A 55610-nucleotide genomic window follows, 5' to 3' on the forward strand; every position below is an offset into this window, starting at 1 on the left:
TCAGCGGCCAGGCCCACGATGCAATGGCGTTCTATGCCAAGGCACTCGGTGGCCAGGTCACTTCGGAGATGAAGTACCGCGACATGCCGCCATCCGATGGCTCGCCGGGTTGCAACGAGATGCCGCCGGAAACCCTGGACCACGTCGCGCACAGCCAGCTGGAGATCGGCAGCGCCATCGTGATGGCGGCCGACGGCCCCGGCGGTGGCGAGGGTGGCTCGACCACCATCAATGTCGACGTCGACAGCATCGAAGAAGCCGAGCGCGTGTTCGCCGCGCTGGCCGAAGGTGGCCAGGTGCAGATGCCGATTGCCGAAACATTCTGGGCGCATCGCTGGGGCATGCTGATCGACCGCTACGGCAAGCCGTGGATGGTCAACTGCATGAAGCAGCCCTGATCCGTCTCACTTTCATCCACAAGGAGCTTTACCGATGAGTGCACCGCAACCACAGATGATCTTCGTCAACCTGCCCGTGCAGGACCTGCAGGCGTCCAAGGCCTTCTTCGCCGCGTTGGGCTACAGCTTCAACCCGACCTTCACCAATGACGATGCGGCCTGCATGGTGATCAGCGAGAGCATCTTCGTGATGCTGCTGACGCAGCCGTTCTTCAAGCAGTTCACCAACAAGGCGATTGCCGATGCGCACAGTCACACCGAGGTGATCACCTGCCTGTCGGCCGACAGCCGCACGGCGGTGGACGCGATGGTGGACAAGGCACTCGCGGCCGGCGCCAGTGAACCGCAGCCGGCACGTGACTATGGCTTCATGTACCAGCGCGGTTTCCAGGACCTGGATGGCCATCTCTGGGAAATCGCGCACATGGACGGCGAGCCGGGCTGACGGCCGCCGCAGGGAGAACCCTCATGGCTTACGTGGATGCTTACGTGCTGCCGTGCCCGCAGGACAAGGTGGCGGCCTACCGCCGCCTTGCCCGCAAGGCCGGTGCGGTGTGGAAGGAGCATGGCGCGCTGCAGTACACCGAATGCGTGGCCGACGATGTGGAACCGGGCAAGAGCACGTCGTTCCCGCGTGCGGTCAAGGCCAAACCCGGTGAAACGGTGATCGTGGCCTTCGTGGTGTTCCGCTCTCGGGCGGCGCGCGACCGCATCAACGCAAAGGTGATGGCCGACCCTAGGCTGGCGTCGCTGGGCCCGAAGGACATGCCGTTCGATACCCGGCGCATGTTCTGGGGCGGCTTCAAGCCCATCGTTGAAGCGTGAGCCACGGCGCTTGTGCGGGCCGGGCGTGCGTGCTGTGATCGCTGCATGCCTGATCCCGCACTGACGCAGCGCTTTGAAACCCTCTGGCGGATGGAGTCGCCGGTGTTGATCGCGCGCCTGGCGCGGTTGCTCGGGGGCGATGTGGGTCGCGCCGAGGAGCTGGCCCAGGACACCTGGCTGGCCGCGCTGGAGCGCTGGCCGGAGCAGGGCATCCCGGACAACCCCGGAGCCTGGCTGATGACCACTGCGCGCAACCGTGCCATCGATGTGCTGCGCCAGCACCAGCGGGTGGCGCAGCAGCATGCGCAGTGGGGCGAGGAACTGCATCCGGCGGCGCTTCCGGCACCGGATGACAGCCAGGCGCTGGAAGATGACCTGGGTGACGATCTGCTGCGGCTGATGTTCGTGGCCTGCCATCCGGTGCTGCCCGCCGATGCGCGGGTGGCGCTGACCCTGCGCCTGCTCGGCGGCCTGACCACCACCGAGATCGCCCGCGGCTTCCTGCAGCCGGAACCGACCATCGCCCAGCGCATCGTGCGCGCCAAGCGCACCCTGGCGCAGAAGCAGGTGCCCTACGAGGTGCCGCGCGCGGAGGCGATGCCCGAGCGCTTGGCCTCGGTGCTGGAGGCGATCTATCTGGTGTTCAACGAAGGCTATGCGGCCAGTGCCGGTGATGACTGGATGCGCCCGGCGCTGTGCGAGGAAGCGCTGCGGCTGGCGCGCATCATGGCGCACCGGTTGCCGGTGCCGCCGGTGCTGGGCCTGCTGGCGTTGATGGAACTGCAGGCCTCGCGCGCGGCCGCGCGGACCGATGCGCACGGTGCGCCCGTGCTGCTGGACCAGCAGAACCGCGCACGCTGGGACTGGCTGCAGATCGAGCGCGGCCAGCAGGCACTGGCACGCGCACTGGCGGCCGGTGGCGGCCGGGACCCGTACGTGCTGCAGGCGCGCATCGCGGCCTGTCATGCCGCCGCACGCCGCGCCGAAGATACCGACTGGGCGCGCATCGCTGCACTGTATGCACAGTTGCTGCAGGTGATGCCGTCGCCGGTCGTGGCCCTCAACCGGGTGGTGGCGGTGTCGCGCAGCGACGGCGCGTTTGCGGCCTGGGCGCTGCTGCAACCTTTGCTGGCCGATGCGCGGTTGCAGGGCTATGCGCCCTTGCAGGTGGTGCGTGGTGACCTGCTGCAGCAGCTGGGCCGGGCCGATGACGCGCGCGCGGCCTTCGCCGCCGCCGCCGCGCTGACCGGCAACGCCCGCGAGCGCGAGCTGCTGCTGTTGCGCGCCCAGCGATCGGAGTCAGCGCTCTCTTCCGACGGGAACGGGATCTGACCCCACGCATGGCGTGGAGTGTCGACCAAGGTCGACACCCAGCAAAGGCGGGGCGCAGCGCTGCCGAATCCCATTACACTCCAGAGAGATTTCCCTGCTGGAGAGAGCAATGAAACGAGTAGTACTGGGCGTGCTGGCCCTGTCGGTGTCGAGCGCACTGATGGCGGCCACGCCGAAATTCGATGGCGCGCGGATCTCCGCCGACGTCAAGGAACTGGCCTCCGACGCCTACGAGGGCCGCTCGCCGGCCACTGCCGGCGAAGAGAAGACCGTCGCCTACCTCAGCAAGCAGTTCGCCGCTGCCGGCCTGCAGCCCGGCGGCGACCTCAAGGACGGCAAGCGCCTGTGGACCCAGGCCGTGCCGCTGCGCAAGGGCGACATCGTCGGCGCCCCGCAGCTGGCCCTGCACCAGGGCAGCAAGACCCTGCCGCTGGAACAGGGCAAGCAGATCGCCGTGCGTGCCGCGATGAATGGCGCCAGCAACGTTGATATCAGCAAGGCGCCACTGGTGTTCCTCGGTTATGGCGTGAAGGCCCCGGAGCGCAACTGGGACGACTTCAAGGGCGTCGACCTGAAGGGCAAGATCGCCGTGGTGCTGATCAACGACCCGGACTTCGAGACCGGGCAGGGTGATTTCGACGGCAAGGGCATGACCTATTACGGCCGTTGGACCTACAAGTACGAGGAAGGCGCACGCCAGGGCGCGCTGGGCGTGCTGATCGTGCACGAGACCGCGCCGGCTTCGTACGGCTGGGCCACCGTGGCCGGCTCCAACACCAACACCATGTTCGACGTGGTGCGCGACAACCCGGCCGAGAGCCATCCGCTGCTGGAAGGCTGGATCCAGCGCGACCTGGCCGTGGAGCTGTTCCGCTCGGCCGGGCAGGACTTCGACGCGCTGAAGAAGAAGGCGCAGCAGCGCGACTTCACCCCGGTGCCGCTGACCGGCGCCAGCCTGGATGCGAAGTACGCGGTGAAGACCGAAGTGATCACCTCGCACAATGTGGCCGCGCGCCTGGAAGGCAGCCGCCATCCGGACGAGACGATCATCTACAGCGCGCACTGGGACCACATCGGTGTGGGCGAGCCGGATGCGCGCGGTGACCGCATCTTCAACGGTGCGCTGGACAATGCCAGCGGTACCGCCTCGCTGGTCGAGCTGGCGCGCGGCTTCGCCAAGGCCAAGCGCCCGCAGCGTTCGGTGCTGTTCCTGGCGGTCACCGCCGAGGAGAAGGGCCTGCTGGGTTCGGAGTACTACGCCACCCATCCGCTGTACCCGCTGGAAAAGACCGTGGCGGTGATCAACATGGACGGCATGGCGCCGTTCGGCCCGTCGCGTGATTTCGGCATCTACGGTGCGGCGCGCTTCGAGTTGCTGGACCAGCTGAAGGACGTGGCCAAGGGCTGGGACATCCGCTACACCCCGGACCCGAAGCCGGAAGCAGGCCTGTTCTTCCGTTCCGATCACTTCCCGTTCGCCAAGCGCGGCGTGCCGGCGCTGTCGTGGTCGGCCGGCCAGGATTGGGTGGACGGCGGCGTGGCCGCGGGCAAGAAGGCCTCGGAAGACTACACCGCCAAGCGCTACCACCAGCAGGGCGACGAATGGCAGCCGGACTGGGTGTTCGCCGGCGCGGCCCGCGACCTGGAAGTGCTGTACACACTGGGCGACCAGCTGGCCAACTCGCGCAGCTGGCCGAACTGGAGCAAGGACGAGTCGTTCCGCGCCGTGCGTGACGCCAGCGCCGACCAGCGCAAGTAAGGGAGGGCGCCGGGTTCGCCCGGCGCCTCCCGGTAGTGCCGGCCGCTGGCCGGGAACCTTGTGATGCTTGCGGAGGTCATGGGGAGCCGGCCAGCGGCCGGCTCTACCAGAACGGCTTCCATCCCCGCTTTCAGGCCCTTCGTCGCAGCCCGCTTGTTTGCCCGGCGGGCCGCCCTATGCTCGGCTCACCCCCTTCCTCCAAGGCGCCGCCGTGTTCGCCAGCCTCTCCCTCATCCTTCGTCACCTGCTCGCCTGGGCCGCGGCACTGTTCGTGGCCGGCATGGTCTGGAGCGGCATCTTCAGCGGCATGAACGACGGCCCCGGTTGGGTGTTCGGGCTGCTGGTGATGTTCCTGATGATCTCCGCGCTGGGCAGTGCGGTGACCCATGTGCGGCGGGTCTGGCTGGTGGCCGGCCGCCTCGATGGCGCCACCCTGTCGGGGCGCCAGCGCCGGCAGATCGAACTGCCGATGGATGCCGGCCATGCGTTCGCGGTGGTCGAGGCGGCCGTGGGCGAACTGCCGCGGGTGGAAGAGGTGGAAAGCTCGGCAGGCAGCCTGCAGGTGCGCGCCTATGTGCGCCGCGTCGATCTGTGGAACGGCCGCCAGCCGTCGCGCTGGAACCTGCCGGCGCGGCTGGCGATCAAGCGCAACAGCGTGCTGGCCACGGTCACCCCGGGCCAGGGCACCAGCACCGTCACCCTGCTGTTCGAGCCCGATGCCGGTTGGTGGGCCGACCTGCTGGCACTGGATGAGGGCAGCAACTACGAAAATGCCGAAGCGGTTACCCGCGCGATCAGCCGGCGGGTTGCCGACCAGCGCCGCGACGAGCAGGCCGCCGCCGAACAGACCCAGGTCGAGAAGGAACTGTCGGTGGCGCGCTTGAACCTGCTGCACGCGCAGGTCGAACCGCATTTCCTCTACAACTCGCTGGCCAATGCCCAGGTGCTGACCCGCACCGACCCGGCGCGTGCCGAGCAGATGCTCGGCCACCTGATCCAGTACCTGCGCAGTTCGCTGCCGCAGGTGGATGAATCGGTATCCACGCTGGGCGTGGAGCTGGAACGCACCCGCGCCTATCTGGAAATCCTGCGCATCCGCATGGGGGCGCGCTTGTCGGTGGAGGTGCAGGTGCCCACTGAACTGCATGGCGTGCACCTGCCGGCGATGGCGCTGCAGACGCTGGTGGAGAACGCCATCAAGCACGGGCTGGAACCGAAGCCTGGCGGTGGCACGATCTGGATCCTGGCGCGCGGCTTCGACGACCACGTCACCGTGACCGTGGCCGACGATGGCCTTGGCTTCGGCCAGGGCACCAGCGGCACCGGCATCGGCCTGAAGAACCTGCGCGAGCGCCTGCGCCTGACCTGCGGTGAGCAGGCCGGCGTGGCGATCGTCGCCAACTTCCCCAGCGGCGTCGCCGCGACCATGACCCTGCCGCAGTCGGGCAAGGAGCGCAGCCATGCCGCTTGAAGCACTGATCGCTGAAGACGAGGAACTGCTGCGGCAATCGCTGGTGGAGCAGCTGGGCCGCCTGTGGCCGGAGCTGAAGCTGGTGGCCGAATGCGAAGACGGCGCCACGGCGCTGGAGCAGCTGGCCGAGAAGCAGCCGGACATCGCCTTCCTCGACATCCGCATGCCCGGCATCAGTGGCATCGAAGTGGCGCGCGCGTTGTCCGAGCTGAGCCCGCGTACCCAGGTGGTGTTCGTGACCGCCTACGATCAATACGCCATCGACGCCTTCGAGCAGGGCGCGATGGATTACCTGCTGAAGCCGGTCAGCGACGAGCGGTTGCTGGCGACCCGCGATCGCATTCTGTCGCGGCTGCCATCGACGCGGCAGGACGATGCCGTGCTGGAGCGCCTGCTGCAGCGATTGGGCCCATCGCAGGCAGGCGCGGAGCGCCCGCCGCTGGCCTGGATCACCGCCAGCAACGGCCGCGAGACGCAGCTGATCATGCTGGAGGACGTGGCCTACTTCCGTGCCGACAACAAGTACACCACCGTGGTCACCGCCGCCGGCGAAAGCCTGCTGCGCACGCCATTGCGCGAGCTGCTGGAAGTGCTCGATCCGCAGCACTTCCGCCAGATCCACCGCTCCACCATCGTCAACATGAAAGCGGTGGCGGCGGTGAGCCGCGACGATACCGGGCGCGGCGTGCTGCGCTTGCGCCAGCGTGCGGAAACCCTGGTGGTCAGCCAACCGTTCATGAGCCTGTTCCGCGGCATGTAACCACACTCTGGAGGCACCATGCGCCTGTTCCTGGTTGCTTGCGTCGCTGCGCTGTCACTGGGCGGCTGCGAGAAATCCAGCACCACCTCGATCACCCGTACCCAGGCCAACGGCGTGGACACGCTGTATAGCAAGGGCACCGTGGTCGAGGGTCAAGCCCGGTTCCAGTGCATCGCCAGCCGCAGCGGCCAGTGCCACTATGTGGTGCTGGACCCGGCCTGCAGCACCGATGCGGCCTGCGCCAAGCCGCCGCTGCGCCGGTTCGCGGTGGCGGTGGGCAAGACCGAAGCGATGCGCGACCTGCCCAAGGGCTTCCGCCAGTGCGTCAGCCAGGACCCGATAGAACAATGCCACCGTGAGTGATCACGGTGGCATTGTGGGTCCCCCCGCTTTCCCGAAGGGTCAGTAGGCTGGCTGCAGCGTCAGGTCGTGGTGATGCTCGTTCTCGCCGACATGGTTGAGGCGTCCGACCAGTTCGGAGTGCTGCTTCATGCGCCCGATCTCGGTCATGATGCGGATGTCCTCATGGCGCAGCTCGCGCCTGGCGGTGACCGCCTGCTTGTAGTCCAGCACTTCCGGATAGTGCTCGGCCAGGTCCAGTGCCTCGGCCACGTGCTCGACGCTGTCGGCCTTGGAACTGATGCGGGCGCGGCTGTTGAAGGCCTTCATCCAGCGCTCGAAGCCGGCCGTGCGGTCGAACATGTTGGCCATGAACCAGATCACGAACAGGATCGAGATCCACGAGCCGAACACCACGACCACGCGGGTGAAGGTGATGTGGTAATCGTCGCGCCACAGGTAGTTGGTGATCAGGCCGAGGATCAGCAGCGAGGCCGCCTGCCAGCCGACGATCGAGGCGATCAGCCACTGGCACTTGGCCTGGGCCAGCACAGCCACTTCATCGCGGATCTGCTGCTCGCTGAGGCTGCGCCAGTGCGCAACCTGTTTTTCGAACGGGCTGCTGTAGAGCTCGTTGTCGCGAAGCAGTAGTCCCAAACCCTTGAACAAAGCAATCATGGCTGGCTCCTTGTGGAACGTGCGTCGATCAGCATTGGACGGTGTGGCGGGTTCAGTTCTAGCACTTCCAGCGAGCCGTGCAATGGGCGAAATGCTTAGCGCGGTAAGGGTTTTGTCTGAATGGGTGAAATTTGCTGCATCGCAGCATCGCGGTCGCAGCCTGCGACAGGATGTCGCAGGGTGAAACGTGCTGCGGCCGCACATGAAACCGCGGCTGAGCATGCAGACCGGCCATCGGCGCGGTGATCGCCCGGAATCGGGCCCGACCGCGCAACCCGGCGGGTGGATGCCGACCCGCGCGCGCTTCCAGCAGCGCGGGTATGCACCGTAGATCCACGCCCTGCGAGCAGGGCGCTACCCGGCCGACCTCAACCCACGCAACAGCAACTCCAGCGCGGCCGTCGCCTGCGCCAGGCGCGCATCGCCATCCTCGCCTTCGGCAATCCAGAACGCCGCCTCGGCCAGGCTGCCGTAGATCAACGACGCCAGCGCCTGCGCATCCACCGGCGTCACCACGCCCTGCGCGATCAACCGTTCGATCAGGCGCTGCATCGACTGCACGCAGTGCCGCTGCGATTCCGGCGAGGCGCCCCCCAGCACCGCGCGCGCATCACGCAGCACGATGCGCTGGATCTCTGGTTCCAGCGCCATCTCCAGGTAGGCGCGGCAGCGCTGCACGAAGCCGTCCCAGGCGTCGTCGGCACTGTCGCTGATCGCCTGCAGGCGCCGATCGGTCTCGGCATCGAGCTGGCCGACTACCGCCGCCAGCAGGCCTTTCTTGTCGCCGAAGTGGTGATAGAGCGCACCCCGGGTCAGCCCGGCCTGGGCGGTCAGGTCATCCATCGAGGTGGCGGCATAGCCGTGCTCGCTGAACACACGGCGGGCGGTGGCCAGCAGGCTGGCGCGGGTTTCTTCCATCTCGGCGCGGGTGCGGCGGACCATCCAGAGCTCCTTACATACGCAGTGCATGATTATTTACATACGGAGCGTATGAATGTAGCCTCTTATTCATACGCCCTGTATGTATTGTCGTGGCGCCCCGTGCGCCAGGCAAGCCGCCGCTCTGGAGATCCTGATGGCCACCCCTTATCGCGACCTGTTCGCTGCGCCCGGCACGGCCGGGCTTGCCCTGGCCGGGTTGCTGGCCCGCCTGCCGCTGCCGATGACCGGCATCGGCATCATCACCCTGCTGTCGCAACTGCGCGGCAGCTATGCGCTGGCCGGTGCGGTGTCGGCCACCTTCGTGCTGACCTACGCGTTGCTGTCGCCGCAGGTGTCGCGCTGGGTCGACCGGTACGGCCAGGCACGGGTGCTGCCGTGGGCCGCCGCGGCCAGCGCGACCGGCCTGCTGTTGCTGCTGGCCTGCACCGTGATGGCGGCGCCGGACGCGATGCTGTTCGGCGCGGCGATGCTGGCCGGCTGCATGCCCAGCGTGTCGGCGATGGTGCGCGCGCGCTGGACCGCGATCCATCGCGGGCGTCCGGCGTTGCAGACCGCGTACTCGCTGGAGACGGTATTCGACGAGGTCACCTTCATCGCCGGGCCACCGCTGTCGGTGGGGCTGGCGGTGGCGGTGTGGCCGCAGGCCGGCGTGCTGGTGGCGGCCCTGCTGCTTGTAGTGGGCGTGGCTGCGCTGGTGCTGCAACGGGGCACCGAGCCGCCGCCGCAATCCCGCGAAGAAGCCGGGTTGCCTTCGCGTTCTCTGCTGCGGCAGGCGGAGATCCGTCTGCTGGCGTTGCTGATGCTGGCGATGGGCGTGATTGTCGGCACCGTCGACATCACCAGCGTGGCGTTCGCCGAGCAGCGCGGGCAGCCGCTGGCAGCCAGTGCGGTGCTCTCGGCCTATGCGCTGGGCAGTTGCGCGGCCGGCCTGCTGTTCGGTGCGTTGAAGCTGCAGGTGCCGATGCCGCGGCTGTTGCTGCTGGGGGCAGCGGCGACCGCCCTGACCACGCTGCCACTGCCGTGGGCCGGCACGCTGCCCGCGTTGGCGGCGGCGGTGCTGCTGGCCGGGCTGTTCTTCGCGCCGACGATGATCGTGGCGATGTCGCTGGTCGAACAGCGCGTGCCCGCATCGCGGCTTACCGAAGGCATGACCTGGCTGCTGGCCGGATTGAACATCGGCGTTGCGCTGGGCGCGGCGCTGTCCGGGTACAGCGTCGATGCCGGTGGCGTGCGCAGCGGCTTCGTGATCGCGCTGGTGGCGGGCGCCGTGGTGCTGCTGGTCGCGCTGCTTGCCTGGCGTGCGCTGCGCAGGCCTGTTCCCTCTCTCTGCGCTGAAGGAGTCGTCCCGTGAGTACTGCTTCGCCTGCGCATGCCGTGCCCCCTGTGCGCCATCCATGGTGGGCCGTCAGCGCGGTTGGCCTGGCCACGTTTTCGGTGGTCACCACCGAGATGCTGCCGGTCGGCCTGCTGACCCCGATCGCCGAGGCGCTCGGCGCATCCACCGGTACCGCCGGCCTGATGATCTCGCTGCCGGCCCTGCTGGCGGCGCTGTTCGCACCGGTGGTGGTGATCGCTGCCGGTGGCATCGATCGTCGTCGCATCCTGTGTGCGTTGCTCGGCCTGCTGACAGTGGCCAACATCGCCTCCGCGCTGGCGCCCAGCATCGGCTGGCTGCTGGCCGCGCGCGTGCTGGTCGGGTTCTGCATGGGCGGCATCTGGGCCATCGCCGGCGGCCTGGCCGCACGCCTGGTGCCCGCGCACCGCATCGGCCTGGCCACCTCGATCATCTTCGGCGGCGTGGCTGCGGCGTCGGTGCTGGGCGTGCCGCTCGGCGCATTGATCGGCGACGCGCTGGGCTGGCGTTGTGCGTTTGCGGCGATGGCGCTGTTCAGTGCGACGATACTGCTGCTGCAGCCTGTGGTGCTTCCCGCGTTGCCGGTGGCGAGGTCGGTTCGGCCGATGCAGTTCGTGCAGCAGCTCGGCCATCGCGGCCTGCGCCAGGGCTTGTGGCTGACCCTGCTGCTGGTGGCCGGGCACTTCATCGCGTTTACCTATGTGCGTCCGCTGTTGATGGACGTATCGGGGGTGCAGGCGTCGTGGATCGGCGGACTGCTGTTTGCCTATGGCGTGGCCGGCATCGTCGGCAACTTCGTTGCCGGGCCACTGGCCGCACGCCATCCGCGTGGCGTGCTGCTGGCCATCGCCTCGGGCCTGCTGCTGACGCCGCTGCTGTTGCTGTGGATGGGCGGCACGCCGGCCGGAGGCATCGCGGTGCTGCTGCTGTGGGGGCTGGCCTACGGCGGTGTCTCGGTCGGCCTGATGAGCTGGATGATGAAGGCGGTGCCGCAGGCGGTTGAAGTTGCTACCGCGCTGTACGTGGGTGTGTTCAACATCGGCATCGCGCTGGGGGCGTGGGCCGGAGGCAGGCTGCTGGACAGCACCGGGCTGCACGCGAATCTGTGGGCTGCGGCGATGTTGGCTGCGAGCGCTCTGCTGATGGTTGCCACCACCCGCAGGTAGATCCACGCCATGGGTGGACTCCTGCCCCGTGCCGACCAAGGTCGGCACCCACCCGGGCCAGGCCGGAAAATGAAACGGGCGCCCTGCGGCGCCCGTTCCGGTTACATCACCACACCTTGACCCGCTTGTCCGGGGCCAGGTACAGCTTCTGGCCTTCCTTCACTTCGAACGCCGGGTACCAGGCGTCGATGTTGCGCACGGTCAGTGCGCGGAACTGGCCCGGTGCATGCACGTCGGTCAGCAGCGAATTGCGCAGTGCCTGCTCGCGGCTCTTGCTGCGCCATGCCTGGGCGAAGCCGAGGAAGAAGCGCTGGTCCGGAGTGAAGCCCTCCAGGGTCTGGCCGGGCTTGCCCTGCAGTGACAGCTGGTAGGCGTCGTAGGCAGTGCCCAGGCCGGCCACGTCGGCGATGTTCTCGCCCAGGGTCAGCTTGCCGTTCACGTGCACGCCCGGGAACGGCTCGTAGCTGCTGAACTGCGCGGCCAGCGCGTCACCGGCGGCATTGAACTGCTTGAGGTCTTCGGCGGTCCACCAGTTATGCAGCTTGCCGGTTTCATCGAACAGCGCGCCGGCGTTGTCGAAGCCATGGCTGATCTCGTGGCCGATCACCGCACCGATCGCGCCGTAGTTCACCGCGTCGTCGGCGGCACCGTCGAAGAACGGCGGCTGCAGGATCGCGGCCGGGAACACCAGGCGGTTTTCCAGCGGCACGTTCATCGCGTTGATGGTCTGCGGCAGCATCGCCCACTCGCTGTGGTCGACCGCCTTGCCCAGCTTGGCGATGTTGCGCTGGTACTCGAACAGCTCGGCGCGCTGTGCGTTGCCCAGCGCGTCATCGCGGCGGATCTCCAGCCCGGTGTAGTCGCGCCACTTTTCCGGATAGCCCATGCCCACGGTCAGGCCGGCAACCTTGGCCTTGGCGTGTGCCTTGGTCTGCGGCGACATCCACGACAGTGCATCGATGCGCTTGGCGAAGGCGGCGATGATGTTCTTCGCCATCTCGTCCGCACGTTCCTTGGTTTTGGCGTCGAAGTGCTTTTCGACGTAACGCTTGCCAATGGCTTCGCCGACCGCATGGTTGGCGTCATCCACGGCCCGCTTCCAGCGGTCGCTCTGCTGCGGCGTGCCGCTCAGCGCGGTGCCATGGAAAGCGAAACGGGCGTCGGCGAACTTCTTCGGCAGATAGGCGGCAGCGCGGTCAAGCGCGTGGAAGGCGAGGTAGTCCTTCCACGCGTCCAGCGGTTCGGTGGCCACCAGCTTTGACAGGCCGGCGACGGCCTTGGGCTGCCACACGATGAAGTCCTGCTGGTTGCCGAGTGCAGCCGCATCGAGGAAGGCGTTCCAGTCCATGCCCGGGGCCTTGGCGTTGAAGTCAGCCTGGGTCCAGGGGTTGGCGCCCTTGGTCACGTCGTTGGTTTCTTCCTGGGTGGCATGCGCCTGCGCGATCTTGGTCTCCAGCGCGAGGATGCGCTGCGCCTTGCCGGCCGGGTCGGCGGCGCCGGCCAGCTGCAGCATCTGCGCGATGTAGGCCTGGTACTGCTTGCGCAGTTCGGCCATGCGGCCGCCGCCCAGGTAGAAGTCACGGTCGGGCATGCCCAGGCCGCCTTGCACCAGATAAGGGGCGGTGCGGTCCGGCTGCAGCATGTCCACCGACACCCAGAGGCCGAACAGGCGGTCGGTATAGAAGTTGGTGGCGTTGAGCAGGTCGACGTCGGCGCGCATGTCGCCGCCAAGGGCGCGGGCCAGCCCGGCCTTGTCGGCGATCGCATCGATGGCCTTCAGCTGCGGCTGCACCGGCGCGATGCCGTGCTGCTCGATGGCGGCTTCGTCCATGTAGGCGGCGTAGTAGTCGCCGATCAGCTTGTCGTCGCCGCTGGCCTGGGCGTTGCCGGCGGCGCCTTCGAGGATGGCGCGGGTGTCGGCCAGGGTCTTCTCGGCGATGACGTTGAAGCTGCCGAACCGCGAACGGTCGGCCGGAATCTCGGTGTTCTTCACCCACGTACCGTTGGCGAAGCCGAAGAAATCGTCGCCGGCGGCGATGCTGCGGTCCATGCCGCTGGCATCGAAGCCGAAGCTGCCCAGCATCGGCTTGGCTGCGGCAGGCGCCGCATCGGCCGGCGCAGCGGTGCCGGCGGCCGGATCGGCCGGGCGGTCGCAGGCGGCCAGGGACAGGCTGGCGATGATGGCCAGTGCCAGGGTAGGACGGCGCAGCTTGGACATGGACTTCTCTTGCAGCGGAAAACCCCAAGTCTAATCCGCTCCGGCCCGCCTGGCCGTCCCGTTGTGCCGCCTGTCCTGTGCAGGATCTGGCTGAACGCGCCGATGCGATCTTCACGCCGTCATCGGGGTGGTGCATGCTGGTCCCGGGAGCCCTGCGCGGTCACGGGGAGGTGGCCATGCGGGGTTGGGTCAGGCGTCAAGAATGGCGTCCGCCGGCCGTTGAGGTCGGGGACGTGGAGGATTCGTTCGCGCATGAAGCCAGCCGACTGCACAAGGAAGATCGACCGATGCCCGCACTGAAGCGGGCGTTGGCCCGGCCACTGCGCGCCATTACCTGGGGCGGCGTGCTGCTGGGCGTGCTGCTGGTGGCGGGCCTGGCCACCATGCTGGTCAACGACCACCAGCGCCGGCTGGAGGCCGCGCAACGCCAGAGCCGCGCGTTGGCGGTGGGCAGTGAACGCCTGCTGGCGCTGGAGCTGCGCAACCTGGAGCGGGCGATGTCCGGCATCGCCGCCGATGCCGTGGAGCTGTTCCGCAGCGTGCCGGTGCAGGCACCGGCGTTGCTGGACGCTGCCATCGGTGGCGTGCTGCGGCGCCATGCCGAACTGCACAGCATCGTCGTGCTCGATAGCTACGGCCGAGCGCTGACCGCCGGCCAGGGCGACCTGCAGCTGCCGCTGTGGACCGACCCGCAGCGCCGTGGCCAGGGCAGCGCGCTGTACATCGGCCCGCCGCAGCGGGCCGGCGATGGCGGCTGGGTGGTACCGCTGGCGCTGCCGATGGCCGGCGACCGCTGGTTGCTGGCACGGCTGCGCTGTGGCGAACTGCAGCGCATCGTCGGTGGCCTCGATGTCGGCCCCAATGGACTGGTCTCGATCAGCGACGCCGACGGCTACATGCTGGCCCGCGTGCCGGACCCGCATGGCACGGTCGGCCGCCGCTACGACCTGCCGCGCCGCGACCTGCTCGGCAAGCAGGCGGTGGTCGAGCTGGGCAGCCTGCCGGGCGCGGTCGATGGCGTGCCGCGCATCATCACCATCAGTACGCTGGAGCGCAGCCCGCTGGCGGTGCAGGTCGGGCTGGCCGACGAGGACGTGCTGGCGCCATGGTGGCCCTACCTGCAGGCCTCGGTGGCGATCGTGCTGGCCTACATCGCGGTATTGCTGGCGCTGCTGTATGCCGTGCGCCGCAGCACCCGCCGCCAGCAGTCGATGGCCGAGGAACTGAAAGCCGGCCATGCCGAACTGCGCCTGGCGCACCAGGTCGGCCGTGTCTGCACCTGGTACGTGGACGAGGATGCCGCACTGCTCCGCTGGTCGCCGCTGGCGCGCGAGATCTTCGGCGTGCAGACCGATGCCTTGCCGGTCGCCGATTTCTTTGCGCGCGTGCACCGCGACGATGCCGCGCGCCTGCAGCAGGCCTTCGACCAGGCCTTCGCCGGTGGCGCGGTGCTCGACCAGGTGTTCCGCCTGGTGCTGCCCGGTGGCGAGGTGCGCTGGGTCGGCGCGCGCGGGCAGCGGGTGGAGGTGGACGACAGCGAGCGGCGCATGATCGGTGCGCTGACCGACCTGAGCGAGCGCTACCAGGCGCGCGAACAGATGAGCGAAGTGGAACGCCGCTTCCGCCTGCTGTTCGACCGCAACCCGGCGCCGTTCTGGGTGTTCGACCCGGACACGCTGCGCTTCATCGAGGTCAACGATGCCGCGGTGCGCCAGTACGGCTACAGCCGCGAGGAATTCCTGGCGATGAGCATCCTCGACATCCGCCCGCGCGAAGGCTGGGACGAGGTGAAGGGGGCGATCGCCAAAGCCCGCGTGGGCGAACTGCAGGACGCCACCGTGCGCCTGCACCGGCGCAAGGACGGCAGTGTGTTCGAAGTCCGCACGCACCTGTCCAAGCTGGACTTCGATGGCCAGCCCGCGTGCCTGGTGCTGGCCGAGGATGTCAGCGAGCGGCTGGCCTACGAGCGCGACCTGGCCTACCAGGCGCGGCACAACCCGGCCACCGGCCTGCTCAACGTACGCGCGCTGACCGGACAGCTGGACGAGCAGGACGCGGGTTACACCATCGCCTTCGTGCAGTTGCGTGGCCTGCAGCTGGTGGCCGATACGCTGGGCCGCGAGATCGGCGATGCGGTGCTGCAGTCGATGGCGACGCGGCTGGGTGGGCTGGGCGCGCGCTGCGGCACGCTGGCGTTCCAGCCAGCGGAGGACTTCGTGTTCGCCATCGGTACCGGCCACGATACCCAGCGCGTGCTGGATGATCTACTGCAGATCGTGTCGGCGCCGATGCGGGGCAAGGATTCGCTGCACCAGTTCGAGCCACGCATCGGCGTGGCCGTGCATGTGCCCGGTGACGGCTACTCCGCCGAGCAGGTGATCGGCATGGCCGCGCAGGCGGCCCACGCAGCGCGTGCGGAAGGCAACGTGGTGGTGTGGTTCGACGCGGCGGTGACCACGCGGCTGGCCGACCGCCTGCGCCTGGCCGGGCGCATCCATGCCGCCATCGACAACGAATTCCAGCTGTACTTCCAGCCGATCCGGCATGCCGGCGATGGCAGCCCGGCCGCGCTGGAGGCCCTGCTGCGCTGGCCGCAGGCCGATGGCAGCTTCATCCCGCCCAACGAGTTCATCCAGCTGTGCGAGGAGACCGGGCTGATCCTGGCGCTGGGCCGCTGGGTGATCCGCGCGGCGGCGAAGGCGCAGCGCCGGCTGGTCGAGGCCGGCTGGGGCGAGTTGCCGATCGCGGTGAATGTCTCCGCCGTGCAGTTCTTCAACAGTGACCTGGTGGCCGAGTTCACCCGCGCCCAGCAGGAGTTCGGGCTGGCCCGCGGTGCGCTGCACGTGGAGCTGACCGAGAGCAGCCTGATGCGCAAGCCGGCGCAGGCGATGCAGACCATGCAGCGCCTGCACGAGCAGGGCATCAGCGTGTCGCTGGATGACTTCGGCACCGGTTACTCCAGCATGTCCTACCTGCAGCACCTGCCGCTGGACATCCTGAAGATCGACCGCAGCTTCGTGGCGGACGTGGAAACCAACCCGCGCAATGCGTCGATCTGCCGCGCGCTGCTGTCGCTGGGCCACAGCATGGGGCTGACCATCATCGCCGAAGGCGTGGAGACGCCGGGGCAGCTGGACTGGCTGGCCGCACACGGCTGCGACCAGGTGCAGGGCTACCTGCTGGGTCGGCCGGCGCCGCTGGAGCAGATCATCGACGCGCTGGATGAAGTCCCCGCCTGAGCGGCTTTCGCATCTGCCGGCCAGCGGCCGGCACTACCGGTCGGGTCGTGCCGGCCGCTGGCCGGCAAACGCAAGACCGAACCATGACGGTAGTGCCGGCCGCTGGCCGGCAAACGCCAGGCCGAACCATGACGGTAGTGCCGGCCGCTGGCCGGCAAACGCCAGACTCGGCTACACCCCGGCCTCCACCAGGTGGTCGATGAAGCTGCGTACCTTCGGTGCCAGGTGGCTGCGGCTGGTATAGACCGCGAAAATGCCGATCGGCGAGGCCTCCCACTCCGGCAGCACGCGCACCAGGCGGCCATCGGCCAGCGCGTCTTCCAGCAGGAAATCCGGCTGCAGGATCACGCCCATGCCGGCAATCGCCGCTTCGCGCAGCACATCGCCGTTGTTGGCGTGCAGCAGGCTGCTCACCGCTACCTTCGCTTCGCCGCCGGGCCCCTGCAGCGGCCAGTGATCGCCAGCGGCCCAGTAGCTGTAGCTCAGGCACGCGTGTGCCGGCAGATCCTGCGGGGTCTGCGGTGTGCCACGCGCGGCCAGGTAGGACGGTGCGGCACACAGGCTCACCCGCGATTGGCCCAGGCGACGCGCGATCAGCGTCGGGCCAGGTTCGCGGGTGATGCGGATGGCCACGTCGTAGCCTTCCTCGACCATGTCCACCAGCCGGTCGGACAGGGCCAGGTCCAGCTCCACCTGCGGGAAGCGTTCGCGGTAGCTGGCCAGCAAGGGCCCGAGGCGGGCGATGCCCCAGCTGACCGGTGCGTTGATGCGCAGCGTGCCCGACGGTTCCAGCGCCTGCGCGCCGATGCTGGCTTCCAGCGCATCGAATTCGGCCAGCAGGCGCACGCACTGGGCGTAATAGGCCGCGCCGGCACTGGTCGGGCTGACCCGGCGCGTGGTGCGGTGGAGCAGGCGGGTGGACAGGCGCTTCTCCAGCGCGGCGACCTGGCGGGTCACCCCGGCGGTTGACAGGTCCAGCGCCTGGGCGGCGGCACTGAAGCCATTGCGCTCGACCACGGCCACGAACACGCGCATCGCCTCAAGGGTGTCCATTGTTGCGCCTTTTGAAATAAATACGGTCAAACGATCGTATTTATCAGTCCGTGAAGGCGCAATAACCTGTGCCTACTCCCTTCAAGGTGCTTTCCGATGCACACCACGACCGCTCCTGTTTCGCCGCTGGCCCCGTACGGCGCCACCCTGCTGCGCCTGGCCCTGGGCGTGCTGTTCCTGGTCCATGCGCTGACCAAGCTGCTGGTGTTCACCCCGGCCGGTACGGCGGCGTTCTTTGAGTCGCTGGGCCTGCCCGGCGTGCTCGGTTACCTCACCATCGGCGTCGAACTGGTGATCACTGCCGCGCTGCTGCTGGGCATCTACGCGCGCTGGGTCGGCCTGGTCGGCGTGCCGCTGCTGCTGGGCACCATCGTCACCGTGCACGGCGCCAATGGCTTCGGTTTCGCCAATGCCGGCGGCGGCTGGGAATACCCGGCGTTCTGGGCGCTGGCGCTGGTGGTGCTGTTCCTGGTCGGCGATGGCAAGTGGACCCTGCGTTCGCGCTGATCGCCGCCTGACCCTGCAACTGGAGAATTCCATGTCCCGCCTGCCTTCGTTGTACATCTCGCATGGTTCGCCGATGACTGCCCTGCATCCGGGCCAGGTCGGCGTGCGCCTGGCCGAGCTGGCGCAGGACCTGCCGACGCCGCGCGCCATCGTGATGGCCTCGGCGCACTGGCTGGGCCGGCAGCCGCTGGTCGGTGCGCATCCGCAGCCGCCTACGATCCACGACTTCGGTGGCTTCCCGCGCGCGTTGTTTGAACTGCAGTACCCGGCGCCGGGTGATCCGGCGCTGGCCGAAGAGGTGGCCGACCGCATCGCCGCCGCCGGCCTGCCGGTGGCCCTCGACCCGCAGCGCGGCCTCGATCACGGCGCGTGGGTGCCGCTGCGCTTGCTGCGCCCGCAGGCCGACATCCCGGTGGTGCCGGTGTCGATCCAGCCGCTGCTCGGCCCCGAGCACCAGTTTGCGCTGGGCCGCGCGCTGGCGCCGCTGCGCGAGCAGGGCGTGCTGCTGGTCGGCTCGGGCAGCATTACCCACAACCTGCACGACTGGGGCGACTACCAGGACGGCAAGGAAGCGCCGTACGTGCGGCCCTTCATCGAGTGGGTGGAACAGCGCCTGGCCACCGATGATCGCCAGGCCCTGTTCGACTACCGCAGGCAGGCGCCGTTCGCCGACCGCGCGCACCCGACCGACGAGCACCTGTTGCCGCTGTTCTTCGCGATGGGCGCGGCGGGCGAGGGCGGCTTCGGTGCCCAGCGCATCGATGCTGGTATCGATGCCGGATTCCTGGCCATGGACCTGTATCGCTTCGACGGGGCATGAGCCGGGGCTGACGCGCGACGGCCGCGTTGGTCGCGGCCGCGGCGGCGTGTGGTAGCTTTTCCCGGGTTTCCGGCGCTGGCTCCCGAGCCTCCCCGCGCGCCGCTTCCTGGAAGAAGCATGCATACCATCGAAGTCGTCCTGGCGATGCTGGTGGCCGTTGTCGCCAGCGGCTACCTGGTTCGCGTCCTGCCGTTCTCGTTGCCGCTGCCACTGGTGCAGATCGGCCTGGGCGCGGTGATCGCCGGGGTGTTCAACCGAGGCCACGCGCTGGAGCCGGAAGTGTTCTTCCTGCTGTTCCTGCCGCCGCTGCTGTTCCTCGATGGCTGGCGCATTCCCAAGCAGGGCCTGTTCCGCGACAAGGGCGCGATCCTCGAACTGGCGTTCGGCCTGGTGGTGTTCACCGTCATCGGCGCCGGGTTCCTGATCCACTGGCTGATCCCGGTGATGCCGCTGGCGGTGTGCTTCGCGCTGGCGGCGATCGTGTCGCCCACCGATCCGGTGGCGGTCGGTGCGATCGCCTCCAAGGCGCCGATTCCCAAGCGCCTGATGCACATCCTGGAAGGCGAGTCGCTGCTCAACGATGCGTCCGGCCTGGTCTGCTTCCGCTTCGCGGTGGCGGCGGTGATGACCGGCACGTTCTCGCTGGCCACCGCCTCGCTGACCTTCGTGTGGGTGGCGGTGGCCGGCCTGGCAGTGGGCGTTGCGGTCACCCTGGGCGTATCGACCTTCCAGCGCTGGCTGTGGCGCCGCTTCGGCGAAGAGCCGGGCGCGGCGATGCTGGTCAACCTGCTGATCCCCTTCGCCGCCTACCTGCTGGCCGAAGAGATCCATGCGTCGGGCATCCTCGCCGCGGTCGCCGCCGGTATCGCGATGAGCTACGTGGAGCTGACCGGTCGCGTCTCCGGCAGCATGCGCGTGCAGCGTGCCGGGGTCTGGAACATGCTGCAGTTCAGCTTCAACGGCATCATGTTCGTGCTGCTGGGCGAGCAGCTGCCGGGCATCGTCGAGCGCGCGACCACCACCATGAACGAGAGCGGCCACCAGAGTGCGTGGTGGCTGCTGGTGTACGTGGTGGTGATCAACCTGGCGCTGATCACGCTGCGCCTGCTGTGGGTGTGGCTGTCGCTGCGCTGGAACCTGCTGCGCGCACGCCGCCGCGGCCTGGAGCGGGGCGAGGCGCCGAACTGGCGCATCGTGGTCGCGACCTCGGTGGCCGGCGTGCGCGGTGCGATCACCCTGGCCGGTGTGCTGACCCTGCCGCTGTTCCTGCCCGATGGCAGCGCGTTCCCGGCCCGCGACCTGGTGATCTTCCTGGCCGCGTCGGTGATCCTGTTCTCGCTGCTGGGCGCCAGCATCGCGCTGCCCCAGCTGTTGAAGGGCCTGCAGCTGCCGGCCGATTCGGGCGAACGAAAGGAAGAGGATCTGGCACGCCGGCTGTCGTCGAAAGCGGCGCTGGCTGGGGTCGAGCGCATGCGCCAGCAGATGGTGATGAACCAGAACACCGAGAACGTGCAGCTGTACAACGACGCCGCTTCGCGGGTGAGCCTGCTGTACCAGCGGCACCTGGAAAAGGACAGTGACGGCCCCGACGTGGACCCGGACAAGGTACGCCGCATGGAACAGGGCTATCGCCAGCTGCGCAGCGCCGGCCTCAATGCCGAGCGCGAGGAACTGTTCCGGCTGACCCGGCGCGGGGTGATCTCCGACGAAATCTCGCGGCGCCTGATCCGCAACCTGGACCTGCTGGAATCGCGCAAGCGCGAATGACCCTGAAATGTAGAGTCGAGCCATGCTCGACTGCTCTTCTGGTGCAAAGAGCAGTCGAGCATGGCTCGACTCTACAAGATCCGGTTACTCCGGCTTCGTTTCCAGGAAATACGCCTCGACCTTGCCCTTGACCTTGATGGTCATCGGGTTGCCGCGGCGGTCGCGGGCCTTGCCGGCCTGCACGCGGATCCAGCCTTCGCTGACCGAGTATTCCTCGACGTTGTCGCGCTCGACGTCGTTGAAACGCACGCCCACGCCGCGCTCCAGCGCCTGCGCATCATGGAAGGGGCTGGCCGGATTGATCGCCAGGTGGTCGGGAGGGGTATCGCTCATCGCTTCATTCACAGTGACGGCCACCAAGGCCGGCTTCAGTGGCACAGGATAAACCGTAGAATGCCGGCCTGCCCCAGAGGAAGTTCCGCCATGCCCGACAACAGCGACTATTTCGACTTCGAGGAAGACATCCACGACTTCGACGAGGAGGGCTTCGAGGCGCGGGTCTGGAACCTGCTGGTGCTGATCAACCCGGGCGATGAGGAGCTGGCGCTGCAGCAGTTCAACCGCTGGCGCGAGCAGCTGGCCGAGGACGGCCAGCCGCTGGAAGCGGACAGCGACTGGCTGCCGGCGCTGTTCACGGCCATCGCCTGGCAGTCCGGTTTCGAGGTGGAACGCGACGACCTGGAATCGCTGCAGTCGGCAGTGAACGAGCTGTCGGCGCGCTTCAACCTGCAGCTGGACTGGGGTGGCGACCTCGACGACGAGGACTTCGCCGAAGGCCTGGACGGCGTGCAGCTGATGTCCACCGCCTTCGACCGCCTGCGCGAGCACAACTACACGCTGTGGAGCGTGGATGCTGGCAGCGACGGCTTCAGCGGCGTGATGGCGCTGACCCGCGACGATGACGCGATGTTGGCGCTGTGCTCGCTGCTGAACGTGGAAATCCGGCTGGGCAGCGACCCGTTCTGAGCGGGGGAGGTGGGGGCGGAGCCCGCCTATGGGTGGATGCCAACCTTGGTCGGCATGCCCTGTGCCTGATGTGCGGACCAAGGTCCGCACCCACCACAGCAAGTGGTAGCCACCAACGCAGCCTACGGCCGGTACTGCGCCCGGGCGTTGGCGATCACTGCCTTGACCAGCTCGCGGTCGGCATGCCGGGAAATGGCTCGTGCACCGAGCGCGATCGCCTGTGCGCGCAGCTCTGCTGTGACATCGTAGTGGGCGCCGCTGGCCTTGTTCTGGAAGGCCCGCGGCGGAATGCCGAGCTGCGCCGCCATCGCGTGCAGCTCGGCCAGGGTGTCGGCCATCAGGTGCGCCCAGCGCTGACCGCGCCAGGGATGCACCGCGTCATCGACGTAGACCGTCACCGCCGCGGCCGGTTCAGGCCTGCGGCTTGCTGTCGCTGTCAGCGGCCGGGGTGGCCTCGGCGTCGGCAGCAGCGGCTTCGGCCACGTCGCCTTCAGCGGCTGCGTCTTCCTCGCCTTCGGCGTCTTCCTCGCCCTCGGCGGCTTCGACGCCCTCGAACTCGGCGACCAGCTTGCCCAGGTACTCGTCAGCGGTCTGGCCGGACTCTTCGGCCAGGGTGTCCAGCAGCTTCTGCAGCAGCTCGGAGTATTCCAGGTTGACCTTGCGGCCTTCCTTCTCCTGCACGTTGGCCAGGTGCTTGAGCATGGCCAGCATCGGCACCGGGTTTTCGGCATTGCCCATGGTCTGGCCGCCGATGGCCAGCAGCCACTCGCGGCCCTGCAGGCCGATGGCGGCGACCACCTGGCCGTCTTCGCTGGTCAGCACGGCGTGGTTCTGCACCTGCTGCTGGGCGTTCAGACGGAGGAACGGGCGCTTGCCCTGCTGCTTCTTGCGCTTGTCGCGCTTGGCCTTGGAGTTCTGGGACATGAGGTGGGGTCACCTGGATACGGAAAGACCGCCATTGTAGCGGGTGCGCCGGGTGATGCCCCTGGTGGGTGCGGACCTTGGTCCGCACGCTTTGTGCCCGATGTGCGGACCAAGGTCCGCACCCACAGTTTATTCTGCTTGCCCCTGCACAGATTGTTCTGCCGGCCCCTGCGCAGCCTGCACATCCGGGTCGGCGCTGGGTGCCGACAACCCTACCTGCGGGCCGGCCCCGGCCAGCGCGGCGGCTTCGGCCGCCTGGGTCATCACCACGATGCTGATGCGGCGGTTGATCGGGTTCTGCGGGTCGGCCTTGTCGAACAGCACCGACGAGGACAGGCCGACCACGCGGGTGATCTTGCTGTCCTCCAGGCCACCATCGATCAGCGCGCGGCGCGCGGCGTTGGCGCGGTCGGCGCTCAGTTCCCAGTTGCCGTAGCCGCGGGCGGCCGAATAGGCGGTGATGTCGGTATGCCCGGTCAGGCTGATCCGGTTCGGCACGTGGTTCAGGTACTCGGCCAGCTCGTGCAGGATCTGCTGCGTGTACGGCTTCAGCGTGGCGCTGCCGAGGTCGAACATCGGCCGGTTCTGCTTGTCCACGATCTGGATGCGCAGGCCTTCCGGGGTCAGGTCCAGCAGCAGCTGGTCCTTGAACGGCTCCAGCGCCTGGCTCCTGCTGATCGCTTCCTGCAGTTCCTTCATCAGCTGCTCGAGCTGCTGCTTGTCGCGCTGCTGCTGGTCCACCGGCTGCGGCACCGCCTCCTTCTGGTTCTGGAAGGGATCGTTGCTGTTGCCGCGGGAAACGTCGGTGGCACCGCCGAGCTTGATCATCGAGGTGCTGGCACCGCCCGGGCCGGCCATGCCGGGGGCGGGCGTGGCGCTCTTGCCGCTCAGCGGGCTGGGATTGCGGAAGTACTCGGAAATGGCCGCGCGCTCGGGCTTGCTGGTGCTGGCCATCAGCCACAGCACCAGGAAGAAGGCCATCATCGCGGTCACGAAGTCGGCATAGGCGACCTTCCACGAGCCGCCGTGGTGGGCGGCGTGGCCGGCCTTCTTGACCCGGCGGACGATGACGGTGGGCTTGGTCTCGGCCATGGCTTACTTGACCGTCTTCAGGTGCTGCTCGAAATCGGAGAAGGCCGGGCGCACGTTCGACGGCAGCGTCTTGCGGGCGAATTCCAGCGCGATCTTCGGGTTGTAGCCGCGCAGGCAGGCCAGCAGGGCGGTCTTCACCGACTCGTAGATGCGGCTGTCCTGCTCGGCACGGGCTTCCATCGCCGCCGCCATCGGGCCGACGAAGCCGTAGCCCAGCAGGATGCCGAGGAAGGTGCCGACCAGCGCGCCGGCCACGTGGCCGCCGACCTCGACGATGTCACCGCCGATCGAGCCCATGGTGATGACGATGCCCAGCACTGCGGCGACGATGCCGAAACCGGGCAGTCCGTCGGCGACCTTGGTCAGCACCTGCGACGGCGCCATGGCCTCGGCATGGTGCTTTTCCAGCTCCAGTTCCAGCAGCGGTTCCAGCTCGTGCGGCTCGATGTTGCTGCCGATCATCAGGCGCAGGCAGTCGGTGATGAAGTCGATCAGGTGGTGGTCGGCCTGCACCTTGGGGTAGTTGCCGAACAGCGCGCTCTCGGCCGGACGCTCGACATGGTCTTCCAGCGCCATGAAGCCTTCGCGGCGCGCCTTGTTGAGCAGTTCGTACAGCAGGCTGAGCACATCGATGTAGTCCTGCTGCTTGTAACGCGGGCCCTTGAACACGCCGACCATGGCCTGCAGGGTCTGCTTGACCGTCTTGGCCGGGGTGCCGACCAGGAACGCGCCCAGTGCGGCACCGCCGATGATGACCAGCTCGTAGGGTTGCCACAGCGCCCCCAGCCGACCGTGTGCGCCGAGGTAGCCGCCCAGCACGCTGATGATGACGACCAGGAATCCAACGATGATGAGCATGGCGCGACGCAAGGAGCGGGGATATCTCCTTGTCGGCCCTTCACCTGGTTTTCTGAAGAGGGAATTCTGTGAAATCGGTCGGCGGGGTGTTTCAGCCCGCCACACCGGCCTCCGCACCGCCACGCCGCAGCGGATCAGGCCACGGCTCGCCATTGCCGGTGAATGAAAGTGAGACCGAGTTCAGGCAGTGGCGTTCGTAGGTGGGCGGCGGACCGTCCGGGAACACATGGCCCAGATGGCTGCCACAGCGGGCGCAGGTGATCTCGGTGCGGACCATGCCGTGGCTGGTATCGCGGATTTCGCGCACATGCGCCGGGTCGAACGGGGCGAAGAAGCTGGGCCAGCCGGTGCCGGAATCGAACTTGGTGCTAGAGCGGAACAGCGGCAGCGCACACAGCCGGCAGCAGTAGACACCCTCGCGCTTGTTGTCGAGGAAGACTCCGCAGAACGGCGCTTCGGTGCCGTGCTGCAGCAGCACGCGGCGCTCCTCGCTGCTGAGGCCGGCAATCAGCGCCTCGGTCTGGGTGGCGGTGGGGGGCGTCAGGTCGAAGGCAGTCATGCCGGCTCTCCGTGGGTGGTGGCCTGGGGATGCCTGCGGAAATGGGGGTGGCGGCCCGGCCTTGCAAGTGTGATGGCCGTTCATGGGCGGCACACAGGCGCAGGCGCAAGGTGAACGCGATCCACGCCGGAGCGTGCCATGAAACCGACCCTTCCCCTGCTGCTGATCGCCCTGCTGCCCGCGCTGGCGCTGGCCCAGGTGCCGACTGCCGATCCGACCGCCACCCGCACCACCACCACCGTGGCCCCCGCGCCGGTGGTACCGCCGCCGCAAGCGGCCCGCCCGCAGCCCCAGGTGCTGCCGTCACCGCAGCCGGCGCAACCGATCAAATCCACCGGTCCGGCCCGGATTGCACCCACCCCGGCGCCGAAGCCGGCCGACAAGGTCTACGACCGCAATGGACGCATCGTCCCCGGTGTGCGCCCGGCCGGTCCGAACCGCGTGTTCGATTCGCGCACCGGCCGCTATTACGACAGCGTGCCGCAGGGCGACGGCCAGCAGATCCGCTAGCGCCGGCCTGAACGCACGAAAACATCCGCGCGCGGATCACTGCTTTTTCGCCTGCGATTAACCGTCCCGGGACCACTTTGGCGGTGCGCCGGCATCCCGTCGTCGCATGTCCTTCGTCCATTGGATCGCGATCATGAAAAACCAGCAGAACCGTCATCCCGGCAAGGAACCGCAGGGCCGCAACCCGCAGCAACAGCAGCAGCAACAACAGCAGATGGAACCGCAGCAGTCGCACAAGGGCGGCAAGCAGCAGGAGCAGCGCTCGCAGAAGCACCCTCAGCAGCGCTGACGGGCCCGGGGTCGGATCCCGCATTGCGGGCTCTGGCCCCAACCGCGTTGATCCCTCAGTCCGGAATCGGCAGGCTCAGCGTCTCCTTTACTTCCTCCATCACGATGTAGCTCTTCGATTCACGCACATGCGGCAAGGTCAGCAACGTGCTGCCGAGCAGCTTGCGATAGGAGGCCATCTCGCTGATCCGCGCCTTCAGCAGGTAATCGAAGTCGCCCGACACCAGGTGGCACTCCAGCACGTTGGGCAGTTTCAGCGCCGCGCGCCGAAACTCCTCGAAGATGTCGCCGGACTTGTAGGCCAGGCTGATCTCCACGAACACCAGCAGGCTGGCCTTCACCGCCGCCGGGTCGAGGTGGGCGTGGTAGCCGGTGATCACTGCTTCGCGCTCGAGCCGGCGCACGCGCTCGGTGCACGGGGTGGTCGACAGCCCGACCCGCTCACCCAGCTCGGTGAAGGAAATGCGGCCCTCGGCCTGCAGGATGCGCAGGATCTTGCGGTCGATCTTGTCCAGTTCGCGGGTACGGGTGGCCATGGTCGTCAACCTTGGGGAATGAATTGCAGGAGAACATCCTGCCGGTTGATTTCAAATCAGGCAAATCAACTGGTATCGGCTGTCTATACTTCCCCAATTATGGTCCCGGCACGCTCCAGTGCAGGGAATGATCGGGTTGGAGAAGTCCCATGCGAGTCCTAGTTCTCGGCAGCGGCGTGATCGGCACCACCAGTGCCTGGTACCTGCGACAGGCCGGGTTTGAAGTCACGGTCATCGACCGCCAACCCGGTCCGGCGCTGGAAACCAGCTTCGCCAATGCCGGGCAGCTGTCGTTCGGCTACACCTCGCCGTGGGCCGCCCCGGGCGTGCCGAAGAAGGCCATCGGCTGGCTGTTCGAGAAGCACGCGCCGCTGGCGATCAAGCCGGGCATGGACCTGGCCCAGTACCGCTGGCTGTGGCAGATGCTGCGCAACTGCACACACGAGCGCTACGCGATCAACAAGGCGCGCATGGTGCGCATGTCCGAGTACAGCCGCGACTGCCTGAACGAGCTGCGCGCGCAGATCGGCATCGAGTTCGAAGGCCGCGACCTGGGCACCACCCAGCTGTTCCGCACCCAGCAGCAGCTGGACGCCTCGGCGCAGGACATCGAGATCCTGGCCCAGTACGGCGTGCCGTACGAAGTGCTGGACCGCGCCGGCATCATCCAGGCCGAACCGGCCCTGGCCCATGTCGATGGCCTGGTCGGCGCGCTGCGCCTGCCGCGTGACCAGACCGGCGACTGCCAGCTGTTCACCCGCCGCCTGGCGCAGATGTGCGTGGATGCCGGCGTCGAGTTCCGTTTCGATCAGGACATCACCGGCCTGGAGTTCGATGGCGATCGCATCAGCGGCGTGCGCATCGGCGGCACGCTGGAAACCGCCGACCGCTTCGTGGTCGCGCTGGGCAGCTACTCGCCGGCGCTGGTCGCACCGCTGGGCATGCGCCTGCCGGTGTACCCACTGAAGGGCTACTCGCTGACGCTGCCGATCACCGATCCGGCGATGGCGCCGACCTCGACCATCCTTGATGAGAGCTACAAGGTGGCGGTAACCCGTTTCGACGACCGCATCCGCGTCGGCGGCATGGCCGAGGTTGCAGGCTTCGACCTGTCGCTGTCGCAGCGCCGCCGCGAGACCCTGGAGCTGGTGGTCAGCGATCTGTACCCGAAGGGCGGCGACCTGTCGCGCGCGCAGTTCTGGACCGGCCTGCGCCCGGCCACGCCGGATGGCACGCCGGTGATCGGCGCCACGCCGTTCCGCAACCTGTACCTCAATACCGGCCACGGCACCCTGGGCTGGACCATGGCCTGCGGCTCGGGCCGTTACCTGGCCGACCTGATGAGCGCGCGCCAGCCGCAGATCAGCACCGAAGGCCTGGATATTTTCCGCTACGGCCAGTACGGTCACGCCCCGCAACACGAGAACCGCACATGCGTCCTGCCCGCGCGCTGATCGATCTGGGTGCCCTGCGCAGCAACTACCGGCTCGCCCGTGAACTGGGCGGTGGCAAGGCCCTGGCGATCATCAAGGCCGATGCCTATGGCCACGGTGCGGTGCGCTGTGCACAGGCGCTGGAAGGCGAGGCCGATGGTTTCGGCGTGGCCACCATCGAAGAGGCGCTGGAACTGCGCCAGGCCGGCATCCGCGCGCCGATCCTGCTGCTGGAAGGGATCTTCGAGCCCAGCGACATGGCGTTGGTGGCCGAGCACGATTTCTGGTTCGCGGTGGGCGCATCGTGGCAGCTGGAGGCATTGGCTGCCTTCGACAGCCCGCGCCCGCTGACGGTGTGGCTGAAGCTGGATAGCGGCATGCATCGCCTCGGCCTGGACGTGGACAGCTTCCGCGCCGCGCACGCACGCCTGTCGGCACTGCCGCAGGTCGAGCGCATCGTGCTGATGACCCACCTGGCGCGTGCCGACGAGCTGGACAGCGAACGCACCCACGAACAGGCCGCGACCTTCGCCCGCGCCATCGACGGCCTGGAAGGCGAGACCAGCGTGTGCAATTCGCCGGCGCTGCTCGGTTGGCCGGATGTGCGCAGCGACTGGGTGCGCCCGGGCCTGATGCTGTACGGCGCCAACCCGCTGCCGGAGGCTTCGGAGATCACTGCGCGGCTGCGCCCGGTGATGACCATGCAGTCGAAGGTGATCGCCGAGCGCTGGATCGAGGCCGGCGAGCCGGTGGGCTATGGCGCCCGCTTCGTGGCGAAGTCGCGCACCCGCGTGGGTGTGGTCGCGCTGGGTTACGCCGACGGGTATCCGCAGTTCGCCCCGAACGGCACCCCGGTGCTGATCGACGGGCAGCCCGGTGGCCTGATCGGGCGCGTGTCGATGGACATGTTGACCGTGGACCTGACCGCGCATCCGCAGGCAGGGATCGGTAGTGTCGTGGAACTGTGGGGTACCGCGCCGACGTTGTCTGAACTGGCACCGCGCTGTGGCGTAAGTGCCTATCAGCTGCCCTGTGCGGTCAAGCGCGTGGCGCGCGTATATCAGGACTGAGGTGCTGCCGGCCAGCGGCCGGCACTACCTGGATGCCTGGCGTCCACGGTTCTGGTAGCGGCCGACCTTGGTCGGCGCGGTGAATGCGTGTCGACCAAGGTCGACACCTACCAGAGCCGAGCGCGGCGCGGAATTACCGCGCTGCCGTCGCCTGGCTGGTCAGCTGGCGCTTCACCCAATCATCGATCAGGCGCTTTTCGTAGCGCAGCGGATCGCTGTCGCTCCTCAGCCCCAGGTTGTGCAGGTAGCCGCTGTCGCTCAGCTTGGCTTCGCCCTCATCGACGATGCGGCCGCTGGCGTCCTTCAGCGCGTACTGCAGGGTGATCCGCGGCGGATAGATGTCGCGCATGATCCGGATGTCGCTGCCGCGCGGGCCGTGCCAGGGCTCATAGTCGCCAGCACGCTTGATGTCGACCAGGGTCACGTCCAGGGTCTGCCCGGACTGCAGCGGCTTGGCTGCCGTGGTCTGCACGTAGCGGGCCAGCTGCTGCACCCAGTCGCCACGTTCGGCTTCGAAGCGGTTGGTGCTGCGGCGGATTTCGGTGAAACCGGCCGGATCGTCCCACTTCACGCTGACCGGGCCATCGGCCTGCAGCGCGCGTGGGGCCTGCGGATCGGTGACGGTACGCGGCGCGGCGTTCGCGGCGCCGGCCATGAGGGCGCCTGCCAGCAGCAGGGCGGTGGCCAATGTGCGGTTCATGACGGTCTCCTGCGCCCCATCGTTGGGGACGGTTCTGTCTATCTATGGATCGAGTGTGATCCCGCTTCCGGGCCACCGCAACGGCCGATTGCGTCATGCGCAAGAGCGGTTGCCGCCAATTCATCGTCGTCAACCCTGACTGACGGCGCTTGACGCTGTGAATACGCTCTCTGGAAGATGCTGTGTCTCCAATCCGGCCCGTCCAGACGCCCTTGTCCACACTGCCGCCCCTAGTGGAGCGCCCACCGTTGATGGTGCCGGCGCCCGAACCCGACCTGCATCATGGCGTGCTTGAGCGCATCAACGCCGGCTTCTGCGTGATCCAGGTGCTGTTCGAGGGCGATCGTGCGGTCGACTATCGCTTCATCGAGGTCAACGACGCCTTCGAGCGACACACCGGGCTGAAGGACGCGCGCGGCCAGCGCATGTCGGTGCTCGAGCCCAACCATGAGCAGGACTGGTTCCGCATCTACGGCGAGGTCGCCCGCAGCGGCCGTCCGGCGCAGTTCGAGATGGAAGCGCGCGCGTTGGGCCGTTCGTTCGCGGTCGATGCGGTGCGCGTGGGCCGTGCCGGCGAAGACAAGGTCGGCATCCTGTTCTTCGACATCACCGCGCGCAAGCAGATGGAAGTGGAACTGGGCGAGAGCGAAGCCCGCTTCAGCGCGCTGGCCGATGGCCTGCCGATGCCGGTGTGGGTGCTGGACGAGCGCGGCCACGCCCGTTTCGTCAACAGTGCCTTCAGTGAGTTCTTCGGTGGTGACGAGACGCGCGTGCCGGAAGACGTGTGGCGCGGCCTGGTCCATCCCGATGACGCCTCGGTGTTCGAGTACGAACTGCAGGAGGCACTGAAGGCGCAGCGTTCCATGCATGCCCTGGTGCGTGCGCGCCGTGCCGATGGCCAGTGGCGCTGGCTGGAGATGAACGCCCGGCCGCGCTTCTCGCGCATGGGACGCTTCATCGGCCTGGCCGGCAGCAGCCCGGACGTGACCGAACGCCGCGAGATCGAGCTGGCCCGCGAGGAGCTGCTGCAGTCCGAGCGCGCCGCGCGCAGTGCGGCGGAAAACATGGCGCGGCTGAAGGACGAATTCCTGGCCACGCTTTCGCACGAGCTGCGCACGCCGCTGACCACCATCCTGGGCTGGAGCGAGTTGCTGCTGCAGCGCGTGGACAACACCAGCCCGCTGTTCAAGGGCCTGAACGTGATCGCCAACAGCGCCGGCGCGCAGAAGCGGCTGATCTCGGACATGCTCGACCTCAGCAGCATGCTGCTGGGCAAGGTGCAGCTGGAAGTGGAAGTGCTGGACCTCAATCTGCTGCTTGGCGAAGCCATCGGCGCGCAGGAACTGGTGGCCGAAGGCAAGGCGCTGGACGTTCACCTGCAACTGCCCGAGCAGCCCAGCCTGGTGCTGGGCGATGCCACCCGCCTGCAGCAGGTGCTGTGGAACCTGCTCTCCAATGCCATCAAGTTCACCCCGGCCGAAGGCCGCATCGACCTGCAGCTGCAGGCCGACGGCAACCACTGGGTGATCACCGTGCATGACACCGGCGACGGTATCGCGCCTGAATTCCTCAATCACCTGTTCAGCCGTTTCCGCCAGGCCGATGGCACCACCACGCGCCGTCACGGTGGCCTGGGCCTGGGCCTGGCGATCGTGCAGCAGCTGGTCGAGCTGCATGGCGGCACCGTGACCGCCGCCAGCGAAGGCCACGGCCACGGCGCCACCTTCACCGTGCGGCTGCCGCAGCACATTCCGGATGCCGAGCGCCGTCCACTGCGCGAAGTGATCAGCGGGCCGATCCTGGAGCCGGTGATCGTCGAGCCGTATCCGCTGCGCGGCATGCACGTGCTGGCGGTGGAAGACCAGCCGGAAGTGCTGGAGTACCTGCGGCGCATGCTGGAAGAGCAGGGCGCCAGTGTCTCTGCGGCCAGTTCGGCCGGCGAGGCGCTGGCGCTGCTGGCCGATACCGGCCACCTGCAGTTCCACGTGATGCTGACCGACATCGGCATGCCGGGCATGGATGGCTATGGCTTGGTGCGCACGCTGCGCGAGGACATGGGCGTGGATGCGGCGACCCTGCCGGCGGTGGCGGTGACCGCGCTGGCGCGCGCCGATGACCGCCGCCGTGCGCTGGCGTCAGGCTTCCAGGAACACGTGGCCAAGCCCTATTCGGTGGCGCAGCTGGTGGCCGCCGTACGCAAGGTGCAGGTGCCGCGCGCAGACAGCGCGCTGCACTGAGCATTCACGGCCGATCGGCGACCCTGCATGCAGGAGGTCGCCGATGTCCCGCATAGCTCCCCGCATCCATACCGATCCGGCGCAGATCGCGCGCCTGGAAGCCCTGTTGCCACATCTGGAAGGTGAAACGCAGGTGCAGCTGACCCTGCATGACGGTCGCCGCCTGCTGGGTACGGTGGCGGTCAAGCCCACCGTCCAGCAATACCGCAACGCTGCGGGCGATGAAGGCAGCAATGGTCAGCTGCGCCTGGATGACTACGACACGCCGGTGCAGCAGCACCACGTCTGGCTGGATGAGATCACCAGCGTAGACCGCCTGCCACCCAGGGCGCCCTGATCCGATGTAGCGCCGAGTCCTCGCGCGGCGCTACCGCCCGAGCGCGGGCTCGGGCGCTACTCGGGCGCTACAGGGGGATCAATGCTCGAACAGCGTGGGCGTCGCCTCGAAGCGGCGCGCATAGGCGCGTTCTTCCGCGACCCGGGCCACCTCATCGTCGGCCAGGTCGGGCGCGCCGTACACCGCATAGGCCACGCTGCCGTCGGCGCCATGGCCGACCTGGTGCAGCCGGTAGCGCGAGTGGCCGCCGCCGGTGTCCTCGGGGTAGTGCACGGGCGGATGGCTGCCTTCCAGGTCCATTTCACTGTTGTCGACCACGCCACCGACGAACAAGGCTCGCATGCAGGTTCTCCTGGGTTTGCGGGGGAGCCTCTACCCTGAACGTTTCAATGTTGCTGGCACATCAAGGCCCCGTTGGGGTTTCGCAAAGTGGCCCGCCGGGGCCGGACCGGCCAAGCCGGTACAATGGACGGCCCTCACGCTTGAAGTACCCGCGCCGATGGCCTCCAGCGACGACGCTCCCCTGCAGACCCTGTTCCTGCCGTTCTCCCAAGGCGCCCTGCGCTGGCCGGAGGGCCCGGTGGCCTTCCTGCGTGCCCGCGACGGCTGGCCGTTGCGCGAAGCGGCCGGCCACCGCGAGGTGCACTGCGAGCAGAGCTTCGCCCCGTTCGCGCAGCCGTTGCAGCAGGCCGCCGGCTGGACCGTCAGCGGCCAGCTGGATGACGTGGCCGGCAAGGGCCGCTACCCGCTGGTGCTGGTGCTGCCGCCGCGCCAGCGCGAAGAGGCCCGTGCGCTGTTCGCCCGCGCGCTGGCGCTGGTAGCCGACGGCGGTCGCATCGTGGCCTGCCAGTCCAACAACGAAGGCGCACGCTCCGGCGAGGGCGACCTCAAGCAGCTGACCGGCCTCGGCGGCAGCCTGACCAAGAACCACTGCCGCGTGTACTGGACCGCGCCGATGCAGGGCCAGCACGATGCTGACCTGGTCAAGCGCTGGTCGGCACTGGACGCGGTGCGCCCGATCGTCGGCGGCCGTTTCCTCAGCCGCCCGGGCGTGTTCGCCTGGGACCGCATCGATCCGGCCTCGGCATTGCTGGCCGAGCACCTGCCGGCCGACCTGGCCGGGCGTGCCGCCGACCTCGGTGCCGGCTACGGCTACCTGTCGCGCGAGCTGCTGGAGCGTTGCCCGAAGATCACCGCGCTGGACCTGTACGAGGCCGAGCAGCGGGCGCTGGCCCTGGCCGAGCTGAACCTGGCACCACCGCCGCGCCCGCTGCCGCTGCGCTTCCTGTGGCAGGACGTCACCGCCGGCATCGAGCCGGGCTACGACGTGATCATCAGCAACCCGCCGTTCCACACGCCCTCGCGCGCCGATCGCCCGGACATCGGCCAGCGCTTCATCGCCGTGGCCGCGCAGGCGCTGCGCCCGGGCGGACGCCTGTACGTAGTGGCCAACCGCCACCTGCCCTACGAGCACACCCTCAACGACAGCTTCGGCGCGGTGCGCGTGATTGCCGAGCGCGACGGTTTCAAGCTGGTGGAAGCGGTGAAGGGGAAGGGCAAGTGAAGCTGGTCAAGCTCATCGCCAACCTGGGCTATGGCAGCCGCAAGCAGGTGCAGTGGATGTTCCGCGAAGGCCGCGTGACCGATGCCGACGGCGAGGTGCTGTACGCCGACGACCAGGTGCCGCACGAGGCGATCCGGGTTGATGGCGAGCCGCTGGACCCGCCGGTGGGCCTGTCGATCGCGCTGCACAAGCCGGCCGGCTACACCTGCTCGACCAAGGACACCGGCCGCCTGATCTACGACCTGCTGCCGCCGCGCTTCCGCGACCGCGACCCGGTGCTGTCCACGGTCGGCCGCCTCGACCGCGATACCAGTGGCCTGCTGCTGCTGACCGACGATGGTGGCCTGCTGCACCGGATCATTTCGCCGAAGTCGAAGCTGCCCAAGGTCTACGAAGTGGAACTGAGCGACGACCTGCGCGGCGATGAAGTGGCCCTGTTCGCCAGCGGCACGCTGATGCTGGAGTCCGAGAAGACGCCCCTGCTGCCGGCTGAACTCGAGGTGCTGGACGCGCGCCGCGCGCGCCTGGTGCTGCACGAAGGCCGCTACCATCAGGTGCGCCGCATGTTCGCCGCCACCGGCAACCACGTGCAGGCCCTGCACCGCAGCCGCGTTGGCGGGCTGGACCTGCAGGGGCTGGACGAAGGGCAATGGCGGCAGCTCACCTCCACCGACCTGGATACGCTGTTCGCTCCATGACCACTATCGCTGCGCTGCCGTTCCTGCCCGACGCCGTCATCTTCGACATGGACGGCCTGATGATCGACAGCGAGCGGGTCGCGCTGGCCTGCTGGAGCGAGGCCGCCGACGAATTCGGACTGGGCCTGGACAAGGCAGTGTTCCTGCGCATGGTTGGCCTCGGCGATCGTGACACGCACGCACTGCTGCGCGCGCAGGGCATCGAAGACAGCGTGATCGAAGCGGTGGCGGCACGCTGCCACGACCTGTATGAAGCTCGCACGCAGACCGGCCTGCCGCTGCGGCCGGGCATCCTGGAGCTGCTGGAACTGCTGAAGGCGCACGCGGTTCCGCGCGCGGTGGCGACCACCACGCGGCAGCCGCGCGCCAACCGCAAGCTGGCCGCGGCCGGCCTGCTGCCGTACTTCGATGCGGTGATCACCAGTGGCGACGTGGCGCGACCGAAGCCGGCGCCGGATATCTACCTGTTGGCTGCACAGCGGCTGGGCCAGGCGCCGGAGCGCTGCCTGGCGCTGGAGGACTCACCGGCCGGTACGCGCGCCGCATTGGCGGCCGGCATGACCGTGATCCAGGTGCCGGACCTGGTGCACCCGGACGAAGAACTGCGCGCGCTCGGCCATCGCATCGTCGGCTCGCTGGTGGACGCGCACGCACTGCTGCTGCCGCTTCTGCCAAGGTAACGGTAGGTGCCAACCTTGGTTGGCACACTTCACCGCTCTGGTGGATGCCAACCTTGGTTGACACACCCCAATGCCCCGGTGGGTGCCGACCGTTGGTCGGCACACCTTCCCCTCACACCCGCCCGAACACCAGCGCGGCGTTGGTGCCACCGAAGCCGAAGCTGTTGGACATCACCGTATCCAGCCTCTGCTCGCGGCTTTCGCGCAGGATCGGGAAGCTCTCCACCTTCGGGTCCAGCTCGGCGATGTTGGCTGAACCGGCAACGAAACCATCGCGCATCATCAGCAGGCAGTAGATCGCCTCGTGCACGCTGGCCGCGCCCAGCGAATGGCCGGACAGTGCCTTGGTCGAGGACAGCGGCGGCACCGCATCGCCGAACACTTCGCGGATCGCGTTGAGCTCGGTGACGTCGCCCAGCGGGGTCGAGGTGCCGTGGGTGTTGAGGTAGTCCAGCGGGCGATCGATGCCCTGCAGCGCCATCTTCATGCAGCGCACGGCGCCTTCGCCGGACGGCGCCACCATGTCGGCACCGTCGGAGGTCACGCCGTAGCCGATCAGTTCGGCATGGATGTGCGCACCGCGTGCGACGGCGTGGTCGTAATCCTCCAGCACCAGCATGCCGCCGCCACCGGCGATGACGAAGCCGTCGCGGTCCTTGTCGTACGGGCGCGAGGCGCTGGCCGGGGTTTCGTTGAAGCTGGTCGACAGGGCACCCATCGCATCGAACATCACGCTCATCGACCAGTGCAGGTCTTCGCCGCCGCCGGCAAACATGATGTCCTGCGCGCCGTGGCGGATCATGTCCGCGGCCGCGCCGATGCAGTGCGCCGAGGTCGCGCAGGCGGCCGACAGCGAGTAGCTGACGCCCTTGATCTGGTAGGCGGTGGCCAGGCAGGCCGAGACCGTCGAGCACATCGTGCGCGGCACCATGTACGGGCCGACCTTGCGCACGCCACGTTCGCGCAGCAGGTCGACTGCGCCGATCTGCCATTCGCTGGAGCCGCCACCGGAGCCGGCGATCAGACCGGTGCGCAGGTTGCTGACCTGCTCGGGGCTGAGCCCGGCATCGGCGATGGCATCGCGCATGGACAGGTAGGCAAAGGCCGCCGCATCGCTCATGAAGCGCTTCTGCTTGCGGTCGATCAGCGCTTCCAGGTCGAGGTCGACACGGCCGCCGACCTGGCTGCGCAGCCCGGCTTCGGCGTGGTCGGCCAGCGTGGTGATGCCCGAGCGGCCTTCGCGCAGCGCGGCCGAGACGGTATCCAGATCATTGCCGAGGCAGGACGTGATGCCCATGCCGGTGATGACGACGCGACGCATCAGAAGCTCCCGGTTTCGGTGAACAAGCCGACGCGCAGGTCGCGCGCGCTGTAGATTTCGCGGTCATCCACGTACATGCGGGCGTCCGACTGGGCCATCACCAGCTTGCGGTTGATGACCCGGCTGATATCGATCTCGTAGCGCACGAGCTTGGCATCCGGCAGCACCTGGCCGGTGAACTTCACTTCACCGCAGCCCAGCGCGCGGCCCTTGCCGGGGGCGCCCAGCCAGGTCAGGAAGAAGCCGGTCAGCTGCCACATGGCATCCAGGCCCAGGCAGCCGGGCATCACCGGGTCGCCGATGAAATGGCAGCCGAAGAACCACAGGTCCGGGCGGATATCCAGTTCGGCGCGTACCATGCCTTTGCCATGCGGTCCGCCGTCCTCGCGGATTTCGGTGATGCGGTCGAACATCAGCATCGGATCGTTGGGCAGACGGCCGGCGGCGGCGCCGAACAGTTCACCGCGTGCGCTGGCCAGCAGCTGGTCGCGGTTGAACGCGTGGAGACGAGTCATGGAAAGCGCAATCCTGGAAGCGAAAACGAGGCAACAATCCGTCGAGGATGCACGACGGTTGCAGCGGGAATCAAACCGCCGCACCGTACGCGTGCGTAGTGTTTTCCGCCCAGATCGCGCATCCCGTTGATGCACAACGACCATACTTCGCCGTCTGGACCGGTACGGTACGGGTATGATGTCGGCCAACCATGAACGCACTGCGCAAGATCATCCACGTCGACATGGACGCCTTCTACGCGTCGGTGGAGCAGCGCGACGATCCGTCACTGCGTGGCAAGCCGGTGGTCGTGGCATGGCGCGGCGCCCGATCGGTGGTGTGTGCGGCCTCCTACGAAGCCCGCGTGTTCGGCGTGCGCTCGGCGATGCCGGCGCTGCGTGCCGAACGCCTGTGTCCGGATGCGATCTTCGTGCCGCCGGACTTCGCACGTTACAAGGCGGTGTCACGCCAAGTGCGCGAGATCTTCCTGCGCCATACCGATCTGGTCGAGCCGCTGTCGCTGGACGAGGCCTACCTGGACGTGACCGAGCCGAAGAGCGGCATCGAGCTGGCCACCGATATCGCCCGCACCATCCGCACGCAGATCCGTGAAGAAACCCAGCTGACTGCTTCAGCCGGAATCGCACCGAACAAGTTCCTGGCCAAGATCGCTTCGGACTGGCGCAAGCCCGACGGCCAGTTCGTGATTCCACCGCAGCGTGTGGATGCGTTCCTGCTGCCGCTGCCGGTGAACCGGGTGCCCGGCGTGGGCAAGGTGATGGAAGGCAAGCTGGCCGCGCGCGGCATCGTCACCTGTGGCGACCTGCGGCAGTGGGCGCTGGTTGATCTGGAAGAGGCGTTCGGCAGCTTCGGCCGCAGCCTGTACAACCGCGCACGCGGTGTGGACGAGCGGCCGGTGGAACCGGACCAGCAGGTGCAGTCGATTTCTTCGGAGGACACCTTCGCCGAAGACCTGCTGCTGGAGGACCTGAGCGAGGCGATCGTGCAGCTGGCGGAGAAGACCTGGCATGCCACCCGCAAGACCGAGCGCGTCGGCCATACGGTGGTGCTGAAGCTGAAGACCGCGCAGTTCCGCATCCTTACCCGCAGCTTCACCCCGGAGCGCCCGCCGGAATCGATGGAAGAACTGCGCGACATCGCCCTGGCCCTGCGTGCCCGCGTCGACCTGCCGGCCGAAACCCGCTACCGCCTGGTGGGCGTCGGCCTGGGCGGTTTCCGCGAGAAAGAGCCGGTGCTGCAGGGCGAATTGTTCGAGCACGGAACGAACGATTCTGAAGGCAATTGATCGTTCGCCGTCGAACATTTCGATTCCGCAACGAACGGCAGTCGAGCATGGCTCGACTCTACAAAAAGCTACAGATCGCAGAGAACTGTCGAAGGCGGGGTGGGTCCGGTGGCGGGGGCGTGAGCCGCATGGATGCGGCGACCGAGCTTACATGGACGTACTTGCAGCGGCCCCCGCAACCGGACCCACCCCGCCATCCCTCAGGAAGCCTGCTTCTGCTGTTGCTGTTGCTGTTGCTGTTGCTGTTGCTCTTGATCGTAGCGGGTGCAGGGCGCAGCCCTGCCGAGCAACCCTATACTTGCCCCGTGACTGCCTTCCCTGCCCTCGTTCCGCTGGATGCGCCGCTGCTGGTCGGCTACAGCGGCGGTGTCGACTCGACCGTGCTGCTGCACTGGCTGTGCCGCTGCGCACAGGCCTCCGGCACTCCGCTGCGTGCGGTGCACGTGCACCATGGCCTGCAGTCCGCGGCCGACGACTGGGTGCGGCACTGCCAGCAGCAGTGCACAGCGCTGGGCATCGACCTGGCCGTGCACCACGTAAGAATCGATAACACCGCAGGCCTGGGCCTCGAAGGCGCAGCGCGGCAGGCACGGCGCGGGGCGTTCGCCGCCGAGTTGCGCGACGGCGAAACATTGGCGCTGGCCCAGCACCAGGACGACCAGGCCGAGACCTTCCTGCTGCGCGCCCTGCGCGGTTCCGGCGTCGATGGCCTTGCAGCGATGTCCGCACACAGTCACTTTGGTGGACACGCCCTGTGGCGACCATTGCTTCAGGTCCCGCGCGATGCACTGCTGGACTACGCGCACCAGCATGCACTGCACTGGATCGAAGATCCCAGCAATGGCGACGATCATGCTGACCGCAATTTCCTGCGCCTGCAGGTGCTGCCGCTGCTGCGCCAGCGCTGGCCACATGCGGCCGCGGCGCTGGCCGGCAGCGCGGCGCATTGCGCGCAGACCCGTGAGCTGCTTGATGAAGAAGACGCCGAGCTGATCGCGCATCTGGAGGTGGCACCGCGCGTGCTGTCTCTGCAGCTGCTGCGGCAGATTTCACCCGGCCGCGCCGCACGCGTGCTGCGGGCCTGGGTGCTGGGCCATGATGCGGCACCGTTGCCGGCCACGGTCCTGCAGCAGGCGCTGGCCGAACTGCTGCCGGCCGACAACGACCGCCAGGCGCGCGTGGGATGGCACGATCATGCGATCCAGCAATGGCGCGACCACGCCTACCTGCTGCCTGCCCGGCTGCCCGTACTGCCACGCGACTGGCAGGCCGAATGGGATGGACGCGCGCCCTTGCCGCTGCCCGATGGCGGCCAGCTGCGCCTGCAGGGCGCGGCGGCCTTCGAACGCACGCTGCAGGTTCGCGCACGCGTGGGTGGTGAGCGCATCCAGCTGCCCGGACGCCAGCATTCGCATGCCCTGAAGGACTGCCTGCAACGGGAACACCTCGCGCCCTGGCGACGCGCGCAGCTGCCGCTGATCTTCGATGGCCCGCAGTTGCTGGCCGCCGCCGACGTGGTCATCGCAGCACCTTTGCAGGCCTGGTTGCAGGCCCATGGGGCGCAACTGCAGTGGCGCCCGGGCGGCTGGTGAATTGACCCCCGCGCGCGGCCCGTCCACACTTGTCGCATGGCCAAGAAGTCCCCCGAAAACGCCTCCCCGGTCGCCCAGTTCGAGCAGTCGCTCGAGTCGCTGGAGCAGCTGGTGGAGCAGATGGAAACCGGCGAGCTGAGCCTGGAAGCTTCGCTCAGTGCATACGAACGTGGCGTTGGCCTGTACCGCCAGTGCCAGCAGGCGCTGGAGCAGGCCGAACTGCGCGTGCGCCTGCTCAGCGATCCGGCCCAGCCGGAAGCGGCCGAGCCGTTCGACCCGCCCAACCATGACGGCTGAGGCCCTGTTCGCGCGCTGGCGCGACCGTATTGAAAGCGAGCTCGACGCCGCACTGCCCTCGCCTGCCGAGGCACCGCAGGGCCTGCACCAGGCCATGCGCTATTCAGTGCTGGGCGGCGGCAAGCGCATGCGCCCGTTGCTGGTGTATGCCAGCGGCCACCTGTTCGGTGCGCAGCCGGAAGCGCTGGACGCCGCCGCGATGGCGGTCGAACTGATCCACGCCTATTCACTGGTGCATGACGATCTGCCGGCGATGGACGATGACGCCCTGCGTCGTGGCAAGCCGACCACGCATATCGCATTTGACGAAGCCACGGCGATCCTCGCCGGCGACGCACTGCAGGCCCGTGCCTTCGGCCTGCTGGCCGATGCACCGCTGCCGGCCACATTGCGCGTGGCCTGCCTGCAGACGCTGGCCCACGCCTCCGGCGCCGCCGGCATGTGCGGCGGCCAGGCCCTGGACATCGACGCCACCGGCCAGCAGCAGACACTGGCGGCTCTCACCCGCATGCATGCCCTGAAGACCGGGGCGCTGATCCGCGCCGCGGTGCGCATGGGTGCGCTATGTGGTCAGGCCCACGAACCGCAGTTGGCCCAGCTCGACAGCTTCGCCGATGCACTCGGCCTGGCGTTCCAGGTGCGTGACGACATCCTCGATGTCGAGGCCAGTTCCGAGCAGCTGGGCAAGACTGCCGGCAAGGACCAGGCACAGGACAAGAGCACGTTTCCCGCCCTGCTTGGCATGGACGGCGCGAAGGCCCAGCTGCAGGAGCTTGCCACGCGCATGCACTCGATCCTGTCCGGCCATGGCGAGGAAGCCGATGCGCTGCGCGCGCTGGCGACGCTGGCGGTGGAACGGGATCACTGATCGAGGCCACCGGTCATGGCCTGGCGCTACCCCGCGCCGCAAACAGAAACGCCCGGCATGGCCGGGCGTTTCCATATCCACGTGCAGCCGTATTTACTTGATCAGGCGCAGCGCGAACGGATAGCGGTAGGCTTCGCCGTTGTTGGCCTTGACCGCGGCGATGATGCAGAACACCAGGTTCAGGATGCCGACGATCGGGGCCAGGATGCCGCCGATGATCACGATGGTCAGCACGATGCAGATCAGCATCGCGATGGTGATGGTGATCTGGAAGTTCAGCGCTTCCTTGGCCTGGTCGGTCACGAAGGCCTTGCCGGCGTCATCCTTGTTGATCAGCCAGATGATCAGCGGGCCGATGAACCAGGTGAAGATGCCCAGCAGGTGCGCGGCCAGGGCCATGGTGCGCTGGTCGGCCGGCGCGTCAGTGGTGGCCGGCGGCGGCGGGACGTTATCGAATTCACTCACGACAAAACTCCTTTTCATTGGGTGGTCTTGACCCACCAGCACCAAGCTGGTCGCGTCAGGCGCGCATAGCTTACGCCATCAATGCCATCAATCATTACCGGCAATGGTCATCCGTCCCAGCAGGATCGAACCTGTCCGGATGTGTGAGCGCGGGTCGACGTCGCTGCCGACCGCCTCGATGCTGCTGAACATCTCGCGCAGGTTGCCGGCGATGGTGATGCCGTCCACCGGGTACTGGATCTCGCCGTTCTCGACGCGGAAGCCACCGGTACCACGCGAGTAGTCACCGGTCACCCCGTTCACGCCCTGTCCCATCAGCTCGGTCACCAGCAGCCCGTCGCCCATCTGGCGCGCGATCTCCTGCAGCGAGCCGGCGTTGGCGGCCAGCTGCAGGTTGTGTACGCCACCGGCATTGGCGGTGGTCTGCAGGCCCAGCTTGCGCGCCGAATAGCTGCCCAGCACGTAGCGCTGCAGCACCCCGTCGCTGACCAGGGCCGACGCACGGGTCGCCACGCCGTCACCGTCGAAGGCGGCCGAGCGCAGCCCACGGCGCAGGTGCGGCAGTTCCTCGATCTGCATCCACTCCGGGAACAGCCGCTGGCCGACACTGTCCAGCAGGAAGCTGGCCTGCCGGTACAGGGCGCCGCCGGATACCGCCGACAGCAGGTGGCCGACCAGGCTGCGGGCCACTTCCGGGGCGAACAGCACCGGCATGCTGCCGGTCGGCAGCGAACGCGGCTGCAGGCGGGCCACGGTACGCTCGGCGGCGCGGCGGCCCACGCTGTCGGCCGCCTCCAGGTCCTCGCGGGCCAGGCCGCCGGTGTACCAGCCATCACGTTGCATGCCATCGCCAGTGCCAGCGATCAGGGCGCAGCCAACCGAATGGTGGGTTCCGCGCTCGCGGCCGATGAAGCCATGCGAATTGGCATAGACCGATACGCTCTGCATGCTCGACACCGAGGCACCGTCGGAATTGCTGATGCGTGCATCGGCCCCGCGACCGGCCTGCTCGCAGGCCAGGGCCAAGTCCACCGCCTCGTCAGCCTGCAGCGCCCAGGGGTGCCAGCTGTCCAGGTCGGGGAAGTCGCGGGCCATCAGCGCCGCCTCGGCAAGCCCGGCAGCCGGGTCGTCCTCGGTGTGCCGGGCGATCGCGCAGGCCTGCTCGACCGTGGCCGCCAGGCTGGCCTCGTTCAGGTCGCCGGTGCTGGCGCTGCCCTTGCGCTTGCCGAAATAGACCGTCACCGCGATGCCGCGGTCACGGGTGGACTGCACGGTCTCGACCTCGCCAAGGCGGACATTGACCTCCAGGCCGCGGTCCTCGCTGCAGCTGACCTCGGCCTGGCTGGCGCCCAGCGCGCGGGCGCGGTCGAGCAGCTGCTGGGAAAGGTCGGCCAGCCGTTCCAGGCGGGCCGGGCTGTCGTCGCCGACGGCCACTTCAGGGGCGATCACGTTCAATGCTTTATCCTGTACAGGTTGGGCCCGGCATCACGCCGGGCGACTTTTTTTGAGATCAGGTAGGGACGATGCGCGGACGCGACGAAGAAACCGGTGAATTCCACGACAAGAGCCGCAGCCAGAACCGGCGCGACGCGCTCGATGTCCTGGCCCTGGGCGAGAAGCTGGTGTCGTTGACCCCGGCCCAGCTGGCGCGCCTGCCGATCCCGGAAGACCTGCTGCCGCACATCGCCGAGTGCAAGCGGATCACCGCCCACATCGCCCACAAGCGCCAGCTGGCGTTCCTGGCCAAGCACATGCGTCGCGAAGAGGACGCCACGCTTGACGCCATCCGCGATGCGCTGGACGCAAACAGCGAAACCGGCCGCCGCGAAGTGGCGATGATGCATCGCGCGGAAGACTGGCGCGACCGCCTGCTGGCCGAAGGCGACACAGCGCTTGCCGCACTGCTCAACGACTACCCGCAGGCCGACCGCCAGCAGCTGCGCACGCTGGTGCGCAATGCCCAGGCCGAGAAAGCGAAGAACAAGCCGCCGCGCGCCTACCGCGAGATCTTCCAGGTGCTGCGCGGCCTGATGCTGCCAGCGGCGCTGGGCCTCAAGGCCGCGGCCGATGGGGCCGACGACGTCGAGGCCGGCGAAGCCGACGAGGACTGAGTCCTCCCCGGCGTGGGCGGTGGCACTGGCCATCGCCCGGCTCAGGCCTGGGTACCGCCGACGGTGATGCCCTCGATCAACAACGAAGGCTGGCCGACCCCCACGGGCACACTCTGCCCATCCTTGCCGCAGATGCCCACGCCTTCGTCGAGGGCCAGGTCGTTGCCGACCATGCGCACCTTCTGCATGGTTTCCGGGCCATTGCCGATCAGGGTCGCGCCCTTCACCGGCGTGGTGATCCGGCCATCCTCGATCAGGTAGGCCTCGGTGGCCGAGAACACATACTTGCCACTGGTGATGTCGACCTGGCCGCCGCCGAAGTTGACCGCGTACAGGCCCTTCTTCACCGAGCGGATCATTTCCTGCGGGTCATGCTGGCCGGCACGCATGTAGGTGTTGGTCATGCGTGGCATGGTCAGGTGCGCGAACGATTCGCGGCGCCCGTTGCCGGTCGGTGCCACGCCCATCAGGCGGGCATTGAGGCTGTCCTGCATGTAGCCCACCAGGATGCCGTCCTCGATCAGCGTGGTGCACTGGCTGGGGTGGCCTTCGTCGTCGATGTTCAACGACCCGCGGCGGCCATCCAGCGTGCCGTCGTCGACGATGGTCACGCCCGGCGCCGCAACGCGTTCACCGATGCGGCCGGCGTAGACGCTGGTGCCCTTGCGGTTGAAGTCGCCTTCCAGGCCATGACCCACGGCTTCGTGCAGCAGCACGCCGGGCCAGCCCGGGCCGAGCACCACCGGCATCACGCCGGCCGGCGCCGGTACCGCCTCAAGGTTCACCAGCGCCTGACGCAGCGCCTCAAGCGCGAACGCTTCAGGCCGGCCGTCGGCGAACAGTTCCGCATAGCCATAGCGGCCACCGCCACCGGCATAGCCGGACTCGCGGCGGCCGTTGTGCTCGACGATCACCTGCACGTTCAGGCGCACCAGCGGGCGCACGTCGGCGCCCAGCACGCCGTCGCTGCGGGCGATCAGCACGGTATCCACGCCGCCGGACAGGCTGACCATCACCTGCTTCACGCGCGGGTCCGCGGCACGCAGATAGCCGTCCAGGCGCTTGAGCACCTCGACCTTGGCCTCGTTGCCGATACCGTCGATCGGGTCCAGCGCCGGGTACAACGCACGCGCGTTGCCACGCAGCAGCGAGCGCCCGGACTGCGCGCCGCCTTCGCGCGAGATCGCGCGTGCCGACTGCGCCGCTACCCGCAGCGCATCGGCATGGATGTCATCGGAATAGGCAAAGCCGGTCTTCTCGCCGGAAATCGCCCGCACGCCCACGCCCTGCTCGATGGAATGGGCACCGTCCTTGACGATGCCGTCCTCCACGCTCCAGCTCTCGCGGCGGGCGTGCTGGAAGTAGAGGTCGCCAAAGTCGACACCGGGGCCGAGCAGCTGGCCGAAGGTGCGCTCCAGGCCAGCGGTATCCAGGCCACCGGGGCGCAGCAGGCGGTCTTGGGCAAGCGTCAGGGCGATATCAGTCATGGCTCTCGATCTGGGGGTGCGGGGGCGCCGAGGCAAGCCCGGTGAACAGGAAAGCCACGCTCAGCGCGAGCGTGGCAGGTCGGTGACGGTCGGCGGAATGCCGGGGGCCGGAGCGGGCGGCGCCTTCTCGCGGCTGCGTTCGATCACTTCCACCTTCGGCTCCTTCCATGGGCCGGTCACCTTGTAGGTACGGGCGCCGATCTCGCCCAACGGTTTGGACAATACCGCATTGGTGGCCGCGCCGAGTGCCGCGCCCACCGGCCCCCCCGCCACCGCGCCGACCACGGTCAGCAGATTGCCGGCGCGTGGGTTGACGTCGATGGTCTGGTCGAACTGCTGGTTGCGCAGGTCGGCCTGGCCGCGGATGGTGATGTTCGCCGCAGGGCCTTCGATCAGCACCTTGTCGGTACGGGCCATGCCCTGGCCGAACTGCACGCTGCCGTCGACCTGGTTGAACGCGAAGCCCTTGGAGAAGAAGTCGCGGAAGTCGAACATCAGGCGCCGTGGCAACTGGGTGACGCTGAGCAGGCCTAGCACGCGGCCGGCACCGGGCTCCAGCTCCAGCAGCTGGCCGTTGCGTGCGTGCAGGTCGAGCCGGCCCTGCAGGTTGGCCAGCTGGAAGTCCGAAGGACCGCCACTCCACGACGCCTGCAGCTGTGCCTGCCCGGAGCCGCCACGCAGCTGGCCACCGTAGTCGAGGTTCTGCATCAGGCCGCCCAGGTCTTCACTGCGTACCTGCGCGGTCAGTTCGGTACGGGCGCCACCGGTACGACCCAACCAGCGGCCGCTGATGTCGATCTCCTGGTCCGGCGCGCGGAAGCGCAGCTCGTCCACGTTCAGGCCATTGGCCAGCGGGCGCGTGCGCAGCACCGCCTGCCCCAGCACCACTTTGCCGAACTTCAGGTCGGCGATGTCCAGCGCGAACGGCGGCAGCTTGGCCGGGTCCATGTCGTTGGCACCGGCCTGCACCCGCGCCGGCGCAGCGGACGCGCCCGGGGCCGCCGGCAGCGACTGCCAGTGCACGCGGTCCAGCTGGCCACTGATGGTGCCGCCCTCGGCATTGGGCACGCTCAGGCGACCTGCCAGCGAAGGTCCGTCCAGGCGCACGTCCAGCGCCTGCGCGCCCGGCTGCAGCTGCAGGCGGGTCTGTTCGAAAACGCCACCGATCAGCATCAGCTTGCCGACCTGCACATCCACCGCACGCAGCGGCATGCCGTCATCATCACCGCCTCCGCGCGCGAGGCTGATCCATTCCAGCGCATCCAGGGTCGGGCTGCGACCGTTGACGGCCAGCCCGCTCGGCGGTGGCTCGCGATCGACATGATCGCTGCCCAGGGTGACCTGCACGCCGGTGCGGTTGTTGTGGCTGCGCGCAGCCAGCGCCAGGCGCTGGCCAAAGGCCACGTCGATGCGACCGGCCCCCATCGGCAACTGCGCGGCCACCGTGGTCGCCAGCGGTTCGCCGGCCGGCTTGTCCAGCGGCGCAGGCAGGTCCAGGCGGGTCCCCACCAGATCCGAACTCAATCGCAGCTCGCTGGGCGGCGCCGGCGCGCCCGGTGCAACCTTGGGCAGGTTGACCGCGATGGTCCACGGCGAGGTTCCTGCGATGTACGGCTTGAGCCATGCCATTTCCGGCGCGCGGTCGATCAGCACGCCGGCATCGAGGTGGGCCGACAGCAGCGATTCAAACGCCAGCTTGCTGTCATGCACGTAGCTGCCGGCACGCAGGCTCAGGCGACCGTCCTGGCCGAGGTGGCGCACCGCCAGTTCCTCGGCACCGAAACCGCCGTTGCCGTAGCGGGCCTGCCCATGCATGTTGTCGAAGGTCAGCTGGAAGCGCTTGTCGACCAGCTTCACACCGTCGAGGTCGACCGTGCCCTGCAGATGGCCGCCGCCTTCATCCAGGTGCAGCGGCTGCAGCAGGTCGAAGGTCACATGCGCCGGGCCTGCCGCGGTCAGGTTGTCGAGCGTGTCGCCATAGTCCTTGTGCAAGGGACTCTGCCGCAGCATCGCCAGCAGCCTGCCGGCCTCGCTCTGGGTGTCGGCGCGCACGTACAGCGGCTGCTGGCCGAAATCCGGAATGCCCGCCTCGAACGTCTGCACCGCCACACCGGCCAGGTCGCCGCGCCCGTGCATGTCGAAGCCGGGGCCGATGAAGGCGATATCGGCGTCGACCTGGCTCATCAGGGGCCAGTCGTGCTGGAAACGGATGTCACCATTGGTGATGTGGCCGGTGGCCTCGAAGCGGCCATCGTTGTTGTCGAACGGCCAGTCGTCCAGGTCGCCGCTGACCAGGCCGACACCGTTGCGCACCTGGCCACCGGCCAGTGCCATGTCGAGCCAGTCGGTGGCGCCCTTGCTCATCCTGGAATGGATCCAGAAACGCTTGGCCGCGGTCATCGGCACGTCGTCCAGCTTGGCCGCCAGCTGCAGCCACGGCCGGGTGCCATCACCCTGGAACCAGACACCACCGCGCACGTCGGCGGCATAGTCGGTGCCTTCCACGCGCATCGCCGCGGTGCCGATGCGCCAGCCGCCCGCTTCGTCTCGCCAGCCCACCACCTGTCCTGCCAGGTGCAGGTCATGGCGCACGCCGAATCCGGTCGGCCAATCGAACTGCAGCTGCTGGCGTGGCTGCAGCTGCAGGCTGAAACCATCGGCATCGCCCTCGAAACGGCCCCCCAGGCCGCGCAGGCCCGGCGAATGGCCCACGCTGGCAAAGCCCAGCGATTTCAGTTCACCCTGCGCCCACAGCGGGCCATCACGCTGGCCGGACAGCTGCAGCTCACGCACATCCAGTTGCGGCCGGGACAGGAACAGCCAGTGGCGCAGGCCGGGGTCGAGGCGATCACTCAGCGCCAGCGCGCGCAGCGCGGTGCCGGCCTGCACGTCGCCGGAACTCACCCGCAGCTGCCTGCCGACCTGCAGCTGCAGGCCGTCAAGCTGTTGCTCGCCGTCTTCGGTCTTCAGGCGCAGGCGCGGCACCTGCAGGGCCCAGCCTTCGGCCTGGCGCTGCCAGCGCAGGCGTGCCTGCAGGCGCTGCAGCTTCAGGTACGGAGCTGCCAGGTCGGGCATCGGAGCACCATCGATGCGGACGTCGCGCAGGTCCGAATCGGTGGTCAGCGCAACGGGGGCGAAATCACGCAGGGTCAGCCACAGGTTCAGCTCGCCCTTGCCTTCTCGCAGGCGGACGCCGCCGGCTGCCAGCAGCGGCGACCAGGCGTTGAAATCAACCGGATCGGCGCCCAGCCAGGCCTGGCCGTTGCCACGCACGCGGTCCACATCCAGCACCGCGGTCAGTGGCAGTGCGTCGGCCTGCGCCCAGGCACGCACGCCCACGCGCAGGCGGTCGCCGTTGACGCGCAGGCGCAGGTCGATGCGCGGCAGCGTGGTATCGATGCCCAGGCCCGGCGCGCGCACGCCGAGGCGGCCCTCGACCACCTGCAGTTCGCCCAGCCGGCGCAGCGCATCCAGCGGGTCACCGCCGTTGGTTGACTGCGGCAGGCCCCGCACCGACCAGCGGCCGTCCTCGCCCTGCTGCAGGTCCAGCGCCAGGCCACGCAGGCGCAACTCGGTCAGCGAACGGCCCGGCAGCAGCCCGCTGTACATCGACACCAGCACTTCCGCTTCGCCGATCGCCAGGCCCTGGCCGGCGCCGATGCGCAGGCCCTTCAGCTGCAGCAACGGGCCACGGCGGGTCCACGCAGTCTGCAGCTGGTCGAAATGCACCGGCTGGCCGGCACGCTCGCTCAGCCACGCAGCGATCCTGTCGGGATGGCGCTCGGCCAGCGGCAGCAGCTGGCTGATGCTGCCCACCAGCAAGGCAAGCCCGACCAGGCCCACCGCACACGCGGCAATGAAATGACGGCGGATCCTTCGCAGTCGCAGGCGCGGCGGCGCGCTCATCGGCCGCCGCCGGCCTGCGGCCGGCGAGGATCAGAGCAGAACGACATCGAATTGCTCCTGCAGGTACTGCTCGTCCGCCTGGAAGCGGATGCTCTTGCCGAGGAACTCCTCCAGCTCGGCCACCGCCGAGGATTCCTCGTCGGTGATGCGCGCGACCACCTTGGTCGAAGCGATCACCAGCAGGCGCGCAGCATCGAACTGGCGCACCGCGCGGGTGATCTCACGGAAGATCTCGTAGGTCACCGTTTCGGTGGTCTTGATGCTGCCGCGGCCACTGCACTGCGGGCAGGTTTCCGACAGCTGGCGCTCCAGGCTCTCGACCGTGCGCTTGCGCGTCATCTCCACCAGGCCAAGCGGCGAGAAGTCGTAGACGGTGGTCTTGGCATGGTCGCGGGCCAACGCCTTTTCCAGCGTGCGCAGCACCTGGCGGCGATGCTCGGCATCGTCCATGTCGATGAAGTCGATGATGATGATGCCGCCCAGGTTGCGCAGCCGCAGCTGCCGCGCCACCGCCTGTGCGGCCTCCAGGTTGGTGCGGAACACCGTCTCTTCCAGGTTGCGCTGGCCGAGGAACGAACCGGTGTTGACGTCGATGGTGGTCATCGCCTCGGTCTGGTCGATCACCAGGTAGCCACCCGATTTCAGCGGCACCTGCTTGTCCAGCGCGCGGCCGATCTCATCCTCCACCCCGAACATGTCGAAGATCGGGCGGTCACCGGAATACAGCTCCAGCTTTTCGGCCAGCACCGGCATGTACTTGGCAACGAAGGCCTGCAGCTGGCCGAAGGTCTCCTTCGAGTCCACCTTCACCTTGTCCACGTCCTTGCGGATCAGGTCGCGTACCGAACGCAGCGGCAGGCTCAGGTCTTCGTAGATGATGCTGCAGGAGGCGGCTTCGCGGCCGCGGCGCTCGACCACGTTCCATACCCGCGACAGGTAGGCGATGTCCTCGGCGATGGCCTCGGCCGGCTGGCCCTCCGCATTGGTGCGCACGATGTAGCCGTAACCGCCGTGTTGTGCCGACAGCTCGGTCACCAGCGCCTTCAGGCGTGCGCGCTCGGTCTCGTCCTCGATGCGGGCCGACACGCCCACCACCTTGGACTGTGGCAGCAGCACCATGTAGCGCGAGGGAATGCTGATCTGCGTGGTCAGGCGCGCGCCCTTGGTGCCGATCGGATCCTTCACCACCTGCACCACGATGTCCTGGCCGTCGCGCAGCAGTTCGACGATCGGCACGCTGGCCGGCGGCGGCAGAGTGGTGTTTTCGGTATCGGCGCTGGCCACCGGGGCCGGGCGCACCACATCGTTGGCGTGCAGGAACGCGGCGCGCTCCAGCCCGACCTCGACGAAGGCGGCCTGCATGCCGGGCATGACCCGCTGCACCTTGCCCTTGTAGATGTTGCCGACCACACCCCGGCGCCAGCCGCGCTCGATGTGCAGTTCCTGCAGCATGCCGTTTTCGATCACCGCGACCCGGGTTTCGCGCGGGGTCACATTGACCAGGATTTCCTCAGACATCTGCAGCCTCCCTGGCGGCATCGGCAATGGGGGCCGGCACGCCGCAGCGCGCCAGCAAACGATCAGTGTGCAGCAACGGCAGCCCCATCACGCCGGAGTAGCTGCCGGACAGGTGCTCGATCCAGCGTTCGGCGCCGCCCTGGATGGCGTAGGCACCGGCCTTGTCCAACGGTTCGCCGGTAGCTACGTAGGCGGCGATGTCGGTGGCGTCGATCGGCGCGAAGGTCACCTCGGAGATGACCAGCTCACTGTCCAGCCCTTGCGCGCCGACCACCACCACGGCGGTCATCACCTGGTGGGTGCGCCCGGCCAGGCGCGCCAGCATCGCCCGCGCATCGGCGGCATCGACCGGCTTGCCGAACACTTCACCGTCCAGCACCACTTCGGTGTCCGAACCGAGCACCCGCGCCTGCGGGTCATCGGCCAGCACCCGGGCCAGCCCGGCGCGCGCCTTGTCGGCGGCGACCCGGCAGACATAGTGTTCGGCACTTTCAGCCGCGGCGCGCTGCTCGGCGACCTCCAGGTCCAGGGCCTGGAAGGGGCGTCCGAGTCGGGCCAGCAACTGGTTGCGTCGGGGGGAACGGGAAGCAAGATAGAGCATCGGCACAGCATAACCTGAGGCCGCCACCTGAATCGTCGGCAACCCGTTCCGGAACGCGCTCAACCCCGAACAGGCTCACAGCGCGTTCATCGCTACGACACCACCCTCACTGGCACAACAAGGAGTTCTCCATGCGCCTGACCGCCACCCCGCTGCTGCTCGCCCTGTCCCTCGCCCTTGGAACCTCGATGACCGCCCATGCTGCCCCGCCGTCGCCGTCGATCGCCGCCCCGGCTGAAGGCACCCTGCTGAACATCTCGGCCAACGCCGAGGCCACTCGCGTTCCGGACGTGGCCACCCTGTCGGCCGGCGTGGTCACCCAGGCCGCCGATGGCAACAGCGCCATGCGCCAGAACGCCCAGCAGATGGACAAGGTACTGGCCGCGATCAAGGCCGCCGGCATTGCCGAGCGCGACGTGCAGACCAGCGGTGTCAGCCTCAACCCGCAGTACCGCTATGCCGACAATGAAGCACCGAAGATCACCGGCTACCAGGCCAGCAACACGGTCAGCCTGAAGGTGCGCGACATCGCCAAGCTCGGCAAGGTGCTGGACGCACTGGCGGCGCAGGGTGCCAACCAGATCAACGGCCCCAGCTTCGAGATCGACCAGCCCGAACCGGTGTATGACGAAGCCCGCCTGGCGGCGCTGAAGAAGGCGCAGGCGCGTGCCCAGACCTATGCGAAGTCGTTGGGCCTGCAGGTGCGCCGCATCGTCAGCATCTCCGAGAACGCCGGTGGCGGTTACCGCCCCATGCCGATGATGCGTGCCATGGCCGCCGGGGCGGCGATGGACAAGGCCACCCCGGTCGCGCCGGGTGAATCGACCGTCTCGGTCAACCTGGACGTGGTGTTCGAACTGGGCCGCTGATCGCCGCCGCCCGTGCCGAACCAGGCGGGTCCCGAACGGGGGCCCGCCTTTTTTCATGCCTGCTGCTGGGGCTGGCTGAAGGCCAGCACAACGATCATGCCCCTGCCTCTAGGCAGTGGCTGCCATGCCGCGCTACTGATGGACTGCCAGCCGCGTGCGGCAACCCCGCCACGGGCCCTGGTGCGTTGAGGACTTCGTCACTGGCATGGAGGTGGACCATGGTTCGTACGTATCCCGTTGCATCCCCGCACTTCGACCCCGCCCGCGTTGCCGCTTGGAGCGCGGCCATCGCCCTGCATCTTCTGGCCTTCCTGTTGCTGCTGATCCCGGCAACCTACCAGGCCATCACCACGCTGCCGCGTGACACCACCACGGTGCGGCTGATTCCCAAGGAACTGCCCAAGCCGCTGCCGCCGCCGCCCAAGTACGTGGAGCCGCAGCATGTGGACGTCGTGCCGAAGCAGCAGAGCGTGCCGAAGGAAACAACGCCGTTGCCAACGCCGACCGCCACGCTGGAGGAGGCGCAGGGCATCGTCACGCCCGCCGCCGAATCGACACCGGTGCAGTCGGCCCCGGGCATCGACCGTTCGACGCCGTTGGCCGGTGCCCAGTTGCAATACCGCAGCGCCCCACCGCCGTCCTACCCGGTGCCGGCACTGCGCAACCACGAGCAGGGCACGGTGCTGCTGCGGGTGGAGGTCGACAGCAGCGGCCAACCGGTCGCGGTCAGCATCGAGCGCAGCAGCGGCTCGCGCAGCCTGGACCAGGCCGCTCGCCAGCAGGTGCTCAAGCGCTGGCGCTTCGAGCCCGCACAGCGTGATGGCATAGCGGTACCGGCCATCGGCCTGGTACCGGTGCAGTTCTCGCTGCCGGACTGAAGCTTTCAGGGCCGGCCCGGCAACCTTCCGGGCCGGTCTTCACGCGCGAAAGGACAGACTCGGCAAAGTCCGTGATCAAGCGTTACGAATTAAGCAAAATTTCACTACTTCGTCACCTGTCGGAAACCTAGATTGATCCGTCCCGGGCAGTACCGGAGACAGCCCTCAACGCTACGGTTTTCCAGTTAGGAGAGAAGCTGTGAAACACCTGATCCAACGGCCCGCCAGCCGCCGCCGCTGCACCCTGGCATCGTCCATCACCCACGTCCTTGCCGGCGGCACCCTGCTGCTGGTGGGCACCATGGCTTCCACCTCCGCCTTCGCGCAGGAAAAGGCCACCAACCTCGACCGCATCACGGTCACCGGTTCGAACATCCCGCGTACCAACACCGAAACACCGTCCCCGGTGCAGGTGGTGACCCGCCAGGAAATCGACCGCACCGGCAAGACCTCGCTGGCCGAGTACCTGCAGACCATCACCGCCGATGGCGCCGGCTCGATTCCCAAGACCTTCGGCAACGGCTTTGCCGGCGGTGGCGCGGGCATCTCGCTGCGCGGCCTGGGCGCCGGCTCGACGCTGGTACTGTTGAATGGCCGTCGCATGGCGACCTATGGCCTGGCCGATGACGGCCAGAAGGTCTTCACCGACCTGAGCACCATCCCGCTCGACGCCGTTGAACGCGTGGAAGTGCTGAAGGACGGCGCCTCGGCGATCTATGGCTCCGATGCCATCGCCGGCGTGGTCAACATCATCCTGCGCAGCGACTTCCAGGGCGTCATCCTGCGTGGCTCCTACGGCCTGTCCGGTGACAGCGACGGCGACGCCAAGAAGGCGACCCTGACCGCCGGTACCGGCGATCTGGCCACCGATGGCTGGAATGCGTTCTTCAGCCTGGACGTCGGCAAGACCGATGCGATCAAGCTGAGCGACCGCAAGAACCGCAAGTGGATCGGTACCGGCGACACCCGCCCGTGGGGCTATGACAAGACCGCGCAGTTCCTTGGCGGTGCCTACACCCGTGGCGGCACCTCAGGTGGCGCAGGCCCGAACGGTTCCTACCTCGATCCGACCGGCCACCTGGTGCCGCTGCCCGGCTGCACCGGCCTGACCACCATCGGTGGCCAGACCCCGGCCAGCATCGCCGCCGACGGCTGCCTGTGGGATCCGGCACAGCAGTACCGCGACCTGATTCCGGAAGAGAAGTACGTCAACGTGTTCGGCCGTGCCAGCTTCGCCTTCGGTGAAGGCGGCGAGATCTACACCGAGATCGGCTACTCGAAGAAGGAAACCATCTTCAGCAACACCCCGTCCGGCGTGTCGGGCGGCTGGGGCTATCCGGGCGGCCCGGTCAATGCCAACTCCGGCCCTGGCGCCACCGTGCTGGGCCCGAACCACCCGGACAACCCGACCCCGGGTACGCCGGTCCGCGTGCGCTACTCGGCCTGGGATGTCGGCCCGCGCGTGACCGACAACACCAACGAGTTCAACCGCTTCCTGGTCGGCATCAAGGGCAACTGGGGCGACTGGAGCTACGACACCGCCTACCTGCACTCAGGCACCGACCTGACCAACGAGCGCACCGGCTTCCTGCGCTACAGCGCCGTGCAGTGCGCACTGGGCAATGCGAACTGCGCCGGTGGCGTGTGGCGCATCGGTGACGATGCGGGCAAGAACTCGCAGGCGTTGTACGACTACATCTCGCCGAAGATCAGCGCGCGTGCCAAGTCGAGCCTGGACATGTTCGACTTCACCGTGTCGCGCAGCCTGATGGACCTCAAGGGTGGCCCGCTGGGCCTGGCGATCGGTACCGAGTGGCGCAAGACCAGCAACAGCCTGACCCCGCAGACCTACACCGACCAGGGCGACATCATCGGCCTGGGCTATTCGGCCTATGACGGCACCCAGAACGTCTACGCCGGCTACGTCGAACTGTCCGCACCGGTACTGGAGCAGCTGGAACTGTCCGGCGCGCTGCGTTACGACAAGTACGAGAGCGGTGAAGGCAAGGCCACGCCGAAGCTGGGCGTGAAGTGGACCCCGGCCGACTGGATCGCCCTGCGCGCCAGCTACGCCGAAGGCTTCCGCGCGCCTAACCCGGCCGAGAACGGCGATGGTGGCCTGGCCGCCTTCTCCTCCGCGGTCGATCCGGTGCGTTGCCAGATCAGTGGCGGCGCAGCGAGCGAGTGCGGTGCCAATTCGGTGGCGATCATCACCAAGCCGAACAAGCTGCTGAAGCCGGAAGAGTCCAAGAGCTACTCGATCGGCCTGGTGCTGCAGCCGACCTCGACCACCTCGATGACCATCGACGCATGGCAGATCAAGCGCACCAACGAGATCGTCCAGGGCAACACCGACGACGCCATCCTTGCCGGCAACGTGCTGCGTGACAGCAATGACCTCAATGGCGTGGCCAACAGCGGCACCATCCTGGCCGTCAACACCGGCTACGTGAATGCCAGTTCCTCGCGCGTCCGCGGTATCGACACCGACATCCGCCAGACCTTCGAGATCGGCCCGGGCCAGCTGGAGCTGGACCTGCAGTGGAGCCACATCCTGAAGTTCGAACGTACCGAAGGCGGCAAGACGGTCGATTATGTGGGCACCCACGGCAATTGCGATGTCACCAACTGCATCGGTACGCCGAAGGACAAGGTCAACTTCGGCACCACCTGGAAGCAGGGCCCGTGGAGCGTCAGCGGCATCGTCAACTACATCAGCAAGATGGACAACACGGGCAGTCGTGGCGGCAGCTACCTGGCCTTCTACGCTGACGAAACGCCGGTGACCAAGATCTCTTCGTTCACCACGATGGATC

At 68.0% G+C, this 55610-nt stretch carries 53 protein-coding genes (2 of these 53 running past the window's edge); 32 read left to right on the top strand and 21 right to left on the bottom strand.

All coding sequences use genetic code 11. From position 1 onward, the window contains the following. The 8 genes from N5C18_RS08375 to N5C18_RS08410 all read left to right on the top strand — a co-directional run. Positions 1–398, top strand: the 3' portion of a protein-coding gene (locus N5C18_RS08375; protein WP_043403337.1) for a VOC family protein. It extends 25 nt beyond the left edge of the window; the window shows 398 of its 423 coding nt (coding positions 26–423); the start codon falls outside the window, past its left edge; its stop codon occupies positions 396–398. Positions 399–432: 34 nt separating this feature from the next. Beyond that, entirely contained in the window at positions 433–843 is a 411-nt protein-coding gene (locus N5C18_RS08380) for a VOC family protein (RefSeq protein WP_180880827.1), read from the top strand. 23 nt (positions 844–866) lie between these two features. Then, positions 867–1223 (top strand): DUF1428 domain-containing protein, encoded by a 357-nt coding sequence (locus N5C18_RS08385; RefSeq protein WP_279944278.1) that lies wholly within the window; start codon positions 867–869, stop codon positions 1221–1223. A 45-nt stretch (positions 1224–1268) separates the two neighbouring features. Further along, a complete protein-coding gene (locus N5C18_RS08390) occupies positions 1269–2555 on the top strand; it encodes a sigma-70 family RNA polymerase sigma factor (protein ID WP_279944280.1) in 1287 nt (428 codons plus the stop codon). 109 nt (positions 2556–2664) lie between these two features. Next, positions 2665–4314, top strand: coding sequence for a M28 family metallopeptidase (locus tag N5C18_RS08395; RefSeq protein WP_279944282.1), 1650 nt, complete (start codon positions 2665–2667; stop codon positions 4312–4314). A gap of 211 nt (positions 4315–4525) precedes the next feature. Further along, a complete protein-coding gene (locus N5C18_RS08400; protein WP_053448654.1) occupies positions 4526–5785 on the top strand; it encodes a histidine kinase in 1260 nt (419 codons plus the stop codon). Further along, complete coding sequence (locus tag N5C18_RS08405) at positions 5775–6545, top strand: LytTR family DNA-binding domain-containing protein (RefSeq protein ID WP_279944284.1); 771 nt, start codon at positions 5775–5777, stop codon at positions 6543–6545. The genes N5C18_RS08400 and N5C18_RS08405 overlap by 11 nt, the downstream gene beginning before the upstream one ends. 18 nt (positions 6546–6563) lie before the next feature. Then, a complete protein-coding gene (locus N5C18_RS08410) occupies positions 6564–6908 on the top strand; it encodes a hypothetical protein (protein WP_279944287.1) in 345 nt (114 codons plus the stop codon). Between the two features lie 39 nt (positions 6909–6947). Here the strand turns inward: N5C18_RS08410 and N5C18_RS08415 are convergent, their stop codons facing one another. After that, positions 6948–7562 carry a hypothetical protein gene (locus N5C18_RS08415; protein WP_004153965.1) on the bottom strand — a complete coding sequence of 205 codons (615 nt, stop codon included), beginning with the start codon at positions 7560–7562 and terminating at the stop codon, positions 6948–6950. Positions 7563–7916: 354 nt separating this feature from the next. Continuing rightward, the gene (locus N5C18_RS08420; RefSeq protein ID WP_279944288.1) at positions 7917–8504 is read right to left on the bottom strand and encodes a TetR family transcriptional regulator; all 588 of its coding nucleotides are present in this window, start codon (positions 8502–8504) and stop codon (positions 7917–7919) included. Positions 8505–8637: 133 nt separating this feature from the next. Between N5C18_RS08420 and N5C18_RS08425 the strand changes: the two genes are divergently transcribed. Both N5C18_RS08425 and N5C18_RS08430 read left to right on the top strand, forming a co-directional pair. Continuing rightward, positions 8638–9855: an MFS transporter gene (locus N5C18_RS08425; protein ID WP_279944289.1), complete on the top strand. Its 1218-nt coding sequence runs from the start codon at positions 8638–8640 to the stop codon at positions 9853–9855. Continuing rightward, entirely contained in the window at positions 9852–11024 is a 1173-nt protein-coding gene (locus N5C18_RS08430) for an MFS transporter (protein WP_279944290.1), read from the top strand. The genes N5C18_RS08425 and N5C18_RS08430 overlap by 4 nt, the downstream gene beginning before the upstream one ends. A 106-nt stretch (positions 11025–11130) precedes the next feature. Here the strand turns inward: N5C18_RS08430 and N5C18_RS08435 are convergent, their stop codons facing one another. Continuing rightward, positions 11131–13242, bottom strand: coding sequence for a M13 family metallopeptidase (locus N5C18_RS08435; protein WP_164242048.1), 2112 nt, complete (start codon positions 13240–13242; stop codon positions 11131–11133). Between the two features lie 176 nt (positions 13243–13418). Between N5C18_RS08435 and N5C18_RS08440 the strand changes: the two genes are divergently transcribed. Further along, complete coding sequence (locus N5C18_RS08440; protein ID WP_279944291.1) at positions 13419–16481, top strand: EAL domain-containing protein; 3063 nt, start codon at positions 13419–13421, stop codon at positions 16479–16481. A gap of 171 nt (positions 16482–16652) precedes the next feature. Here N5C18_RS08440 and N5C18_RS08445 read toward each other — a convergent pair whose 3' ends face one another. After that, positions 16653–17534 (bottom strand): LysR family transcriptional regulator, encoded by an 882-nt coding sequence (locus N5C18_RS08445; RefSeq protein ID WP_279944293.1) that lies wholly within the window; start codon positions 17532–17534, stop codon positions 16653–16655. Between the two features lie 96 nt (positions 17535–17630). On the opposite strand from N5C18_RS08445, the gene N5C18_RS08450 reads away from it, so the two are divergent. The 3 genes from N5C18_RS08450 to N5C18_RS08460 all read left to right on the top strand — a co-directional run bounded on the left by N5C18_RS08450 (position 17631) and on the right by N5C18_RS08460 (position 20628). Further along, positions 17631–18041 (top strand): DoxX family protein, encoded by a 411-nt coding sequence (locus N5C18_RS08450; RefSeq protein WP_032128753.1) that lies wholly within the window; start codon positions 17631–17633, stop codon positions 18039–18041. Between the two features lie 31 nt (positions 18042–18072). After that, on the top strand, positions 18073–18861 hold the full coding sequence (locus tag N5C18_RS08455) for a class III extradiol ring-cleavage dioxygenase (RefSeq protein WP_279944295.1): 789 nt from the start codon (positions 18073–18075) through the stop codon (positions 18859–18861). Positions 18862–18978: 117 nt separating this feature from the next. Continuing rightward, a complete protein-coding gene (locus tag N5C18_RS08460) occupies positions 18979–20628 on the top strand; it encodes a Na+/H+ antiporter (RefSeq protein WP_279944296.1) in 1650 nt (549 codons plus the stop codon). 84 nt (positions 20629–20712) lie between these two features. On the opposite strand, the gene N5C18_RS08465 is transcribed toward N5C18_RS08460, so the two are convergent. Beyond that, positions 20713–20961, bottom strand: a complete 249-nt coding sequence (locus tag N5C18_RS08465; protein ID WP_012509930.1) for a DUF3297 family protein — start codon at positions 20959–20961, stop codon at positions 20713–20715. A gap of 90 nt (positions 20962–21051) precedes the next feature. Here N5C18_RS08465 and N5C18_RS08470 point away from each other — a divergent pair, with 90 nt between their 5' ends. Then, positions 21052–21594: a hypothetical protein gene (locus tag N5C18_RS08470; protein WP_053509770.1), complete on the top strand. Its 543-nt coding sequence runs from the start codon at positions 21052–21054 to the stop codon at positions 21592–21594. A gap of 122 nt (positions 21595–21716) precedes the next feature. On the opposite strand, the gene N5C18_RS08475 is transcribed toward N5C18_RS08470, so the two are convergent. From N5C18_RS08475 to msrB, 5 genes are all read right to left on the bottom strand, one after another. Further along, complete coding sequence (locus tag N5C18_RS08475) at positions 21717–21992, bottom strand: DUF4031 domain-containing protein (RefSeq protein ID WP_004153991.1); 276 nt, start codon at positions 21990–21992, stop codon at positions 21717–21719. Positions 21993–22005: 13 nt separating this feature from the next. Beyond that, positions 22006–22518, bottom strand: a complete 513-nt coding sequence (locus N5C18_RS08480) for a hypothetical protein (protein ID WP_164242042.1) — start codon at positions 22516–22518, stop codon at positions 22006–22008. 129 nt (positions 22519–22647) lie between these two features. Next, positions 22648–23610, bottom strand: a complete 963-nt coding sequence (gene motB, locus N5C18_RS08485; RefSeq protein WP_053509766.1) for a flagellar motor protein MotB — start codon at positions 23608–23610, stop codon at positions 22648–22650. A gap of 3 nt (positions 23611–23613) precedes the next feature. Further along, positions 23614–24468, bottom strand: a complete 855-nt coding sequence (motA, locus tag N5C18_RS08490) for a flagellar motor stator protein MotA (protein WP_008264562.1) — start codon at positions 24466–24468, stop codon at positions 23614–23616. A 91-nt stretch (positions 24469–24559) separates the two neighbouring features. Continuing rightward, positions 24560–25027 (bottom strand): peptide-methionine (R)-S-oxide reductase MsrB, encoded by a 468-nt coding sequence (gene msrB / locus N5C18_RS08495; RefSeq protein WP_004153995.1) that lies wholly within the window; start codon positions 25025–25027, stop codon positions 24560–24562. Between the two features lie 138 nt (positions 25028–25165). Here msrB and N5C18_RS08500 point away from each other — a divergent pair, with 138 nt between their 5' ends. Further along, positions 25166–25537 carry a classical arabinogalactan protein 4 gene (locus N5C18_RS08500; RefSeq protein ID WP_164242038.1) on the top strand — a complete coding sequence of 124 codons (372 nt, stop codon included), beginning with the start codon at positions 25166–25168 and terminating at the stop codon, positions 25535–25537. A 106-nt stretch (positions 25538–25643) separates the two neighbouring features. Further along, the gene (locus tag N5C18_RS08505; protein WP_053448666.1) at positions 25644–25826 is read left to right on the top strand and encodes a hypothetical protein; all 183 of its coding nucleotides are present in this window, start codon (positions 25644–25646) and stop codon (positions 25824–25826) included. 55 nt (positions 25827–25881) lie between these two features. Here N5C18_RS08505 and N5C18_RS08510 read toward each other — a convergent pair whose 3' ends face one another. After that, positions 25882–26361 carry an Lrp/AsnC ligand binding domain-containing protein gene (locus tag N5C18_RS08510; RefSeq protein ID WP_004140558.1) on the bottom strand — a complete coding sequence of 160 codons (480 nt, stop codon included), beginning with the start codon at positions 26359–26361 and terminating at the stop codon, positions 25882–25884. Between the two features lie 149 nt (positions 26362–26510). Here N5C18_RS08510 and N5C18_RS08515 point away from each other — a divergent pair, with 149 nt between their 5' ends. Both N5C18_RS08515 and alr read left to right on the top strand, forming a co-directional pair. Then, a complete protein-coding gene (locus N5C18_RS08515) occupies positions 26511–27815 on the top strand; it encodes a D-amino acid dehydrogenase (RefSeq protein ID WP_008267290.1) in 1305 nt (434 codons plus the stop codon). Further along, positions 27794–28864: an alanine racemase gene (gene alr, locus N5C18_RS08520; RefSeq protein ID WP_164242036.1), complete on the top strand. Its 1071-nt coding sequence runs from the start codon at positions 27794–27796 to the stop codon at positions 28862–28864. Before N5C18_RS08515 ends, alr begins: the two co-directional genes overlap by 22 nt. 133 nt (positions 28865–28997) lie before the next feature. Here the strand turns inward: alr and N5C18_RS08525 are convergent, their stop codons facing one another. Continuing rightward, positions 28998–29564: a DUF3016 domain-containing protein gene (locus tag N5C18_RS08525; protein ID WP_279944298.1), complete on the bottom strand. Its 567-nt coding sequence runs from the start codon at positions 29562–29564 to the stop codon at positions 28998–29000. A 251-nt stretch (positions 29565–29815) separates the two neighbouring features. Here N5C18_RS08525 and N5C18_RS08530 point away from each other — a divergent pair, with 251 nt between their 5' ends. Both N5C18_RS08530 and N5C18_RS08535 read left to right on the top strand, forming a co-directional pair. Beyond that, a complete protein-coding gene (locus N5C18_RS08530) occupies positions 29816–31801 on the top strand; it encodes an ATP-binding protein (protein ID WP_279944300.1) in 1986 nt (661 codons plus the stop codon). Positions 31802–31844: 43 nt separating this feature from the next. Continuing rightward, complete coding sequence (locus N5C18_RS08535; RefSeq protein ID WP_279944302.1) at positions 31845–32138, top strand: DUF3247 family protein; 294 nt, start codon at positions 31845–31847, stop codon at positions 32136–32138. 78 nt (positions 32139–32216) lie between these two features. On the opposite strand, the gene N5C18_RS08540 is transcribed toward N5C18_RS08535, so the two are convergent. Continuing rightward, complete coding sequence (locus tag N5C18_RS08540; RefSeq protein ID WP_005407925.1) at positions 32217–32480, bottom strand: hypothetical protein; 264 nt, start codon at positions 32478–32480, stop codon at positions 32217–32219. 157 nt (positions 32481–32637) lie between these two features. Between N5C18_RS08540 and N5C18_RS08545 the strand changes: the two genes are divergently transcribed. From N5C18_RS08545 to N5C18_RS08555, 3 genes are read left to right on the top strand one after another with little or no spacing between them, the layout of a single operon-like run. Further along, the gene (locus N5C18_RS08545; RefSeq protein WP_164242030.1) at positions 32638–33702 is read left to right on the top strand and encodes a class I SAM-dependent methyltransferase; all 1065 of its coding nucleotides are present in this window, start codon (positions 32638–32640) and stop codon (positions 33700–33702) included. Continuing rightward, a complete protein-coding gene (locus N5C18_RS08550; RefSeq protein ID WP_099484190.1) occupies positions 33699–34400 on the top strand; it encodes a pseudouridine synthase in 702 nt (233 codons plus the stop codon). Before N5C18_RS08545 ends, N5C18_RS08550 begins: the two co-directional genes overlap by 4 nt. Then, positions 34397–35080, top strand: a complete 684-nt coding sequence (locus N5C18_RS08555; RefSeq protein WP_164242028.1) for an HAD family phosphatase — start codon at positions 34397–34399, stop codon at positions 35078–35080. The genes N5C18_RS08550 and N5C18_RS08555 overlap by 4 nt, the downstream gene beginning before the upstream one ends. A 112-nt stretch (positions 35081–35192) precedes the next feature. Here the strand turns inward: N5C18_RS08555 and fabB are convergent, their stop codons facing one another. Together fabB and fabA are read right to left on the bottom strand one after the other, a co-directional pair. After that, the gene (fabB, locus tag N5C18_RS08560; protein WP_279944304.1) at positions 35193–36401 is read right to left on the bottom strand and encodes a beta-ketoacyl-ACP synthase I; all 1209 of its coding nucleotides are present in this window, start codon (positions 36399–36401) and stop codon (positions 35193–35195) included. After that, complete coding sequence (gene fabA / locus N5C18_RS08565; RefSeq protein ID WP_004154008.1) at positions 36401–36916, bottom strand: 3-hydroxyacyl-[acyl-carrier-protein] dehydratase FabA; 516 nt, start codon at positions 36914–36916, stop codon at positions 36401–36403. Before fabA ends, fabB begins: the two co-directional genes overlap by 1 nt. A 191-nt stretch (positions 36917–37107) precedes the next feature. On the opposite strand from fabA, the gene dinB reads away from it, so the two are divergent. The 4 genes from dinB to N5C18_RS08585 all read left to right on the top strand — a co-directional run bounded on the left by dinB (position 37108) and on the right by N5C18_RS08585 (position 40959). Continuing rightward, on the top strand, positions 37108–38202 hold the full coding sequence (gene dinB / locus N5C18_RS08570; RefSeq protein ID WP_279944306.1) for a DNA polymerase IV: 1095 nt from the start codon (positions 37108–37110) through the stop codon (positions 38200–38202). Between the two features lie 305 nt (positions 38203–38507). Continuing rightward, positions 38508–39794, top strand: a complete 1287-nt coding sequence (gene tilS / locus N5C18_RS08575) for a tRNA lysidine(34) synthetase TilS (RefSeq protein WP_279944307.1) — start codon at positions 38508–38510, stop codon at positions 39792–39794. A gap of 36 nt (positions 39795–39830) precedes the next feature. After that, on the top strand, positions 39831–40091 hold the full coding sequence (locus N5C18_RS08580; RefSeq protein ID WP_279944308.1) for an exodeoxyribonuclease VII small subunit: 261 nt from the start codon (positions 39831–39833) through the stop codon (positions 40089–40091). Continuing rightward, positions 40081–40959 carry a farnesyl diphosphate synthase gene (locus N5C18_RS08585; RefSeq protein WP_279944310.1) on the top strand — a complete coding sequence of 293 codons (879 nt, stop codon included), beginning with the start codon at positions 40081–40083 and terminating at the stop codon, positions 40957–40959. Before N5C18_RS08580 ends, N5C18_RS08585 begins: the two co-directional genes overlap by 11 nt. A 93-nt stretch (positions 40960–41052) precedes the next feature. On the opposite strand, the gene N5C18_RS08590 is transcribed toward N5C18_RS08585, so the two are convergent. Then, positions 41053–41424: a DUF4870 domain-containing protein gene (locus N5C18_RS08590; protein ID WP_053511457.1), complete on the bottom strand. Its 372-nt coding sequence runs from the start codon at positions 41422–41424 to the stop codon at positions 41053–41055. A gap of 87 nt (positions 41425–41511) precedes the next feature. Continuing rightward, the gene (gene pmbA, locus N5C18_RS08595) at positions 41512–42879 is read right to left on the bottom strand and encodes a metalloprotease PmbA (protein WP_279944312.1); all 1368 of its coding nucleotides are present in this window, start codon (positions 42877–42879) and stop codon (positions 41512–41514) included. Between the two features lie 68 nt (positions 42880–42947). On the opposite strand from pmbA, the gene yjgA reads away from it, so the two are divergent. Further along, on the top strand, positions 42948–43535 hold the full coding sequence (gene yjgA, locus N5C18_RS08600; protein WP_279944314.1) for a ribosome biogenesis factor YjgA: 588 nt from the start codon (positions 42948–42950) through the stop codon (positions 43533–43535). A 41-nt stretch (positions 43536–43576) separates the two neighbouring features. Here yjgA and tldD read toward each other — a convergent pair whose 3' ends face one another. From tldD to N5C18_RS08620, 4 genes are read right to left on the bottom strand one after another with little or no spacing between them, the layout of a single operon-like run. Next, positions 43577–45022, bottom strand: coding sequence for a metalloprotease TldD (gene tldD / locus N5C18_RS08605; protein ID WP_164242012.1), 1446 nt, complete (start codon positions 45020–45022; stop codon positions 43577–43579). A 60-nt stretch (positions 45023–45082) separates the two neighbouring features. Then, positions 45083–48928 carry a YhdP family protein gene (locus N5C18_RS08610; protein WP_279944315.1) on the bottom strand — a complete coding sequence of 1282 codons (3846 nt, stop codon included), beginning with the start codon at positions 48926–48928 and terminating at the stop codon, positions 45083–45085. A gap of 30 nt (positions 48929–48958) precedes the next feature. After that, positions 48959–50446 (bottom strand): ribonuclease G, encoded by a 1488-nt coding sequence (rng, locus tag N5C18_RS08615; protein ID WP_008264487.1) that lies wholly within the window; start codon positions 50444–50446, stop codon positions 48959–48961. Beyond that, positions 50439–51047, bottom strand: coding sequence for a Maf family nucleotide pyrophosphatase (locus tag N5C18_RS08620; protein ID WP_279944318.1), 609 nt, complete (start codon positions 51045–51047; stop codon positions 50439–50441). The genes rng and N5C18_RS08620 overlap by 8 nt, the downstream gene beginning before the upstream one ends. Positions 51048–51178: 131 nt before the next feature. Here N5C18_RS08620 and N5C18_RS08625 point away from each other — a divergent pair, with 131 nt between their 5' ends. From N5C18_RS08625 to N5C18_RS08635, 3 genes are all read left to right on the top strand, one after another. Next, positions 51179–51916, top strand: a complete 738-nt coding sequence (locus N5C18_RS08625) for an SIMPL domain-containing protein (RefSeq protein ID WP_006460407.1) — start codon at positions 51179–51181, stop codon at positions 51914–51916. 218 nt (positions 51917–52134) lie between these two features. Continuing rightward, entirely contained in the window at positions 52135–52794 is a 660-nt protein-coding gene (locus tag N5C18_RS08630; protein WP_279944320.1) for an energy transducer TonB, read from the top strand. A 199-nt stretch (positions 52795–52993) separates the two neighbouring features. Continuing rightward, on the top strand, positions 52994–55610 hold the 5' portion of the coding sequence (locus tag N5C18_RS08635) for a TonB-dependent receptor (protein ID WP_164242007.1). Its footprint extends 179 nt past the window's final position; only the first 2617 of its 2796 coding nucleotides appear in the window; its start codon is at positions 52994–52996; its stop codon lies beyond the right edge, outside the window.

The sequence above is a fragment of the Stenotrophomonas sp. GD03930 genome (assembly GCF_029839665.1).
Classification (GTDB): Bacteria; Pseudomonadota; Gammaproteobacteria; order Xanthomonadales; family Xanthomonadaceae; genus Stenotrophomonas; species Stenotrophomonas forensis.

What these genes read in the sequence shown, in the direction of transcription:
- N5C18_RS08380 (WP_180880827.1), top strand. Translation starts at nt 433, where the DNA reads ATGAGTGCACCGCAACCACAGATGATCTTCGTCAACCTGCCCGTGCAG.
- N5C18_RS08385 (WP_279944278.1), top strand. Translation starts at nt 867, where the DNA reads ATGGCTTACGTGGATGCTTACGTGCTGCCGTGCCCGCAGGACAAGGTG.
- N5C18_RS08390 (WP_279944280.1), top strand. Translation starts at nt 1,269, where the DNA reads ATGCCTGATCCCGCACTGACGCAGCGCTTTGAAACCCTCTGGCGGATG.
- N5C18_RS08395 (WP_279944282.1), top strand. Translation starts at nt 2,665, where the DNA reads ATGAAACGAGTAGTACTGGGCGTGCTGGCCCTGTCGGTGTCGAGCGCA.
- N5C18_RS08405 (WP_279944284.1), top strand. Translation starts at nt 5,775, where the DNA reads ATGCCGCTTGAAGCACTGATCGCTGAAGACGAGGAACTGCTGCGGCAA.
- N5C18_RS08410 (WP_279944287.1), top strand. Translation starts at nt 6,564, where the DNA reads ATGCGCCTGTTCCTGGTTGCTTGCGTCGCTGCGCTGTCACTGGGCGGC.
- N5C18_RS08415 (WP_004153965.1), bottom strand. Translation starts at nt 7,562, where the DNA reads ATGATTGCTTTGTTCAAGGGTTTGGGACTACTGCTTCGCGACAACGAG.
- N5C18_RS08420 (WP_279944288.1), bottom strand. Translation starts at nt 8,504, where the DNA reads ATGGTCCGCCGCACCCGCGCCGAGATGGAAGAAACCCGCGCCAGCCTG.
- N5C18_RS08425 (WP_279944289.1), top strand. Translation starts at nt 8,638, where the DNA reads ATGGCCACCCCTTATCGCGACCTGTTCGCTGCGCCCGGCACGGCCGGG.
- N5C18_RS08435 (WP_164242048.1), bottom strand. Translation starts at nt 13,242, where the DNA reads ATGTCCAAGCTGCGCCGTCCTACCCTGGCACTGGCCATCATCGCCAGC.
- N5C18_RS08440 (WP_279944291.1), top strand. Translation starts at nt 13,419, where the DNA reads ATGCGGGGTTGGGTCAGGCGTCAAGAATGGCGTCCGCCGGCCGTTGAG.
- N5C18_RS08445 (WP_279944293.1), bottom strand. Translation starts at nt 17,534, where the DNA reads ATGGACACCCTTGAGGCGATGCGCGTGTTCGTGGCCGTGGTCGAGCGC.
- N5C18_RS08450 (WP_032128753.1), top strand. Translation starts at nt 17,631, where the DNA reads ATGCACACCACGACCGCTCCTGTTTCGCCGCTGGCCCCGTACGGCGCC.
- N5C18_RS08455 (WP_279944295.1), top strand. Translation starts at nt 18,073, where the DNA reads ATGTCCCGCCTGCCTTCGTTGTACATCTCGCATGGTTCGCCGATGACT.
- N5C18_RS08460 (WP_279944296.1), top strand. Translation starts at nt 18,979, where the DNA reads ATGCATACCATCGAAGTCGTCCTGGCGATGCTGGTGGCCGTTGTCGCC.
- N5C18_RS08465 (WP_012509930.1), bottom strand. Translation starts at nt 20,961, where the DNA reads ATGAGCGATACCCCTCCCGACCACCTGGCGATCAATCCGGCCAGCCCC.
- N5C18_RS08470 (WP_053509770.1), top strand. Translation starts at nt 21,052, where the DNA reads ATGCCCGACAACAGCGACTATTTCGACTTCGAGGAAGACATCCACGAC.
- N5C18_RS08480 (WP_164242042.1), bottom strand. Translation starts at nt 22,518, where the DNA reads ATGTCCCAGAACTCCAAGGCCAAGCGCGACAAGCGCAAGAAGCAGCAG.
- motB (WP_053509766.1), bottom strand. Translation starts at nt 23,610, where the DNA reads ATGGCCGAGACCAAGCCCACCGTCATCGTCCGCCGGGTCAAGAAGGCC.
- motA (WP_008264562.1), bottom strand. Translation starts at nt 24,468, where the DNA reads ATGCTCATCATCGTTGGATTCCTGGTCGTCATCATCAGCGTGCTGGGC.
- msrB (WP_004153995.1), bottom strand. Translation starts at nt 25,027, where the DNA reads ATGACTGCCTTCGACCTGACGCCCCCCACCGCCACCCAGACCGAGGCG.
- N5C18_RS08500 (WP_164242038.1), top strand. Translation starts at nt 25,166, where the DNA reads ATGAAACCGACCCTTCCCCTGCTGCTGATCGCCCTGCTGCCCGCGCTG.
- N5C18_RS08505 (WP_053448666.1), top strand. Translation starts at nt 25,644, where the DNA reads ATGTCCTTCGTCCATTGGATCGCGATCATGAAAAACCAGCAGAACCGT.
- N5C18_RS08510 (WP_004140558.1), bottom strand. Translation starts at nt 26,361, where the DNA reads ATGGCCACCCGTACCCGCGAACTGGACAAGATCGACCGCAAGATCCTG.
- N5C18_RS08515 (WP_008267290.1), top strand. Translation starts at nt 26,511, where the DNA reads ATGCGAGTCCTAGTTCTCGGCAGCGGCGTGATCGGCACCACCAGTGCC.
- alr (WP_164242036.1), top strand. Translation starts at nt 27,794, where the DNA reads ATGCGTCCTGCCCGCGCGCTGATCGATCTGGGTGCCCTGCGCAGCAAC.
- N5C18_RS08525 (WP_279944298.1), bottom strand. Translation starts at nt 29,564, where the DNA reads ATGAACCGCACATTGGCCACCGCCCTGCTGCTGGCAGGCGCCCTCATG.
- N5C18_RS08530 (WP_279944300.1), top strand. Translation starts at nt 29,816, where the DNA reads ATGGTGCCGGCGCCCGAACCCGACCTGCATCATGGCGTGCTTGAGCGC.
- N5C18_RS08535 (WP_279944302.1), top strand. Translation starts at nt 31,845, where the DNA reads ATGTCCCGCATAGCTCCCCGCATCCATACCGATCCGGCGCAGATCGCG.
- N5C18_RS08540 (WP_005407925.1), bottom strand. Translation starts at nt 32,480, where the DNA reads ATGCGAGCCTTGTTCGTCGGTGGCGTGGTCGACAACAGTGAAATGGAC.
- N5C18_RS08545 (WP_164242030.1), top strand. Translation starts at nt 32,638, where the DNA reads ATGGCCTCCAGCGACGACGCTCCCCTGCAGACCCTGTTCCTGCCGTTC.
- N5C18_RS08555 (WP_164242028.1), top strand. Translation starts at nt 34,397, where the DNA reads ATGACCACTATCGCTGCGCTGCCGTTCCTGCCCGACGCCGTCATCTTC.
- fabB (WP_279944304.1), bottom strand. Translation starts at nt 36,401, where the DNA reads ATGCGTCGCGTCGTCATCACCGGCATGGGCATCACGTCCTGCCTCGGC.
- fabA (WP_004154008.1), bottom strand. Translation starts at nt 36,916, where the DNA reads ATGACTCGTCTCCACGCGTTCAACCGCGACCAGCTGCTGGCCAGCGCA.
- dinB (WP_279944306.1), top strand. Translation starts at nt 37,108, where the DNA reads ATGAACGCACTGCGCAAGATCATCCACGTCGACATGGACGCCTTCTAC.
- N5C18_RS08580 (WP_279944308.1), top strand. Translation starts at nt 39,831, where the DNA reads ATGGCCAAGAAGTCCCCCGAAAACGCCTCCCCGGTCGCCCAGTTCGAG.
- N5C18_RS08585 (WP_279944310.1), top strand. Translation starts at nt 40,081, where the DNA reads ATGACGGCTGAGGCCCTGTTCGCGCGCTGGCGCGACCGTATTGAAAGC.
- yjgA (WP_279944314.1), top strand. Translation starts at nt 42,948, where the DNA reads ATGCGCGGACGCGACGAAGAAACCGGTGAATTCCACGACAAGAGCCGC.
- tldD (WP_164242012.1), bottom strand. Translation starts at nt 45,022, where the DNA reads ATGACTGATATCGCCCTGACGCTTGCCCAAGACCGCCTGCTGCGCCCC.
- N5C18_RS08610 (WP_279944315.1), bottom strand. Translation starts at nt 48,928, where the DNA reads ATGAGCGCGCCGCCGCGCCTGCGACTGCGAAGGATCCGCCGTCATTTC.
- rng (WP_008264487.1), bottom strand. Translation starts at nt 50,446, where the DNA reads ATGTCTGAGGAAATCCTGGTCAATGTGACCCCGCGCGAAACCCGGGTC.
- N5C18_RS08620 (WP_279944318.1), bottom strand. Translation starts at nt 51,047, where the DNA reads ATGCTCTATCTTGCTTCCCGTTCCCCCCGACGCAACCAGTTGCTGGCC.
- N5C18_RS08625 (WP_006460407.1), top strand. Translation starts at nt 51,179, where the DNA reads ATGCGCCTGACCGCCACCCCGCTGCTGCTCGCCCTGTCCCTCGCCCTT.
- N5C18_RS08630 (WP_279944320.1), top strand. Translation starts at nt 52,135, where the DNA reads ATGGTTCGTACGTATCCCGTTGCATCCCCGCACTTCGACCCCGCCCGC.